The sequence below is a fragment of the Nocardia brasiliensis NBRC 14402 genome (assembly GCF_000308475.2).
Classification (GTDB): Bacteria; Actinomycetota; Actinomycetes; order Mycobacteriales; family Mycobacteriaceae; genus Nocardia; species Nocardia brasiliensis.
Map to the genome: position 1 here is coordinate 1 of NZ_BAFT02000094.1, position 57,671 is coordinate 57,671.

Below are 57,671 nucleotides of genomic sequence, written 5' to 3' on the forward strand. Positions count from 1 at the left end.
GCGCCGTACGTCGAACCGACGCAGGTGATGCGGCGCGGCGGCCCGCACGCACAACCGCTCGCTTATTCGCAGGTGCCGCCGGAGCAGGCCGCGACGCGGATGCCGCCACCGATGGACAAGCGACGCCCGCCGACCCACGCGCCGACCCAGCAGCCGGTCCCCTATCGCGAGGATCCGCCGCCGCCACGTCAATTCCGTGGCGCGCCGCCCCCTCCGCCACCGTCCGCGCCGCCGCGGCGGGAACGGGCTCCGCGGCCGCGCCGCAAGCGCCACTATTTCCGCTGGTTCCTGGTGTTGCTGCTGGTGCTCGTGCTGGCCGCGATCGGTGCCGTGATCCAACTCGACCGATCCCTGACCCGTATCCCCGCGTTGGCGAACTACGCCGAGCGCGTCGGGGACACGCCGGGCACCAACTGGCTGCTCGTCGGTTCCGACGGCCGCGCGGGTCTGTCGCCCGAGCAGGAGCAGGAGCTCGCCACCGGCGGCGAGGTCGGCCCGGAACGCACCGACACGATCATGCTCGTGCACGTCCCGAAGTCGGGTAAGGCGACGTTGGTCAGTCTGCCGCGCGACTCGTATGTCAGCATCCCCGGCAACGGCAAGGACAAGCTGAACGCCGCCTTCGCGATCGGCGGCGCGCCACTGCTCGTGCAGACCGTCGAGATCGCCACCGGCCTGCGCATCGACCACTACGCGCAGATCGGTTTCAGCGGTTTCGCCGGCGTGGTCGACGCGCTCGGCGGCATCGACGTGTGCCTGCCCACCGCCATCGACGACCCGCTGGCCGGGATAAACCTGCCCGCGGGCTGCCAGAAACTGACCGGTCCGGAGGCCCTCGGTTTCGTGCGCAGCCGCGCGACCGCGCTGGCCGACCTGGACCGGATGAACAATCAGCGCATCTTCATGTCCGCCTTGCTGAAGAAGGCGACAAGCGCTGCGACCCTGGCCAATCCGTTCAAGCTCTGGCCGCTGGCCTCGGACACGGTCAAGTCGCTGAAGGTCGACAACGGGGACCACATCTGGAACCTGGGACAGCTCGGCTGGGCGCTGCGCGGCGACACGGTGGCCACGACGGTGCCGATCGGCGGCTTCGACGACACCGCCAGCGGCAACGTGCTGCTCTGGGACAAGAGCAAGGCGAGCGGATTCTTCGAGGCGCTCGCGAAGGACCAACCGATCCCAGAGGATCTGCTCACCAGGTAACGTCGATCACATGGCCGACATCGACGAGTCGTTCCCTGGTCTGCTGCGCGAGCAACTGCACCGCGGCTTCACCGCCGCCCAGCAGTATCTGGCCGCCGCCGTGTACTTCGATTCGAAACGGTTGCCGCAGTTGGCCAAACACTGTTACGCGAAGTCCGCCGAGCAGCGTGCGCACGCGCTGCGGATGGTCCAGTATCTGCTCGATCGCGATCTGGAGATCCGGATCGGCGGGCTGCACGAGGTCCGGTCCAGTTTCGAATCTCCGCGTGCCGCAATAGCTTTCCTGCTGGACGACGAGCAGAGCCGGAGCACCCAGATCACCGGGCTGGCGCGGGCGGCCCGCGAATCGGGCGACTATCTCGGCGAGCGGTTCATCCAGTGGTTCCTCAAGGAACAGGTGGAAGACGTCGCCCGGATGACCACGCTGCTGGCCGTGATCGACCGCGCGGCGGGCGACCTGTTCGATGTCGAACAGTTCATGGCGCGCGAGTTAAGGGCGCCCCAACGCGTCGATACCACGATGCCGAAAATGGCAGGCGCAGCAAAGAATTAATTAGGCAATACTAGCCTCAATAAGGTTGCACTTGGATGACACGCGCCTTGACCAGCGCTAATGTCACCTCTATGTCCAGCCATCCGGAGTCCCCGCGCAGCAAATTCCACGGCCTGCTTCACGATCAGATCAGGCATGAATTCAATGCCGAACATCAATACATCGCTATCGCGGTGTGGTTCGACAATGCTGATCTGCCCCAGTTGGCCAAGCGGTTCTACGCGCAGGCGGTCGAAGAGCGTAATCACGCGATGATGATCGTGCAGTACTTCCTCGATCGTGATATCAGCGTCGACCTCGCCGGGATCGACGCCGCGAAATCCAAGTTCGAGAATGTGCGCGAACCGATCGCGCTGGCCCTCGCCCAGGAGAAGACGGTCACCGACCAGATCATCCAGCTGGCGAGCACGGCCCGCGAAGAGGGCGACTACCTCGGCGAGCAGTTCATGCAGTGGTTCCTGAAGGAGCAGGTCGAGGAGGTCGCCAATATGACCACCCTGCTCAATATCGCCGATCGCGCCGGGTCGAACCTGTTCGATCTGGAAGAGTTCATCGCGCGCGAAATGAGTGGTCCCAGCGATGCTTCCGGCGCGCCGTCGGCCGCGGGCGGCACCGTTTGATCGGCTCGCTGCGATAAGCGACAAGGCCCAGCTCTTCGCGACGAGCTGGGCCTTTTGCCATTCCCTGAGCTAGCTGGCGCTCAGCGTGCTGATCAAGGACGTGATGATCTTCAGGATCTGCTCCATTGGTGTGCCTCATTCCTCATCGTTTTCGGTGAGACTGCCCTCACCTGCACCAGCCTTCGGTGTCAGAGGAGAACCTAACGGAGCAGCGATCATTCAGTTGGATTTTGACTGAATTCAATCCGCTTAATTGTCAGCGCAGGGTGACCTGACGCGAGCGCAGACCGTCGCGCGAACGACGCTCGTCGGCGGTCAGCGGCGCATCCGTGGCCAGTGCCTCGGCCAGCCGGGCGCCGAATTCCTCGGCGGGCTTGGTCCATTCGTCCGCGTGCCGTTCCCGATCCAGGTCGAACACCGGGACGAGCACACCGTGCGTGCGGAACGAACCGGCGAACCGGGAACCTTCGCCGAGGTGCAGTCCGCCCGCGGCGTGCAGCCGGGCCAGCGCCAGCATCAGGTCGTCCTCGTGCTCCGGGCGGACCCAGCGGATATGCGCCTTCTCGCCGGCATCCACCCACCACGCGGCACCTGCGGTGTCCGGCGCGAGCGCGATCCGCGCCGACGGCATGATCGCCTGCTTGGCCTGTTCGATGGTCGCGGCCACCTGCGCGTCGGGCTGCACGCCCTCGGGCACCCACCAGTCGAAGTCCTGGTGCACCGTGAGATCCAGGGCGGCGCCCGGATCGATCACGTCGGCCAGCCGCGGACCGCCCGCCACACTCTCCACCGACGACAGCGAGTCGCCGGGCTCGGCGGACTGCGTCCACAGGATGGCGGCGGCCAGGTCGGCACCCGCGTCGGCGCTCTGGAACTGCGTTTGCGCGCCGACGAATCCGGTCGGCGGCTCACCCGCGCGCGCCAGCGCGGCGACCGCACCGGGAAGCACGGTGGCGAGCACGACCGGGCGCTCGGCCGCGACGCTCGACGCCAGCTTCAGCTCGGCGGTCGCCGACGGCACGAACTCGCGCAGCGCGACCAGATCGCACTCCGCGGCCAGCCCCTCGAAGGGACGCGTGACGGTCTGCGCCGCCTGCTCCTGCGCGGCCTTCCGCTCGGCGAGACGCTGGGCCCGGTTCCCGCCGGGCTTAGGACTGTTGCGCTTGCTCTTACCCACGGGGGGTCAACCTACAGGGTGTGCCCGCCGCCACCCCGCGCGCCACGTCGGCGAATCCCACCCGGCCCCGCCGCCACACCACCGGCCTCCGAATAAGCAACGCACCCAACCACGTTCGCCGTCCTGCCCGCCCCGCACTCCCCGACCCGGCCGCCGACACCCGGCAACCGCCGTTCACCGGGGTATACAAACCACCCGGATGCCGCTCGGCTCACCGGCTGTCGCGTCCAACGGGACCGCCCCCTCGACACGGGTCATCGCCCGCTCGACGGTTCTGCCGCGCACCCCAGCATTCGAGTTCGAGCCGTCGACAGCAGCCCGGCGCCACCGGTTGTCACCACCCCGAATCCCGTTGAGCACGCGGCACTTCCGGGGCGTGCCGTCACACGCCGCCGCGCAGGGTCCGGATGCGGCCGAGTCTGAGCACGCAGCACTTTCCGCCGAGCAGTCACACCCAGCCGCGGAAGGTTGCGTGCGACCGGGCCCACTCGCGCGGGCACTCTCCGCCGAGCGATCACACCCTGCCGCAGAGGGGTTTTGATGTGGCCCGGCCTGAGCGCGCGGCGCTACCCGGCCAGCGGTCGCACCCTGCCGTAGAGGGGTTTTGATGCGGCCGGGTCTGAGCTGCGCGGCGCTACCCTACGAGCAGTCGCACCTGCTGCGAAAGGGTTTGCTGCCCCACCGCGCGGCGCTTCAGGCGCGCGGTCACACCCTGCCGCGGAGGGTATGCGTACGGCGTGGCGCTTTCCGGCGAGCAGTCACAGGCTGCCGCGGAGGGTTTGCGAGTGGCCCGGCCTGAGCGCGCGGCGCTACCCGGCCAGCGGTCGCCTCCTGCCGTAGAGGGTTGGTTTGCGCGCAGTCCGGCCTGAGAGTGCGCGGCATTTCCCGGGTGCGGTCAGGCGCTGCCGAGGAGGGCTTTGGTGCGGCCGGGGTGGTTGGTGGCGACCCAGCTGACGCCGAGGTCGGCGCAGAGGCGGACGTCGTCGGGGTCGTCCACGGTCCAGCAGTAGGTGGCGCGGCCCGCGGCGGCGGCCTTGTCGACCAGTTCGGGGTGTTCGCGCAACGTCTTCACCGACGGTCCGACCGCGGTCGCGCCGACCGTCGTCGCGGCGCTGCCGCCGAGGTAGCGGGAGGATTCGCCGAGCAGCACGGTCGGCAGCAGCGGCGCGGCGCGGCGGATCCGCCAGACCGCGGTCGCGGCGAACGACATCACCACCGCGCGTGAGTGATCGGCGGACGCGGGCGTCGCGATGCCGAACCGCTGCAGCTCGGCGAGCAGCTTGTTCTCCACCAGCGCGCCATAACGCACGGGATGTTTGGTCTCGATGAACAGCTTGGTCGGCCTGCTGCGCCAGTCCAGCACGAGGGTGATCAGCTCGCTGAGCGTGAGCACCGGCGACGGTTCGCCGTCCGCGCCGAAGTCCAGTTCCTTCAGTTCGTCCAGCGTCATCTCGCTGACCAGGCCGGTACCGGACGAGGTCCGGTCGACGGTGCGGTCGTGCACGCACACCAGGTGCCCGTCCCTGGTCAGCCGGACGTCGCATTCGACGCCGTCCGCGCCTTCCTGCAGCGCCAACTCGTATGCGGCGAGCGTGTGTTCGGGACGCGCCGCCGAGGCACCCCGATGCGCCACGACGAACGGTGCGCGACTGCCCTGGCTCACTTGGCCATAACCTCCTCGTGCTCACGGTCCACTGCACCGTCGGGCGGGTTCTGCGGTTCGGCGTCCGCGGCGACGGGCTGCTCGACGGTAGCGGGTGCGCCGCGGCCGCCGGGCTGCACGGGTTCGATCACCGGTACGGGCGGGTCGACGGCGATCACCCAGCGGCGCGCGATCCGGCTGTGGCCGAACGCGTCTCGTTCCTCGATCGCGCGCAGCATGGTGAGGGTGAGCAGCGCGACCGCGGCGGCGACCAGGTCGGTGAACGCCGTGAACAGTACGCCGTCGGCCTTGACCTGCAACGAGTCCGCGGTCCGCCAGTACAGCGCGGCCGCCGCGACGAGGCCGCCGACCACCCAGGCCGCCCACCAGATCCGGATCGCCCGTACCGCCCGCGGATCGTCGCGCTCGGCGACGATCTCGGTCAGGAAGATGCCCGGCCACACCAGGTTGACCACCGGGACGACGCAGCCGAGCACGAGCATGCGCACCGACCGCGGCTCGCCGCGACCGGCCTGCTCGAAGACGGTTCGCCGGGTCCGGATCAGCCAGCCGACCATCGCGAGCGCACTGATCAGCGCAAGCAGCAGAGCCAGCAGCGCGGCGCCGACGACGAACGCGTCGGAGGCGAACAGCAGCGCGGGGTGGATCAACCGGGTCCGGTTGCGCAGCAGCAACAGATAACGCAGCAGCTCGGCGAGCGCCGCGAGGCCGAACACGACCGCGGTGGTGATCAGCAGGGTCGGCACCTTGCGGGTCAGTTTCGCGAACGGCAGCGCCGGGGCGGCCGGTTCCCGCGGCGGCTGGTCGAGCAGACCCCAGCGCGGGATCTGGGTGTAGCGCGGGGTCGCGGTCGCCGCGGGCCGGGCGCCGGAGCTCTTGCGCAGGCGATGATCGGGTCTGCGCGCCACCCACCGGTAGTTACGGCGTTCGGCGGGCGCGTCGATCGGGGCGGGCGACAGCAGCACGCCCCGGCAGCGCGGGCACCAGTGCATCGGAGTCGACTGCACGGCCCATCGCGCACCGCAACGCGCACAAGGTTGGACAACCGTACTCATCGCACCTCAGCTCTCCCTCAGTAGATCTTCGCCTGGTGGTCGCCGTCCGCGATCAGCGGGCGTCCGGCCTGCTGCCACGCCACCATGCCACCGCGGACCTGGATCGCTTCGAAGCCGATGTGCGTGAGGTATTCGACCACCTGGAGAGAACGGCCGCCTTGCCGGCAGATGACGTAGAGGTCGACGTCGAACTCCAGTTCGTCCACCCGGGCGGGCACGTCGACCATCGGGATGTGGATCGCGCCGGGCGCGTGTCCGAGCTGCCATTCGTCCTCTTCGCGCACGTCGAGCAGGATCGCCCGGGTGGGGTCCGGCGTGGCCGGCGCGGCGCGGTCGAAATCGCTCGGCAGCGCGTCCACCGGGACAGAGGGGACATGGGGACTCGTCACGGTTTCGATCCTGCCATGGGCACGCGGGGACCGCGCAGTTCCGGCCCGGCCGGGGACCTCGACAGCAAGCCGATACTTCAGGTATGTTCTGCGTCCCGGAACCCTGAACGAGGCCCGCTCAGGGGCGGCATGTGCCTATCTCCGACAGAGTTATCCACATAATCCACAACCTCATCCACAGGCTGTGGCTATCAGACAGCGCACCAATCCAGGGTTCGGCTATCAAAGCAACCGCTTGGCTAACCCGCTCGCATTCTCGCGCACTCGAATCCGGTCGCTGCGTGTTGCGCTCGGTAACCGCTGGCGTGTCACGCGGCCGCGAACGACCGATCCGAGACTCCCCTCCACCAAGTACATCCCGGAGCGGTCATCCGCCGCTGACCTCGGAACTTGTGGCGCAGCATGTTCCGACATCTACTTGGACGACGCAGTGTGCGGTTCGGTTCCATAAAAAACGAGAACGCTAGCGAAAAACTTAAATATTGGGCTGCACCGGTAGCTGTCGGTAGCCTGTGCGCATGAACGTGAGCAGGGGGCTACTCGACGGAATGGACACGGCCGGACTCAATGTCGCCCTGTCCGAGGCCACGTGCCTCGGCCTGCAGGTCGACGCGGCGGCCGGACAACTACGACTCGATCTAGAGGTGCTGACGCTTCCGGAGAACGGAACGCCCACCGAGGACTACCGCGTGCAGGTGACGTTCACCGGAGTCGGCCGCGTCGCCGCTTCGTTGCGCATGCAGAACTGGGACGCCGTCGAACCGCAGGTGCTGCCGCTGCAGTTGGACGGCCTGGACGAGGCGATCCGCAGCTTCGGCGGCGGCAGGCTGCACGGCTGGGAGTTCATCGACCTCGACGACAGCGGGTGGACGCTGTGGGGCGAGCTGCTCAGCTTCGATACCCGCATCGATGATCACGACTCCGCGCACGTGCTGGAGTTCTCCCAGGAAGAGGGCATCGACCCGCGCGAACTCGATGTGCGCGTGTGGTTCGACAACGTGCTGATCCAGGACGCGAACGGCCAGGAGATCCCGCTGGCCCAGTTCATCGCGGGCGCCACGCGCTGGTGGGCGGCGCACGACGCGGGCGATCCGCGGGCGACGCGGCCCGGTGTCGCGCCGCCACTCTGAACCTGCGCACCCCTACCGCACATCCGGACCGACCGGGTGTGCGGTTTTCGTTCACGTGACCTTCAGGCGCCGCGGCCGGCCGGGCAGCTCACCCCGGTCGCGTGCACCGGGCAGTAACCGCCGGGATTCTTGGCCAGGTACTGCTGGTGATAGCCCTCGGCGTAGTAGAACGCCGAAAGATCGGGCAGCGCCGCGATTTCGGTGGTGATCGCACCGAATCCGGCCGCGGCCAGCCGGGCCCCGAAGGCGTTCGCACTGCCGCGCGCCAGCTCGGCTTGACCGGCATCGACCGTGAGCAGCGCCGACCGATACTGCGTGCCGCGATCGTTGCCCTGCCGCATGCCCTGGGTCGGATCGTGGTTCTCCCAGAAGCACCGCAGCACGGCCCCGTAATCGAGCACCGCGGGATCGAACACGATCAGCACCGATTCGGTATGCCCGGTCTGCCCGCTGCAGACCTCTTCATAGGTGGGATTCGGGGTGAATCCGCCCGCGTAGCCGACCGCGGTCGTATACACGCCGTCGAGCTGCCAGAACTGCTGCTCCGCACCCCAGAAACAACCCATCGCGACCACCGCGACCTGCAGTTCGTCCGGAAATGGTGGATGCAACCGATGACCGTTGACGTAATGGGTATCCGGCACGAGGATCGGTTCCGCACGGCCGGGCAGCGCGTTGTCCGGCGCGACCATGACGGGCGTGGGGAGGCGCAACCGCCCCACTAGTTCGTCGTACCACGACATGGTTCGATGCTACGCGTGAGGTTTCGACCCGGTGCCCGGACCGCGGACACGACGGCGCACAGCCCGCGCGCTGGACGTCAGCGCTGGAATGCGCAGGCCTCGGGCCCGGTTGGAACCGATCGGGTGTACGAATGATGGTTGGGTGCGCCCGCGAAACGGCGCGCCCAGCCCGACATAGGAAGGGACATCGTGGCTGAGTACACGCTGCCAGATCTGGATTACGACTACAGCGCCCTGGAGCCCCACATCTCCGGGCAGATCAACGAGCTGCATCATTCCAAGCACCACGCCGCTTACGTCGCAGGCGCGAACACCGCGCTGGAGAAGCTGGAAGCCGCCCGCGAAAGCGGCGACCACGGCGCCATTTTCCTCTACGAGAAGAACCTGGCCTTCCACCTCGGCGGCCACGTCAACCACTCCATCTGGTGGAAGAACCTTTCCCCCAATGGTGGCGACAAGCCGGTCGGCGAGCTCGCCGCCGCGATCGACGACCAGTTCGGTTCGTTCGACAAGTTCCGTGGTCAGTTCACCGCGGCCGCCAACGGCCTGCAGGGCTCGGGCTGGGCGGTGCTCGGCTACGACACGCTCGGCCAGAAGCTGCTGACCTTCCAGCTCTACGACCAGCAGGCCAACGTCCCGCTGGGCATCATCCCGCTGCTCCAGGTCGACATGTGGGAGCACGCCTTCTACCTGCAGTACAAGAACGTCAAGGCGGACTACGTCACCGCGTTCTGGAACGTCGTCAACTGGGAAGACGTGCAGGAGCGCTTCGCCCGCGCCGTCTCTCAGGGCAAGGGCCTGTTCTTCGGCTGAGTCTGATTGCCGCGCCTCCGCGCGGCGGGTTCGCGAACCCGCGGGCAGTTGCTGCCCGCGGGTTCGGTCGTTTCCGGGGTCCGGGATGGACACGCCCGGGGCGCGGGCCGGTATCGGTTCGACCGACGGCGCCATCTGCCCAGCGAGAACAGCTGGTCAGGCGGTTTCTACCGGCCGACTGGCACTCTTTGGTACTTGTGTGCCAGGTGTTTATTAGGTCATCCTCGGAATCCACAGTTCGAGGACGGGCAAGGCCGCCCCCGGTTTCATGACGGGAGGCACGATGCGTACGAATGAACCGATCGGCATCACGCCGTTCCAAGCCCGCGGCTCGCTGCGGGGTTTCGTCATCTCCGGTCGCTGGCCGGACACCACCAAAGAGTGGGCGCAGGTGCTGGTGCTCGCGGTCCGGGTGGCCTCCATGCCGGGTCTGCTGGCCACGTCGACCGTGTTCGGGGTGCGCGAGGACCTGCCCGACGATCCGGCACCCGGCACGGTCGGGTTGGTGATGGCCGAGGGCACGGTGCTCGGCGAAGAGGCGCTGACCCCCGGCCGGTTTGCCGGTCATGTGCCGACCGCGCTGCTGATGTTGCATCCGCCCTCGGAGACCAAGCCGACGCTGCCGGAATGCGCGGGCGCCGCGTCCGGGTGCGTGCTGCTGCCGGGAGTGCCGCATCTGGGCCTGGAACATCGTGCGGCGTGGGCCGAGGCGGAGTCCGACGGCACGGTGACCTCGCTGGTCAGCCGGGTCGGGCTGGACCCGATCAGCGATCCCGACACTGCGGTTCTGGCTATGCTGCTGGCCGCGTAAGGGTACCCGAAACCCGCCGCACGGATCGCCAAACTTATTGTGCGCATTGCGATTTCGATTACAGCATGTTGGCATGCCCGGCGTGCGGCGGGTAGAGTCGGCGGCAGCGAAGGGGAGTAGCCCCCAATCACATAGTCGACATACTGACCCGCCACCCCACAAGGGAACGGGTCCGGCTGTGTGAACCGGTTCGTTCCGGTGGGCGAGACCTTCGGCCAGGACAACATTCGTTGCCGGCCGGAGGCATACCCAGACTCCGGCAGGCAGGCCGGAGACCCGGGAGCCGCACACATCATGATCGCCACCGTTTTGCTGAGTATCGGCATCGTCTTCCTCGCCGAGCTGGGCGACAAATCCCAGCTGATGGCGTTGACGTTCGCCCTGCGCTACCGCTGGTGGGTGGTGCTCGGCGGGATCGCGACCGCCTCCGCCGCGGTGCATCTACTCTCGGTCGGCGTCGGCTACTTCCTCGGTTCGGCACTACCCACCCGCGCCATCGCCCTGGTCGCCGCGCTCACCTTCCTGGCTGTCGGCGTGTGGACCCTGCGCGAACACTTCGGCACCGCCGACGAAGACGAGCCGGCCCCGAAATCGTTGCGCGCGAGCACCGCCCCGTTCTTCGTGGTGCTGTCCGCGTTCCTGCTCGCCGAACTCGGCGACCGCACCATGTTCGCGACCGCCGCACTGGCCACCGACTACGACTGGATCGGCGTGTGGCTCGGCTCGACCATCGGCATGGTCGCCGCCGACGCACTGGCCATCGCCATCGGCATCCTGGTCGGCAAGCACCTGCCCGAGCGCGCCATCGGCATCGGCTCCGGCCTCCTGTTCCTCTACTTCGGTGCCATGACCCTGATCTCGGCCGCCGCGCCGGATCTCGGCGGCCTCGTCGTCGCCCTGCTCGCCGCGACCGCCCCGGCTCTCGGCGGTGCCGCCCTCCTCCTCACCCGCCGCCTACGCCGCGCCACACCGGCCGAGCCCGCAAACCAACCCGCGATCCCCGCGGACCCGCCCACCCACCGCTAGCCGGACGAAGCCACCGAGCCGACCACCCGATGCCGGCCGCGCGCAATTCGTCCCCCCGCGCGCGTGTCCTTCACCTGACCCGCGCGCGGGATGCCAAAATCCGCGCGGCACAGGTCGAGCCGCTGCGGGCGCGCTCAGCCCGAACAACGCGCGCAGCACAGAGACCGGGAGCCGACGGTATTCGACATCCACTGGCGCGCACAGCTTGTCGCCCTGCGCGCGTCCTTCGAACGACACGCGCGCGGCGCGCTGAAACCTGCGCGGCAGCCGTTGACCATCTGCGGAACGCGCGCGGAACTGCGCGGCGGACCGTTGGGTAGCTGCGGAGCGCGCGGGACCTGCGGGCAGCCGTTGCATGCCTGCGGAGACCGGGCGGGAGCTACGGGTCAGGCGAGGGCTTCGCCGTATAGGGGTCCGCCGCGGCGGACGAGGTCCAGGAGTGGGGCGCGGAGCGCGAGCAGGCCGTCCAGGTCTTCGGCGGCGATTCGGCCGGTGACCATGGCGCTGATCGCGGCGGCCAGGGTGATGCAGGCGAAGCGTTGTTCGTCGGTGCGGGCGTCGAGGACGTCGGCGATCAGGCCGACGAACAGCTCCTGTAGTTGGGCGCGGCGGGCGATCGCGGCCGAACCGACCGCGTAGACCTCGACGAGGAACAGGCGGGCGCTGGCCGGGTCGTCGACCAGGTGCTGCAGGTAGGCGGCGAAGATCTTGTCCATCCGGGTCACCGGGTCCAGCTCGGTGGGCGCGGTCTGCGCTCCGTCGGCTTCCAGCGACGCACCGGCGATGCGCTCGAGCAGATGCTGCGCGGCCCGCTCGTACGCGGCCTCGAAACAGGCCTCCTTGGAACGAAATTGCTCGTAGAAGGTTTCCCGGGAGACTCCGGCCCGCTTCAGGATCGCGGCGACCGAGGTTCCGACGTAACCGTTCTCGACCATCGCCTCGGCCATCGCGATCAAGATGCGCTCGCGCTGCGAGGCGACCACCTGCTCCCGGGGCAGGCCGTGCCTGCCCCGCGGGAGTTGCCGTGCGCTGGTTGCCGATTCGGTCATTCAGGAACTCCGGTGTTGTCGGTCTAGACGGGCCGCTCCATTTTGCGTGGTCTGTCTGGTTGGTCTGTGGTGAAGGGTGCCGCTTCCTTCCGGGCGATCTCCAGCGCACGCGGTACGCCGCGCCGCAAAGCGAGGTCGACGACCCGCTGGGCGACCGGCCGGGCGGGCAGCACGTAGGCCACCCACCACGGTGACACGACCTGGCGGCTCCGGCGCGCAATGGCCTTTTCCACCGCGTCGATGGCGGGGCCGAGCGGCGCGACACCGGAGACCGTGGCGCGCCCGATGATGGCGCGTGCCGCGTCGGTACCGAATCCGCGCGAGGTCATGTCGGTGTCCAGTTCGGCGAAGTACGCGACGCCCACCTTCGCGCCGGTGTGCTTGACCTCGATGCGCAACGTGTTGCCCAGGGCCTCCACCCCCGCTTTCGCCGCGCTGTACGCGCCGACGAGCGGCAGATTGACCGCCGCGGCGAGCGAGGACACCAGCAGCGCATAGCCGTTCGCGTGACTGATGTGCGGCCCGGCCGCGCGCAACGTGTAGTAGACGCCGAGGACGTTGACCGCGAGCGTCTGCTCCATCACCGCGGTGTCGCCGCCGAGCAACGGCAGCTGCCGTGCGATGCCCGCGTTGGCGACCACCACGTCCAACCCGCCGAGCTCGCCGACCAGGGTCTGCACCACCCGGTCGACCTGTTCGACGTCGCCGACATCGCAGTAGCGCCATGGCGCGTCCCCGCAGTCGGCCGCGACTTCGGCGAGCAGTTCCGGCTCCAACCCCAGCAGCGCGACCCGGGCGCCGTGGGCGTGCAGTTGCCGAGCCAGCGCGGCCCCGATCCCCCGCGCCGCCCCGGTGATCAATACCTTGCGACCGGCCACGGACGCCGCGGAGAACAGCTTCATGCCAGCGACGGTACCACCCAAGAACACATCTGTTCGCAAATAATCCACGCGCACCGGGCGCGCTGTGCGACCCGGGTGCGCGGCGCACCGCCCGTTCGCTCGCGGGTAACCCCGCGGCAGCCGGGCTGTTCGCCGGTGCCGAAATGAGAGGGAGGCCTCATCGGGTCCGGTGGGCACACCCGTTAGGGTGCAATTGACGAAGGGCCAACTGGCTGTCACGAACGAGAGGACCATCGTGGAGATTTCGGGTTCCGCCGCCATTGTCACCGGAGGCGCATCCGGCCTCGGCGCCGCCACTGCCAAGCGTTTCGCCGAGCTGGGGGCCACCGTTTTCGGCCTGGATGTGCCGCAGTCCATCGAGCGCGCGGGCGATAACGTGCCCGCCGGGGTCACCCTCATTCCGGCCGACGTCACCAGCAACGACGAGGTCGGCGCCGCGGTCGCGAAGGTCGTCGAGTCCGGTGCGCCGCTGCGCATCGTGGTGAACTGCGCGGGCGTCGGCTGGGCGGGGCGCATCCTGTCCAAGAACGGCCCGCACGACCTCGAGCTGTTCCGCACGGTCATCACCGTGAACCTGCTCGGCACCTTCAACGTCATGCGCCTGGCCGCCGACGCGATCTCCAAGACCGACGCCGTCGACGAATACGGTCAGCGCGGCGTCATCATCAACACCGCCTCCGTGGCCGCGTTCGAGGGCCAGATCGGCCAGATCGCGTACTCCGCGTCCAAGGGCGGCGTGCACGGCATGACCGTGCCGGCCGCGCGCGACCTGGCCCAGTTCGGCATCCGGGTGAACACCATCGCCCCCGGCATCATCGACACCCCGATGCTGGCCGGCGTCACCGAGGAGTACCGCAAGGGCCTCGAGGCCGGCGTGCCGTTCCCGTCGCGCCTGGGCCGCCCGGACGAGTACGCGCAGCTCTCGCAGTACATCGTCGAGCACGACTACCTCAACGGTGAGACCATCCGCATGGACGGCGCGCTGCGCATGGCCCCGCGCTAGGCCTGCCCTGCGTGAAAGCCGCTGTCGACCGGGCCCGGTCGGCGGCGGCTTTCGGTTTTCAGGGCGCGGGCTTGTGCCCGATACCGAGGAACGCGGTGGTCGACAGCGGCTGGTTCGGCCGGTAGTTGGCGGCCAGGTAGGACTGCATCAGCGATACCCGCTCGGCCCACACCTGCTCGCCGACGTTGCGCCGCATCAGCATCAGCGGCGCGCTGCTGCGCACCATGGTGTCCCACAGCTGTTCGGCGTCGGCGCAGGCCAGCGCGGTCGAATGGCGTTGGATGGACACGGCTTCGAAGCCGGCCCGGCGCATCTCGGTCTCGAAGATCTCCGGATTCTCCAGACTGAGGTAGTCGGGCTGCGGCTCCTGGAGGCTCGGGTCGGCGGCCGCGATCGCGCCGAACATCAAGCGCATCAACGGAGATTCGACCACCGGCGCCCAACTGGACACCACCGCCGTCCCGCCCGGGCGCAGCACCCGGAACAGTTCGCCGAAACCTTTGGCCCGCTCCGGGAAGAACATCAGCCCGAACATGGAGAACCCCGCGTCGAACCGGTCGCTCTCGTACGGCAGGTCCTGTCCGTCGCCCACCCGCGTCTCGATGTTGGTCAGTCCGGCGGCCCGGGCGGCGGCGCTCAGCCGCGCCAGCATCGGCTCGGAGAAGTCGATCGCGTGTACCCGCGCCACCTGCGGTGCGGCCAGCAGGCTCAGCAGTCCCGTACCGGCCGCGACATCGATTACCTGCGAAGCCGTTGTCAGCGAGGCGAATTCGAGGGCGCGATCGGAGAACGGCTGCATCAGCGCGGGCGCGAATTCCGCGTAGCCGTCGGCGACGAGATCCCACGGCTCGGCGACGGCGAGGGGGTTTCCGGACATGAGCTGGCGATCCTTTCGAATGTCCAAATTTAACCGCCTAGGGCCGCGCCGGACCACCAACTCGAACGAAAATCGCTGTGCGCGAAGCAAAGGCCGACGGCCACCCGATCCGCGGATCGGGTGGCCGTCGAGTGTGCGCGAGGTGAACTCAGAGGGTGCGGGTGAGCCGATCGGTGAGGATGTGCGCGAACCGCGCCGGATCCTTCAGCTCGCCGCCCTCGGCCAGCACGGCGGTGCCGTACAGCAATTCGGCGGTCTCGGTCAGCTCGGGCACCTTGCCCGCGTCCGCGTCCTCCTTGCGCGTGTCGTACGCGTCGCGCAGGCCGGTGACCAGCGGATGCGTCGGATTGAGCTCCAGAATCCGCTTGGACTCCGGCAGCGCCTGCCCGGACGCGCGGTACATCCGCTCCAGCATCGGGGTGAAGTCGAAGACATCACCGACCAGGCAGGCGGGCGAGGTGGTGAGCCGGTTGGTGAGGCGCACCTCCTTGATGTTCTCGTCCAGGGTCTTGCCGAGCCAGGTGAGCACCTCGGCGAAGTCCTTGTCCTGCTGTTCGCGCAGCGCCTCGGAGGCCTTCTTCTCCTCCTCGGACTCCAAGTCGACCTCGCCCTTGGAAATCGAGGTGAACGGCTTGCCGTCGAAGTCCGGCACCGAGCCGACCCACATCTCGTCGACCGGGTCGGTCAGGATCAGCACCTCGCGGCCCTTGGCCTTGAAAGCCTCCATGTGCGGGGAGCTTTCGATCTGCTGCCGGGATTCGCCGGTCATGTAGTAGATCGCGTCCTGGCCCTCGGGCATCCGCTCGACGTACTGGGCGAGCGTGGTCAGCTCGGACTCGGAATTCGTCGAGGCGAACGACGACACCTGCAGGATGGTCTCGCGGTTGTCGAAATCGCCGAGCAGACCCTCCTTGAGCACCCGGCCGAATTCGCGCCAGAAGGTCTGGTACTTGCCCTGGTCCTCGGCGCCCTGCAGCTCCTTGACCGTGGACAGCACCTTCTTGACCAGCCGCTTGCGGATCATCTGGATCTGGCGGTCCTGCTGCAGGATCTCGCGGGACACGTTGAGCGAGAGGTCCTGCGCGTCCACCACACCCTTGACGAAGCGCAGGTACTCCGGCATCAGCTCTTCGCAGTTGTCCATGATGAACACCCGCTTGACGTAGAGCTGCACACCACGCTTGTGCTCACGGGTGAACAGGTCGAACGGCGCCTGCGAGGGCAGGAACAGCAGCGCCTGATATTCGAAGGTGCCCTCCGCCTTCATCGGGATGATCTCCAGCGGATCGTCCCAGGCGTGGCTGACGTGCTTGTAGAACTCCTTGTACTCCTCGTCGCTGACCTCGCTCTTCGGGCGGGTCCACAACGCCTTCATGGAGTTGAGGGTCTGGTCCTCGAGGATGGTCTTTTCGGACTTCTCCTCGCCCTCTCCCTCGGTGACGGTCCGCTCGACCTGCATGCGGATCGGCCACGCGATGAAGTCGGAGTACTTCTTGACGATCTCCCGAAGCTTCCACTCCTGGGTGTAGTCGAAAAGGTGGTCTTCCTCGTCGGCGGGCTTCAGGTGCAGCGATACCGCGGTGCCCTGCGGGGCCTCGTCGAGGGTTTCGATGGTGTAGGTCGAGCTGCCGGCGGCGGATTCCCACCGGGTGCCCTCGGTCTCCCCGGCGCGCCGGGTGGTCAGCGTGACCTTGTCGGCGACCATGAAGGTCGAGTAGAAGCCGATGCCGAATTGGCCGATCAGCTCCTCGGCCGCGGCCTCGGACTTCGCCTCGTTGAGCTTCTTGCGCAGCTCGGCGGTGCCGGACTTGGCCAGGGTGCCGATCAGGTCGACCACCTCGGCGCGGGACATGCCGATGCCGTTGTCTCGAACGGTGAGGATCCGGTTGTCCTTGTCCACCGCCAGCTCGATGTGGAGGTCGGACGTGTCGACGTGCAGATCCTTGTCCCGGAAGGACTCCAGCCGCAGCTTGTCCAGCGCGTCGGAGGAGTTCGAGATCAGCTCCCGCAGGAAGGTGTCCTTGTTGGAGTAGACCGAATGGATCATCAGCTCGAGCAGCTGATGGGTTTCTGCCTGGAACTCGAGTTGTTCGACGTGCTCTGTCACGTCGCGATAGTACGTCTCCCGAAATCCTCGAGGCCAGGAACCTCCAGGTCGGCCCGATTCGACATCCATTCGCGCAGCACCTGGGTGGCGCGCACGTCGTCCTCGTTGTACTCCAGCAAACGGGTGCGCTGGGACATGTCCGGCGCGTCCTCGTAGCCGACGGCCAGCCGATACCAGCTCATCGACGCCTCGCCGCCCGCCTCGGAGTCGCGCCAGGCGAAGCCCGCGACCGGCGCGATCTTCTTGAGTCCCTTGCCGTTCGGGCAGATGAACTGGTCGGACACGGCCTGGAACATGTCCACCCATTCCGGCCCGTCCACGAACGCGCGCACCTGGTCCACCGTCGGCACGCCCGGCCTGCCCGCGAACCGGCGCGCCGACTCGTACAGCCACTTGTCCTCGGCGGTACGCGAATAGCAGTAGGCGGCAAAGGTTTTCCCGTGCGCCCTGGTTTCCGCGCGCACCGTCATCAGCCAGGTCCAGAATTCGCCGAAGGAGCGGCCCTCGTCCTCGGTGGGCAGCGGGTCCCAGGTGACGAACGGGCGGTACACCCCGTCGAGCAGCGTGCCCCACAGATACGCGCCGTACTCCTGGAAGCTCTCCAGGTCCACGTCGACCTCGACGTCGGCCCGCTGCACCTGCACCGAGGGCACCCGGCGTACCAGCGGTGCGCCCGCGATCCAGGCCCGGGCGGTGACCACCGCCTCGTCGAACGGGCCGTGCTGCCAATCGTCCGGGTCCTCGCCGGTCCAGCTCGCCAGATCGTCGATGGTCTGCACGTCGTGCCTGCGCAGCACCTCGGCGCGGGAACCGGGCGCGACCAGGCTGACGTCGCGGTGCTCGATGAGCCAGCCCTCGCAGCTCGGCCCCTCGATACTGCGCGTCCACCACGGGCACTGCCGGCACTCGGGCACCTTGGACGGCACCGTCGGCAATTCCCCGCGGACCACCGCGACCCGGTCGGCATAGCGTTGGTCGTAGTCGGCCAGGATGGGCCCGAGGTCGTGCACGAGGATGCGGTCGAAGTGATAGCCGATCACGCCGCCGACCAGGGCGGGGCTGGCCAGGCCGTGCCGCTGCAACATTCGGTAGAGGTGCGCGAGGCGCTGCTGGTCCCGGGGCTGCTGGCGGAGTTTGCGGTGCCGATCCGGTTGCGGATCCCAGTGATACGGGTCCGAGGTGGTCGGGTGGAAATCGGCGGGCTCGGGCTGGCGCGGGTCGGTCACCTTGTGGTTCACCACGATCACCGGGATATAGCCGCCGCGGTCGGCGTCGTGCAGCAGGATCTCCGAGCCGCCGCGCCGGCCGGTCTCCGGTTCCTGCGGTAGCAGGGCGCCCCAGATGTGGCGCACGCCGTCGGCACACGCCTGCATGGTGGCCGCGGCTCGTTCGGACGCCCGCAGCGCCGGATCGATGACCACCCAGCCGTCCGGATCCGCCGCGATCAACGCGTCCCGCACGCGTAGCCGATGCGCGGTGGCGGCCTCGCGGCGCTGCCGCACGCCCGGGTCTTCGCTGACGCCCGTCAGGGCTCCCGGATGGGCCGCGTCCAGATGCAGCCGGTGCCGGCAACCGATCAGCGCGCGCGCGTCGATGAAGGGGGTCGGCGCATCCGCGACACCGGCCGGCCGTTCCACGGCCATGCCGTTGTGCTTGCGACCTTCCCGGTCACCGATGCCCGAATCCACGTAATGCAGTATGGTCCCTCCCCCCGACAAACCCACGAACCCCGTGCGCACGGGCACGTTTCGAGCCGCTCCCCACTTGCCTTCGGTACCGGGAGCGAGGCCCTACGCTCTTGGCTGTCGCAGTTGAACCGATAGGGTATGGACAAACCGTGTGACATGGGCGGACGGGCTTTCCCCGGCGTCGTACTGCCATGGCAAACCAGCATGACGGAGGGCCTTCGATGGGGTTGTTCACGAAGCGCAAGCGGCGGCCGAGCCGCAGGGCCGAGGCGAAAGCCCTCAAGCACAAGGCCGGTCTGGAGGCCAAACTGGTCGCCAAGAACGACCGCAAGGCCCGCCGCGCGGAGGCCCGTACCCAGCGCAAGGTGGCCAAGGCCCAGATCTCCACGCTGCAGGCGGAGGAGAAGGCCGCGCTCAAGGTGGCGGCGCGGGCCGAGCGCGAACTGTTCAGCGCGAGCCAGGTGAAGAAGTACCTCGGCGTGGCCCGGGTGCTGATCCCGGTGCTCGCGCCGCTGGCCTACCGCGCCGCGACCTTCGTGCGCGGCCAGCTCGACATCCGCAAGGCCCAGCAGCTCGGGATCGGCATCGAGCAGCTCGGCGACTTCGCCGGCCACGGCGCCCGGTTGCAGGCCCGGATCGCGAATACCGAAGCGGCCCTTGGCAAGGTCGGCGCGCAGGACGGCAAGGACAAGGGCGACACGCAGAAGTTCGTCGCCTCGACCCAGGCCCGCCTGGACAGCCTGGCCACCGCGGTGCAGACCGCCGAGCAGATGCCCGCGCCCCGCCGCCGCACGGTGCACGCCTCCATCTCCGAGGAGCTGTCCCAGGTCGAGTCCGACGTACTGGCCCGCCTCGGCGTGCGCTGACCCCCTTTCGCGATGTCCGAGTCACCGACCAGCGGCCACCTGCGCGGTGGCCTGGTCGGTGTGCTGGTCGCCGTGCTCGCGATCGCCGCGCACGGCGTCGCCGGCGGTGGCCTGCCGGGTTCGGCGGAGTCGGCGCTGGTACTGCTGGCGGCCGCGGTATCGGGTTGCGCGGCAGCCAGACTCGCGGCCGCGCCCGCCGCGGTGCTCACCTTGCTGGCCCTCGGGCAGCTCGCGGGTCATCTCGCGTTGTCCGGCCTGATCGGCCACGAACACACCACCGCGACGACCGCGGTCCCCGTCCTGCCCACCGGGTGGATGCTCGTCGCGCACGCGGTGGCCACCGCCGGCTGCGCCGCGCTGATCACGACCGCCGAGCGGCTCTACGCCGCGGCCTCCGGCGCGGTGCGCGCGGTACTCGCGAAGCCGCCCCCGGTGCGCGTCGCGGGCCCGGCGCACTGGTCCAATCCTGGTCTCCCGCACTATCACTGCACTCCGAACGGGGCGATCGGCCCGCGCGCGCCACCGGTGCCCGCCTGACCGCCGCACCACTCCCCCTCGGACAGAAAAGACCTCCCATGTACCGTTCGATTTCGCGCGCCACCGGCACCGCCGCTGCCGCCGCCACGTTCGCGCTGCTGGCCTGCGGTAGCGCCGCCGCGCACGTCACCGTCGACGCGCCGGGCGCCCAGCAGGGCTCCTACGCGGTGGCCACCTTCCGGGTGCCCACCGAATCCGAGACCGCGAGCACCACCGCGCTCACCGTCACCGTGCCCAACCTGAAAAGCGCACGCACCGAACCGATTCCGGGCTGGTCGGCCAAGGTCGAGAAGAACGAGAAGGCCGAGATCACCGCGATCACCTGGACCGCGGAGCCGGGTAACCCGGGCGTCGGCCCCGGCCAGTTCCAGCGCTTCGCCGTCTCGGTCGGGCCGCTGCCCAAGCAGGAGTCCGTCAGCTTCCCGACCAAGCAGACCTACAGCGACGGCAAAGTCGTCGCGTGGGACCAGCCCGCGGGCAAAGACGGTGCCGAGCCCGAACATCCGGCGCCGTCGCTCACCCTGGCCAAGGGCAAGGCGACCGACGATCACAGCGTCGACACCGCGAGCGCGGACCGTCCCGCCGACGACACCGACAACACCGCGCGCTGGCTCGGCGGCATCGGGCTGGCGCTGGGCCTGCTCGGCGTCGCGCTCGGTCTCGGCAACGTGATCCGGGCACGGCAGTCGTGACCCGCCGGCTGTTCACCGCGCTCGTCGCGGGACTGTTCCTACTCGGATTCGGCCTGGCCGCAACGGGAACCGCGGCCGCGCATTCCGCCCCGACCGGCAGCGTGCCGGAGGACGGCGCGACGATCGAGGTGGGTCCCGCGCGGGCCAGCATCACCTTCAACGAGGCGTTGCAGCCCAACTACCCGTCGCTCACCGTGGTCGGGCCGGACGGCAACCTGTGGTCCAAGGGCGAGCCGACGGTGGAGGGCAACACCGTCAGCGTGCCGGTGGGCGAACTCGGCCCGGCCGGGGTGTACACCGTCGCCTACCGGGTGACCTCCGCCGACGGCCACCCGGTCAGCGGCAAGCGGCAGTTCACGCTCAGCAAGGCGGGCAACGGTGTCCCCGGGCCCAAACCCGGTGCCAAGAACGGTAATTCGGACGAGGAGGAGTCCGGCGGCGTGCCGCTGTGGGTCTTCATCGTCGGCGCCGTCGTGCTGTTCGGCGGCGGGCTCGCGTTCGCCCTGTTCGGCGGCAGGAGCCGGAAAACACGACAGTGACCGGTAAGACGATCGGCGGCGGCGCGCGGCGGGACACCGCGGGCGCGCCGTGGCCGGTGCTGTTGATCGTCCCGGCCGGGCTGCTCGGCGTGCTGCTCGCCTGGGCGCTGAGCCTGCCCGCCGGGTTCGCCGCGCAATCGGTGGCTCGGGTGCTCGCCGACGGTGCGGGTGCAGTGGTGCTCGGCCTCGCCGCACTGCCCCGGGTGCACGCGAAGTTGTCGCCGCCGTGGCGCCTGCTCGCCATGCTCGCCGGATTCTGGTGCGGCACCGAGTTCGCGGTGCTGGTGGCCGAGGCGGCCGAGGTGCTCGGCGTGCCGGTCGGCGGGCTCGGCGCGGGGTCGTTCGGCGACTACCTGCTCGACGTGAGCGGCGGCCAGGTCGGCATCGCGATCCTGATCGGCGCGGGCGCGATCGCCTGCTACGCGGCGCTGGCCTTCCGGCGGACCGATATCGCCGCGCCGGACCTGGTGCTCGTCTTCGCGGCGGTCACGCTGGCGCTGCGCCCGATCACCGGGCACATGTCCCAGCACGCGTTCGGCTCGGTGCTGGCCGCGGTGCACGCGCTGGCCGCGGCGGCCTGGTTCGGGCTGCTGGTCGCGCTCGCGCTGGTGGTCCGTACCCGCGGCACGTGGGCCGTTGCGCTGCCCCGGTATTCGGCCATGGCACTGCCGCTGGTCGTGCTCGTCGCGGTGACCGGGCTGTTGAACGGACTGCTCGAGGTCGGCGGGATCACGCCGTTCTTCGACACCGGCTACGGCCGCATCCTGCTCGCGAAAACCGTGGTGCTGCTCGGTCTGCTCGGGCTGGGCTGGTGGTGGCGGCGCAGCTGGGTGGGCCGGGCCGCCGACCATCGCGTGACCGCCGATGCCTCGCTGCGCCGAGCGGTCCTCGAGGTCGTCGTGATGGCCCTCGCCTTCGGGCTCGCGGCCACCCTCGCGGTCACCGCCTGACCCAGGTCCTGACCGGACGACCGAGAGCAGAACCGGTTACTGTTCGGGCATGACCGAAGTGAAGATCGTCGAGGACTGTGCCGCGTCGGCGGAATCCGCGTTCGCGTACATCGACGACTATCAGAACCTGCCGCGCTTCCTGCACGGCATCCAGTCCTTCACCCCGGTCGGCACGCAGACGACCGGCGTCGGCGCGGCCTTCGACGGGCACATCAAGCTCGGCCCCGCCTCGCTGAAATCGCGGATCGAGGTGGTGCGCTGGGAGGAGAACAAGGTCATCGCGGTGAAGTCGATCAAGGGCTTCGAGATCGAATCGACCTTCCTGTTCCATCCCCAGGGCGACGCGCGGTGCACCGTCGACGCGATCGTCGACTACCGGGTGCCCGGCGGACTGGCCGGACGCGCGCTCGGCAAGACCATCGAACCGTTCGTGAAGATCGCGGTGCAGCACACCACGCACAACCTGATCACCCAGATCGCCGCCTTCCACGCCGCCCGCGCCGGCGAATCGGATCAGCCGGTGCGCTGAGCGCGCGAGCGGCGAATCCGGCGACCCGGCAACCTAGCGGTGACCAATGCCACAGGCATAGCCTGAAGGTATGAAAACCCCCACGATGCGGCAACGGATCGCCTACGATCTCGGCCGCGAGCTCCCCGGGGAGCTGCACGAGTGGGTCATCCACGACCTCGTCGGACACGGGGCCATGGAGCGCTATCTCGTCCGGTTTCTCGGCCCCGTTATCCCGTTCTTCGCGCTGGTCCTGCTCTTTCCGGGACCGATGGCGCTCAAGCTCGGGTTGATCGTGATGATGATCGTGCCGCTGGTCATCTTCACCGTCGCGCTCAGCTACGTCTGGCGCCGCTTCCGCCTCGTCCAGCACGGACTGAACCCCGAGCTGGCCGACCACGCCAAATTCTCCGAACACGATCGCGAGAGGTACGAACTGCGCTACGGGCACCGGTAGCGGCCCTCGGCACACCGGGAGCGAATCCCGCCTCGGCCGCCTTTAAGCTGAGCGCGTGACCGAATCCCAGGACTTTGTTGCCACTGCCGACCTGGCCGACGAGATCGGCCCCGAGATCCGCAGCTGCGACACGCAGTTCATCCAGTTCGGTGGCCGCGCGGCCTTCGCAGGCCGGATCACCACCATCCGCTGCTTCCAGGACAACCTGTTGGTCAAGCAGACCCTCGGCGAACCCGGGCAGGGCAAGGTGCTGGTGGTCGACGGCGGCGCGAGCGTGCACACCGCGCTGGTCGGCGACATCATCGCCGGGCGCGGCGTGGACAACGGCTGGGCAGGCGTGATCATCAACGGCGCGGTGCGCGACTCGGCGATCCTGCGCACCCTCGACATCGGGGTGAAGGCGCTCGGCACCAACCCGCGCAAGAGCACCCAGACCGGCACGGGCGATCGTGACGTCCCCGTCGAATTCGGTGGTGTCACTTTCGTTCCCGGCGACATGCTCTACAGCGATCACGACGGTGTCGTCGTGCGCGCCGAAGACTGAACGAGCAGCTCAGACCGATACTCTGGCCTTGTGTCCGGCCAGGGCGACGACGTCGCCGATCTGTAGCTGGCGACCGCGGCGCAGTTCCACCTCGTCGTTGACCCGGACCAGGCCGGAGGCGATCACCGTCTTCGCCTCGGAGCCGGATTCGATCAGGTTGGCCAGCTTGAGGAACTGACCTAGCCGAATAACTTCGTCATCGATCGGTACGTCGACTGGTTCTGACATGGGTTACATCCTTACCTTGCACCCGAAATCGGTAAACGCCAGCCCCCGTGCCGGACGTGGACACGCGTGTGCGACTCGCCGATAACCGACATGCCCGGTAGGTCTTCGAGCACCCGGACGGCGGCACCGTACACACTGGTTCCGTGACCACCACGCAAGCCCGGCAACACCTGATCGAACCGCCAGCCGACAGACCGACCCCACCCGTGCCGCATCGAGGGCACGGCAGGCTGGCCGAGGTCCCGCATATCGCGGGGCTAGTGCTCGGGGTGTTCGCGGTCGCGTGTTTCCTCTGGAGCCTCTCGCCCACCCTGCGCTATCTCACGCAGGTGCCCCGGCACTACATCGACAACTACTACTTCGATGCGCCGGACACGAACCTGATGTGGGCCCTGATCGTCGGCCTGCTCGCCGGGGCGCTGGCCAGCCGGAAGCGGATCGCGTGGTGGTTGCTGCTCGGTTACGTGTCGCTGTACGCCTTGGCCGAGGGCTTGGATTTCGCGGACACCGGCGACGTCAACGCGCTCGTCGCGATGATCGTGCACCTGGCGGTGATCGGCATGCTGGTCGCGGCGTGGCGCGAGTTCTACACGAAGGTGCGCCGCGGCGCGGGCTGGAAAGCGCTCGGCGTGCTCGCCGGCGGCCTGACGGTCGGCTTCCTGCTCGGCTGGGGTCTGGTCGAGTTGTTCCCGGGGTCGCTGCCGCAGGGCGCGCAGCGGCCCGGCTGGGCGCTGTACCGGGTGACCGCCGCGGTGCTGGTGGACAACGAACGCTTCGACGGGCATCCACGCCCGTTCGTGAACTTCCTGCTCGGCCTGTTCGGCGCGATCGCGCTGCTGGCCGCGGTGATCATCCTGCTGCGCTCCCAGCGCGCGGCGAACGCGATGACCGGCACCGACGAATCCGCGATCCGCGGCCTGCTGGAACGCTCTGACGTCGAGGATTCGCTCGGCTACTTCGCGACCCGCCGGGACAAGGCGGTGGTGTTCGCGCCCAGCGGCAAGGCGGCCCTCACCTATCGGGTCGAGCTGGGCGTCTGCCTGGCCAGCGGCGACCCGGTGGGCATCCGCGAGGCCTGGCCGCAGGCGATCGACGCCTGGCTGCGGCTGGCCGATCAATTCGGCTGGGCGCCCGCGGTGATGGGCGCGAGCGAACTCGGCGCGACGGCCTACCAGCGCGCTGGCCTTTCGGTCATCCGGCTCGGTGACGAAGCCATCCTGGACACCAGGACGTTCTCGCTGGCGGGCCCGGAGATGAAACCGGTGCGCCAGGCCGCGAATCGGTTGCGCAAGCACGGCATCACCGTGCGGATCCGGCGGCACCGCGACATCCCGGCCGAGGAGTTCCGCGCCGTGATCGCGCGCGCCGACGCCTGGCGCGACACCGAGACCGAGCGCGGCTTCTCGATGGCGCTCGGCCGGCTCGGCGATCCCCTGGACGCCGACTGCTTACTGGTCGAAGCGGTGAACGGACAGGATCGCGTGCTCGGCATGCTGTCGCTGGTCCCGTGGGGCCGCACCGGCGTCTCGCTGGAGCTGATGCGCCGCGACCCGAACGGTCCGAACGGCGTGATGGAGCTGATGATCTCGCAGCTCGCACTGAACTCCGAACAGCACGGCGTCACCAAGATCTCGTTGAACTTCGCCGTGTTCCGCTCGGTGTTCGAAGAGGGCGGGCGGATCGGCGCCGGCCCGGTGCTGCGCATGTGGCGCGGTGTGCTGCTGTTCTTTTCGCGCTGGTGGCAGCTGGAGGCGCTGTACCGCTCCAACGTGAAATACCAGCCGCATTGGGTACCACGGTTTTTCCTGTTCGAGGAGCGCAGGCAGCTGCCGCGGGTCGCGGTGGCCAGCGCGCTCGCCGAGGGCTTCCTGCCGCGGTTCGGGAAAGAACCGGACACGATCACCCACACCGGCTCGCACAGTGCGGCCCCCGCGAGCATGACCGGCCTGCACGCCGACGGCAGCCCGCCCGACCTCGACCAGGTCGAGGGGCAGGAACTGCTGCCGCGCCGACCCGAACAGGTGCGGGTGCGGATGGACAAGCTGGACCGGCTCACTGCCTCCGGTGTCGAGGCCTACCCGGTCGCCTACCCGCCGACCCACAGCGTCGCGGGCGCCCGGCAGTCGCCGCGCGGCACCACGGTCCGGGTGTGCGGCAGGCTGCTGCGCATCCGCGACTACGGCGGCGTGATCTTCGCCGTGCTGCGCGACTGGACCGACGACATCCAACTGGTGATCGATCGGGACCGGGTCGGCGCCGAACGCAGCGCCGAATTCACCGAATTCTTCGACCTCGGTGACCTGATCGAGGTCAGCGGGCAGATCGGGCGCAGCCGCCGCGGCGAGCTCTCGCTGCTCGCGGCGGACTGGCGGATGCTCGGCAAATGCCTGCATCCGTTGCCGGACAAGTGGAAAGGCCTGTCCGATCCCGAGGCGCGGGTGCGGCAGCGCTACGTCGACATGGCGATCAACGCCGAGACCCGCGAGGTGCTCGCCAAACGCAGCGCGGTGGTCCGTTCGCTGCGTGACACGTTCAACGGCTGGGGCTACCTCGAGGTGGAGACCCCGATTCTGCAGCAGGTGCACGGCGGGGCCAACGCCACCCCGTTCCTCACCCACATCAACGCCTACGACCTCGATCTGTACCTGCGGATCGCGCCCGAGCTGTACCTGAAGCGGCTCTGCGTCGGCGGCATGGAGAAGGTCTTCGAGATCGGGCGCACCTTCCGCAACGAGGGCGTCGACTTCAGCCACAATCCCGAGTTCACCATTCTCGAGGCCTACGAGGCGCACAGCGACTACGAGCGGATGATGCACGCCGCCCGCGAACTCATCCAGAACGCCGCGGTCGCGGCCAACGGTGCGATGGTGGCGTTGCGGCCGCAGGACGACGGCTCGTTCGAACAGGTCGACATCTCCGGCGAATGGGCGGTCAAGACGGTGCACGGCGCGGTATCCGAGGCGCTCGGCACCGAGATCACCCCGGCCACCGAGGTCGAGCTGCTGCGCGAACTGTGCGACAAGGCCGAGGTGCCGTATCAGCACGGCTGGGACGCGGGCCAGGTGGTGCTGGAAATGTACGAGCACCTGGTCGAGGCGCGCACCGAGGCGCCGACCTTCTACATCGACTTCCCCACCTCGGTGTCCCCGCTGACCCGCGCGCACCGCAGCATCGCGGGCGTCACCGAGCGCTGGGACCTGGTCGCCTGGGGCGTCGAACTCGGCACCGCCTACAGCGAACTCACCGATCCGGTGGAGCAGCGGCGCCGGCTCACCGAGCAATCCATGCTCGCCGCCAACGGCGATCCGGAGGCGATGGAACTCGACGAGGACTTCCTGCAGGCCCTCGAGCACGCGATGCCGCCGACCGGCGGGCTCGGGCTCGGCGTCGACCGGGTGGTCATGCTGATCACGGGACGCAGCATCCGCGAGACACTCCCGTTCCCGCTGGTGAAACCGCGCTGATTCGGCGAACGGAACCCAGCGGACGAATCGGACAGCTACCCTTGAGAATTCGAACCGGAGCGGCCGAGAACCTGCGGCCCGGGAGGGGACCGTGACACGAAATGGGGTTCAGATATGTACCTTGACCTGCTGACCAATATGGCCCTGGTGGACCACAGCGTCTGGGCGAGCCCGGAGGTGTTCGAGCTCGCCGCCCGCAAGAAGAAGCGCAGCAGCGGCGGCCTGATCTTCGGCGGCATCTGCTGCCTGCTCGTGGTCGCCCTCATCGTCCTCGGCATCTACCTGCTGATGAAGCGCAAGAAGCAACAGTAGTTCCAGACTGCCGAACGACCCGGTTCGTGGGGGTTCGAACCGGGCCGTTCGCCGTCTACCGGCGTTCCCCTAAAGCCGTTCGATATCGGACAGATCAATATCGATGTCGAAGGGGACGGTGAGCTTCAGGCGGTCGTGATGAATGCCGGTGAGCGCGTACGCCTTTGTCGCGGGATCGACTTCGTAGACGTAGACAACGGCGCGGCCGTCGACATTTTCGACTCGCCAGAAGTGCGCGATTCCGGCCCGCGCATACAGCTGGGGCTTGCGTTCCCGATCGCGGGTGCGAGATTCGGCGGACACCACTTCAACTGCGAGCACGACGCGGTCGGCTTCGTAACCGGTCCTAGCGGGGTCCGTCTCATCGAGTCGAAGCACCACCACGTCAGGTTCGGGTCGCTGGTCGTGCGCGAGCGTCACCGTCATCTCACGACGAACCCGCAGGCCCGCAGGTGCGCAGCTGCGCAAAACCTGCTCCAGCAGGGAGATCACCAACATGTGGAACTCGGCCTGCGGACTCACGAAGATCAGACTCCCGTCGATCAACTCTGTGTGTGGTGGAAGGTTGGGCAGGCGGTCCAGATCTTCGGCAACGAACCCGCCGGGCGGCGGGAACAGCCACTGCGGAATCCGCTCGTCGGTCATGACACCGAGTATGGCACCGGTCATGACGGCGAGTATGGCACCAGCGGTGATGTCCGGGATGCATCATCAACTGCCACGACACTGCCAAGCCGGCCTGCGCGGCGTTCGTGCGGTCGATGGGGCAGAGTGGGGTTGTGCAGTTGATTCTTGTTCGTCATGGGCAGCCGGTGCGGGTCGTGAATGCGGTGGGGGCGGCTGATCCTGAGTTGGCGGCGGTCGGGGTGGAGCAGGCGGAGCGGGTGCCTGCGGCGTTGAGTCAGCATCGGGTGGTGCGGGTGGTGAGCAGTCCGCAGCGGCGGGCACGGGACACCGCGGGGCCGACGGCGGCGAAGCTGGGGCTCGACGTCGAGGTGATCGACGATCTGGCCGAATACGATCGGGATCTGCCCGCCTACATTCCGATCGAGGACGCCAAGGTCGAGTTCCGCGCGGTCTACGAGCAGATCAAGGCCGGCCATTTTCCGCCGCAGATCGACGGGCCCGCATTCAAGTCCCGGGTGCTGGACACGGTCGCCGAGATCGCGGCCGCCACCGACCCGGCCGACACCGTGCTCGCCTTCACCCACGGCGGCGTGATCAACGTGCTGCTGCAGCAGATACTCGGTCTGGAGCGGCCCTTGACCTTCCCGATCGACTACTGCTCGATCACCCGAATCCTGTTCTCCCGCAACGGCCGGCGCACCGCAGCGACGATCAACGAGAACGGGCACGTGTGGGATCTGCTGCCGCGCAACATCAAGTCCTGATTGTCGGGTTCACAGCCGATTGGCAGGGACGTCACACCCGCACCCCAGCGACGGAACCTTGGATGGGACCGGTGAGCCGGCACACCAGCGGCTCATGGTCCGAGAGAAAGGAATTCCGTTGCTCAGCAGAACATCGACGCCGCTGCGTCGCCGGGTCACCCGGGTCGCAGTGGCAGGGGTACTGATCGCCCTACCGCTCGGCGCGCTCGCCGCGACCGCTTCGGCCGAGACGCCGGACCCCGCGGCCATCCAGCTGACCCAGGCCGACCCGGAAGGCACCGATATCAGCGCGCATCCGCGCGGCGGACCCGGCTGGCTGCCCGGCGGCGATCAGGGCGGGCCGCGGGTGGAGTACCGGGACGGGCCGGGACGGCACGGCCCCGGTACCGGTCCGCGCATCTACAAGGACGATCCCGGTCCACGGACCCTGCACGTCCGCCCGCCGAGCGGCTCCGCGGGCAGTAGCTGATCCCCGGGTAGTCCCGCGACGACGAAGGCCCACCTCCGCGCGGAGATGGGCCTTCGTTCAGCTGCGGTGGATCAGGCCATGCCCGCGATCCAGTTGTGCATCCAGGACGTGGCGGTCTGCCCGCCGCCGACCGGGTAGCTGCCGTACAGCGTGTGCGCCTGCGACTTGTAGAACCGCTCCAGATCCTTGGCGCGCTGCTCGTTCGCCGATTCGGTGAGCTGGGCCTGCAGCGCGGGCACGCCGCCGTGCGCGAAGAGGTCGGTCATGATGTTGCCCGCCTCGATCTGGTACCGCCACATGTTGGCCGGGTTCATATCCGAGGCCTGCGCCATGAAGCCCGCGAACCGGGTGACGAAGTCGTCCGGCGCGGTCGCGCAGTACAGGTCGTCGAGCGCGCAGATGGTGCGGGTGCGATCGCTCAGCCAGCCGAAGCCGCCGACCCGGGGGCCGCCGGCGCCTGCGCCGGGGGCGGGCGCGCCGACCTGGACGTCGGTGGGCGAGCGGCGCGGATCCGAGATCAGGCCGACGCCCGCGATCCGGTCGGCCGGCACGGGGCCGAGCCCGGTGCCGATCTCGGCGGCGAGGTCGCCCGCCGCGTCCGCGCCCTGGCTGTAGCCGACGAGCGCGATCTTGGTGGCGCCGCAGGACTTCGCCATATCGGTGATCAGGCCACGCGCGCGGTCGGTGGCTTCTTTCTTCGAGTTGCCGTAAACCTCACCCTCCCAAGGGAAGGCGGTCGCGGCGTAGGTCACGTAGTCGACGTCGGCGGAGCTCGGCAGGTTCCGCGTGACACCGGCGAGCATGCCGGGCTGCGGCTTCTTGTCCTTGCCGGTCTCCCAGGTGCCGGGGATCGCCACCACGTACAGGCTGGGGCAACCCGGGTCGGCACTCACCGATCCGCTGCCGAACACCAAGCCGGACAGTACCGTCGCGGATGCACCGAGAGCCGCGACAACCTTCTTCACCTGCATACCGCTCCAGTCCAAACCGATGCCCGCCCTGGGCATCCCGACAAGTTGCGCACCAATGCTGGACCGCAGGAGTGACTTTCCAGTGCACGCTGGGTTAACTCGAGCCACCCGGCGATCCGAACGCTGCTGTCCGGACGAACCCACATCCCAAGATCAGCAACGTGCCGGGATCACAATAAAGGTCGCGAGCGCCCGGCGCCATCCCGACCCGCGTCCGATGTCCGATTTCCGTCCGATGCCCAAACCCGCAGCTCCGCACCACATCCCGGCACCAAACGCCCTGATCAGCCGGTGATCCCCCGCTCGCAGCCCTTCGCAATCTGCCAGCAATCAGCACACCGGCCGCGCCGATCGCCGATGTGAACGCGCACAGAACGATGCCGATCAGATCCGATCCACGGCCCTGCGAACGTAAGCGAGCAACCTCTCAGAGAATCATCGCGCCGTGCATCGCCCGGCAACGCCGAACGCCCGGCGTCGAATTCCGCACACTCGCGTGTCGCGTCGCACCACCGCGACGACGCAAAGAACAAAGGCGTCTGCGGACCGAAGTCCGCAGACGCCTTTTCCGCTCCGGTAAGAGAGGGGTTCAGATCATCGCTGGGCGACCATGGTGGGGGTGATCGGGGCGGGAAGCGCCGTCTCACCCTCCAGGAAGCGGTCTACCGCGGCGGCCGCGGCGCGACCCTCCGCGATGGCCCAGACGATGAGGGACTGGCCGCGGCCCATATCGCCCGCGACGAACACGCCGGGGATGTTGGTCGACCAGCCCTTGTCGCGCTGGACGTTGCCGCGCTGGTCATAGCCGACGCCGAGTTCTTCGAGCAGGCCGCGCTTTTCGGGACCGGTGAAGCCCATGGCGAGCAGCACGAGATCGGCCTCGAGGGTGAAGTCGGTGCCGTCGACCTTCTCGAAACGGCCGTTGACCATCGTCACCTCGTGCGCCTGCAGGCCGGTGACCTTGCCGTCTTCGCCGACGAAACGCTCGGTGTTGACGGAGAACACCCGCTCGCCGCCCTCCTCGTGCGCCGAGGACACCCGGTACATGAGCGGGTAGGTCGGCCATGGGGTGGAGGAGGCTCGCTCCTCCGGCGGGCGCGGCATGATCTCGAACTGGTGGATGCTCTCGGCGCCCTGCCGGTGCGAGGTGCCGAGGCAGTCGGCACCGGTGTCACCGCCACCGATGATGACGACCTTCTTGCCCTTCGCGTGGATGGGCGGCAGGCCGTCGGCGTCGGTGACGTCGTCGCCCAGCTGCACCCGGTTGGCCCACGGCAGGAACTCCATGGCCTGGTGGATGCCGTCCAGCTCGCGTCCGGGGATCGGCAGGTCGCGCGCGATGGTCGCGCCGCCGGCCAGCACGATCGAGTCGAACTGCTCGCGCAGCTGCTCGGCGGTGATGTCGACGCCGACGTTCACGCCGGTCTTGAAGATGGTGCCCTCGGCCTCCATCTGCGCCATCCGGCGGTCGATGAAGCGCTTCTCCATCTTGAATTCCGGGATGCCGTAACGCAGCAGGCCGCCGATGCGGTCGGCCCGCTCGAACACGGTCACGGTGTGCCCGGCGCGGGTGAGCTGCTGGGCCGCGGCGAGTCCCGCGGGACCGGAGCCGACGACCGCGATTCGCTTACCGGTCAACCGGGTCGGGTACACCGGGGTCACCCAGCCCTCGTCGAAGGCGTTCTCGATGAGCTCGACCTCGACCTGCTTGATCGTCACCGGGTCCTGGTTGATGCCGAGGACACAGGACGCCTCACACGGCGCCGGGCACAACCGCCCGGTGAACTCCGGGAAGTTGTTGGTGGCGTGCAGCCGATCGATGCCCTCGCGCCACTGCCCCTTGTAGACCAGGTCGTTCCACTCGGGGATCAGGTTGCCCAGCGGGCAACCGTTGTGGCAGAACGGGATACCGCAGTCCATGCACCGGCTGGCCTGACGCTGCAGGGTCTCGTGCGCGAAACCCTCCTCGTAGACCTCTTTCCAGTCCATCAGCCGCAGCGGCACGGGACGACGCGTCGGCAGCTCCCGCTTGGTGTGCTTCAAAAAACCTTGTGCGTCAGCCACGTGCCGCCTCCATGATCGCCTCGTCCACGTCCTTGCCGGCTTTCTCGGCCTCGGAGATGGCGAGCAGTACCTTCTTGTATTCGCGCGGCATGACCTTCACGAAGTGGTTCACCTGCTGCGACCAGTCGCCCAGAATGCGTTCGGCGACAGCCGATCCGGTCTGGTCGCGGTGCTCGGTGATGACGTCGCGCAGCCAGGTGAAGTCGTCACCGGAGAGCTGCTCGACGGCGTCGGCCTGCTCGGGGTTGAGCTTGTCCTCGAAGGTGCCGTCCGGGTTGTAGACGAACGCGACACCGCCGGACATGCCCGCACCGAAGTTGCGGCCGGTCTCGCCGAGGATGACCACGCGGCCACCGGTCATGTACTCGCAGCCGTGATCGCCGACGCCCTCCACCACCGCGGTGGCGCCGGAGTTGCGCACGGCGAACCGCTCGCCGACCACACCGCTGATGAACGCGTGCCCGTTGGTGGCGCCGAACAGGATCACGTTGCCCGCGATGATGTTCTCTTCCGGCTTGAAGCCGGCCGGCGCGTCGAGCGACGGGCGCACCACCAGGTGGCCACCGGAAAGTCCCTTGCCGACATAGTCGTTCGCGTCACCCTGCACGCGCAGCGTGATGCCCGCGGGCACGAAGGCGCCGAAGCTGTTGCCCGCCGAGCCGGTGAAGGTGATGTCGATGGTGTCGTCGGGCAGGCCCGCGCCACCGTAGAGCTTGGTCACCTCGTGGCCGAGCATGGTGCCGACGGTGCGGTTCACGTTCGTGATCTTGGTTTCGAACTTCACCGCCTGGCCGCGCTCGAGCGCATCCCGGCTCTGCGTGATCAGCTGCTGGTCCAGCGCCTTGTCCAGGCCGTGGTCCTGGGTCTTGGTGCAGCGCCGGTCCTGGTACATGAACGCGGTCTCGACGTTGTCCAGGATCGGCGACAGGTCCAGCTTGTTGGCCTTGAAGTGCTGCTTGGCCTTGGCGGTGTCGAGCAGGTCGACCCGGCCGATCGCCTCGTCCAGCGTGCGGAAGCCCAACTGCGCCAGCAGTTCCCGGACCTCTTCGGCGATGAACAGCATGAAGTTCTCGACGAATTCCGGCTTGCCGGTGAAGCGTTCGCGCAGCACCGGGTTCTGCGTGGCGACACCCACGGGGCAGGTGTCGAGGTGGCAGACCCGCATCATGATGCAGCCCGACACCACCAGAGGGGCGGTGGCGAAACCGTATTCCTCGGCACCGAGCAGCGCGGCGATCATCACGTCGCGGCCGGTCTTCATCTGCCCGTCCACCTGCACGACGATGCGGTCGCGAAGTCCGTTGAGCAGCAACGTCTGCTGGGTCTCGGCCAGGCCGAGCTCCCAGGGACCGCCCGCATGCTTGAGCGAGGTGAGCGGCGAGGCGCCGGTGCCGCCGTCGTGACCGGAGATCAGTACGACGTCCGCGTGCGCCTTGGACACACCGGCCGCGACCGTGCCGACGCCGGGCTCGGCAACAAGTTTCACGTGAATCCGCGCCTGCGGGTTCGCGTTCTTCAGGTCGTGGATCAGCTGCGCCAGATCCTCGATCGAATAGATGTCGTGGTGCGGCGGCGGCGAGATCAGGCCGACGCCCGGCGTGGAGTGCCGCACCTCGGCGACCCACGGGTACACCTTGTGCGCGGGCAGCTGACCGCCCTCACCGGGCTTGGCGCCCTGCGCCATCTTGATCTGGATATCGGTGCAGTTGGTCAGGTAGTGCGCGGTCACGCCGAAGCGGCCGGAGGCCACCTGCTTGATCGCGCTGCGCCGCCAGTCACCGTTCTCCTCCGGCTCGAAGCGCGCGGGCGACTCGCCGCCCTCACCCGAGTTCGACCGGCCGCCGAGGCGGTTCATCGCGATCGCGAGGGTCTCGTGCGCCTCGGCCGAAATGGAGCCGTAGCTCATCGCGCCGGTGGAGAACCGCTTCACGATCTCCGAGGCGGGCTCGACCTCGTCGATCGAGATCGACGCGCGCTCCTTCTTGAACTTGAACAGGCCGCGCAGCGAGGCGAGCCGCTCGGACTGGTCGTCGACCAGCTTGGTGTACTCCTTGAAGATCGAGTACTGGCCGGAGCGGGTCGCGTGCTGCAGCTTGAATACGGTGTCCGGGTTGAACAGGTGGTATTCACCCTCGCGCCGCCACTGGTATTCGCCGCCGACCTCGAGCTCGCGGTGCGCGCGCTCGTTGCGGTTCTCCAGGAACGCGAGCCGGTGCCGCTGGGCGACGTCGGCCGCGATGTCCTCGAGGCCGATGCCGTCCAGGTGCGAGCGCAGACCGGTGAAGTATTCGTCGGCCAGGTCCTGGGACAGGCCGATCACCTGGAACAGCTGCGCGCCGGTGTAGGACGCCAGCGTGGAGATGCCCATCTTGGACATCACCTTCAGCACGCCCTTGCTCGCGGCCTTGTTGTAGTTGGCGACCGCCTTGGCGTAGTCGGCGGCCAGATCGCCGGTGCTGCCTGGCATGTCGAGCGCGCCACGCTCGAGCATGTCCTCGATGGTCTCGAAGGCCATGTACGGGTTGATCGCGGCCGCGCCGAAGCCGACCAGCATGGCCATGTGGTGCACCTCGCGGGCATCACCGGCCTCGACGACCAGGCCGACCATGGTGCGGGTGCGCTCACGCACCAGGTGGTGGTGCACCGACGAGGTGAGCAGCAGCGACGGGATCGGCGCCAGCTTCTCGTTGGATTCGCGGTCGGACAGCACGACGATCCGGGCGCCGCCGTCGATCGCGGCCGACACCTGAGTGTTGATCGCCTTGAGCGCCTTGCGAAGTCCCTTGCCGCCCTTGGCGACCGGGTACAGACCGCGCACGATCACCGAACGCAGCTCCGGCTGGGAGCCGTCGTCGTTGATGTGCACCAGCTTGGCCAGCTGGTCGTTGTCGATGATCGGCGATTCGATCGCGATCTGCTTGCAGGATTCCGGGCCGGGGTGCATCAGGTCGGCCTCGGGGCCGATCGCCCGGCGCAGACTGGTCACCACCTCTTCCCGGATCGCGTCCAGCGGCGGGTTGGTCACCTGCGCGAACAGCTGGGAGAAGTAGTCGAACAGCAGCCGGGGCCGCGCCGAGAGCACGGCGATCGGGGTATCGGTGCCCATCGAGCCGAGCGCCTCGCCGCCGGTCTTGGCCATCGGCGAGATCAGCAGGTTCAGCTCTTCGGTGCTGTATCCGAAGATCTGCTGGCGGATCAGCACGCGGTCGTGCGACATGTGCACGTGCGGGCGGTCGGGCAGGTCCTCGAGCTTGGTCACACCCGCGTCCAGCCATTCCTGGTACGGGTGCTCGGCCGCAAGCTGGTCCTTGAGCTCCTCGTCGCCGACGATGCGGCCCTGCGAGGTGTCGACCAGGAACATGCGGCCGGGTTGTAGTCGGACCTTGCGGACCACCTTGGACGGGTCGATGTCGAGCACGCCGACCTCGGAGGCCATCACGACCAGGCCGTCGTCGGTGACCCAGATGCGGCTGGGGCGCAGGCCGTTGCGGTCGAGCACGGCGCCGACCACGGTGCCGTCGGAGAAGCACACCGAGGCCGGGCCGTCCCACGGCTCCATCAGCATCGAGTGGTACTCGTAGAACGCGCGGCGACGCTGATCCATCTTCTCGTTGCGTTCCCACGCCTCGGGAATCATCATCAGCACCGCGTGGGGCAAGCTGCGGCCGCCGAGGTGCAGCAGTTCCAGCACCTCGTCGAAGCGCGCGGTATCGCTCGCCCCCGGGGTACAGACCGGGAAGATCTTCTCCAGCCGGTTGTTGCCCGCCGAGTCGATGCCGAAGATGTCCGAACGCAGCAGCGCCTCGCGGGCTCGCATCCAGTTCTCGTTACCGGTGACGGTGTTGATCTCACCGTTGTGCGCGACCCGGCGGAACGGATGCGCCAGCGGCCAGGAGGGGAAGGTGTTGGTGGAGAAGCGCGAGTGCACGATGCCGAGCGCCGATTCCACCCGGCCGTCCTGCAGGTCCAGGTAGAAGGCGCGCAGCTGCGGCGTGGTGAACATGCCCTTGTAGACGAAGGTCTGGCCGGACAGGCTCGGGAAGTACACCGACTCCTTGCCGACCGCGCCCTCGCCGGAACCCGACTTGCCGAGTTCGTGCTCGACCCGCTTGCGGATGACGTACGCGCGCCGCTCCAGATCCATGCCGGACAGCTGCTCGGCCGCGCCACGCGGCGAGCCGATGAAGATCTGCCGGAAGGTGGGCATCGCGTCGCGGGAGAGCGCACCGAGCGAGGACTCGTCGATCGGCACCGCACGCCAGCCGAGAACCTCGAGGCCCTCTTCCTTGACGATCTTCTCCACGCCGTACGCGGCGCGCGCGGCCTCGCGACGGGCCTGCGGCAGGAAGGCGATACCGGAGGCGTAGGAGCCCTCCGGCGGCAACTCGAAGTCCACGATCGCGCGGAAGAAGCGGTCCGGAAGCTGGATCAGGATGCCTGCGCCGTCACCACTGTTGGGTTCCGCGCCTGCGGCACCACGGTGCTCCAGGTTCAACAGAGCCGTAATAGCCTTGTCGACGATGTCGCGGCTGCGGCGGCCGTGCATGTCGACGACGAACGCGACACCGCAGGCGTCGTGTTCGTTCGCCGGGTCGTAGAGCCCGACGGGTCCAGGTGACCTGTGGCCAGGAAGTTGCATCATGCCTCTGCCTTCAAGAAGGGCGTTCGACGAAAACGAAATGGGCTATTTCGTCGGAATGCCTCCGTACAAGACTGCGCCCGTACGTTCCGAAACCAGCCGCGCTGATGGTCTTCGGCGTGCAGTCACGTCTCCAGTTGTTTCACCCGCTTCAGTGACGTAGTGGGTGCTCGTCGGTAACGGATCCCTAACAAGATCCTTACCTCCGCGCGGGTTCCGGCCCGCTACGCTGAGCACCGGTCAGGAGCTGCCCCGAGCGGGCGAGTGGGCCGAGCATTCTGTGTTCGGCGTAAGAGCAAACGATAAGTCAGGTCCGAGGCCCAACCAACTTAGGCTGTACTAATAACTGGGTCTAGCTGGGCTTCTTCATTCGGTCCTCCACGTGTGCGCGTCGTCCAGTGTAAAGCAGCAGGCACCGCATGATCGATCCCGCGGCGTCCGGTGCCGACTGCTGACGGTCGGCGCGGGAGAGCGGCCGCGAACCTCACGAAACGGTCAGGAAAACGCTCTCACCTGCATCGCAGATGATTTCCCCGGCGAAGCATCCGGCAAACCACCGAAGGGCGGCTAACTCGGAAGCCGGGTGAATGAGATATTTCCGACAGGCTCCTGACGAGCCACGTATGTGATCCGACCGTCCGGCCTCTTTTGTCCGCTGTGGGCTTCAGCACATATTCAGCAAACGACAGTCAGTGGCGTTCGACACATTTCTACGGCCGAAAGCTATCCACTCTTACACCGTAATCGACGTGACTTATTGCGGAATGGACGGCCCTTTACCGAATATTCGCCAGCTGATCCGGTTTTCGTCGTTGAGTTCAACTTAAGAGAGCGTCTTACGGCGTCAGCCGGATGCGTTGCGAAGGCGCGTACCAGCGTTGCGCGGGACCACAAAGTTTCGGGTGGAAGGGTGCCGCCGGCGCACAGTGAACGGCACCTCGTTCGCCGAACAAGCACAAATAGGGGTCCGCTCAGCGTGGTGCGCAGAGCACCACCGCGGCGCGCACCAGCGCCGCCTGATGCAGCGCGTCCGTGCGGCCCGCCGTGAAGACGCCGAAGACGCTGCGCGCCACCCGTTCCGCGCAGTCCGGCGCGGTCAGCTCGCCGCGTTCGGCGGCCAGCTGGTCGACGATCTCGACGTTCACCCGATCGATCACCGGCCGCACCGACAGCAGATCCGGCGGCGCGGTGGGCGCGGACCCGGCATCGAAACGCCAGCCGGTGATCAGACCGCGCTGCACGATCTTGTTGGCCTCGATCTGCCCGGAGAACACCTGCCGCACCCAGTTCTCCGGCAGGTCACGACCGGCGCCGAGCTGGGTCATCGCGTCGTAGACCGCGGCCTCCCGGGCCGGATCGTCGATGGTGGGCTCGGTGCCGGTGCGGGCCGCGCCGGCCCATTTCGCCGCGGCCACCGCGTCGGCGGTCTGCAACCGCTCGAGCACCAGGCCCACCAGACGGTCCAGGGGCTCGGGCGTGTCGGCTCCCGCCCTAAGCGGGGACATGACCAGCGCGGCCGACACCACCAGCAAGGTGGCCAGCCGCGGCGCCGCGCGTCGGGTGGTCGTGCGTCGGACGGAACGAATACGCATACGCATACGCATGAGCTGACCTCCCGAGACGGCATGCCTGGCAACGGATCATCGATCGAGAGTAGAACCCGCAGGTGAATCGCCACCGGCACCGCCTCGGGCCGTTTGTGAGCCTGGCCACATACGCCCGCTCGTACTCGGTGTGTCGGGGACGGTCCTGTCACGCTGTGACCACGAAACCGTGACGGTTTCGCTCGCTAGCGGTGTCCGCGAAATCGACTGGGACGAAGAGGATGTGAGTTCCCATGACCGTCACCGGCTTGTTCACCTGGCTCGGCGGGGGTCAGCCCAACGATGTCGCCTACCGCCACGAACGCACCGGATACGCCGTCACCGGCGCGGTGGTGCTGCTCTTCGCGACCGTGTCCGCGCTGGTCACGGCATTCGCCCTGGGTTCGGTCGGCACCTGGCCGGTGCTCGGTGTGCTCGCGGTCGCGTTGCTCGTCGGGGTGCCGGCCTGCGCGATCGCGCGGGCCCTGGCCACGCCGCGGCCGGATCGGATGCCGGACAAGCTCGGCCTGCTCGCGCGCGTCGCCCTGGCCGTGCTGACCGGTGGGCTGATCGCCGAGCTCGCGGCGATCGTGGTCTTCGGCGGCAGCGTCGACCGCACGTTGGACGAACGGGCCCAGCGCGACACCGCTTCCGCGCCACAGGTCGTCACCGCCCGCACCCAGCTCGACCGGGCGCGCGAGGACCGGACCGCGCTGGATCGAGCCATCGCCAAGGCGCAGGACGACATCGATCGCACCATGACGATCGCACGCTGCGAACTGAACCCGGGTCCGGAATGCCCGCAGCAGTTGATCACCCGGGTGCCCGGCCGCGGCCCGGAAGCACAGGTCGCCAACGACATGCTCGACGACGCCCGCAGGCAGCTCGCCGTCGCGCAGGCCCGGGTCGAGCCGGCCGACCAGCGCGTCGCGGAGGCCGAAAAGGCCGTCACAGCAGCCGAATCCGCCGCCTTCACCGCCGCCGACCGTGGTCTGGGCGCGCGCTGGCAGGCGATGAACGACTACACCACCCACCATGCGGGCGCCATGCCGCTGCGCATCCTGACGATCCTCGCGGTGATCGCGCTCGCCTTGTTGCCGCTGCTGCTGCGCTGGTGGCGCGGGGACACCTCGTTCGACCGGGCCACCGCCGCGCTCGCCGTGCGGGACAAAGCCGAGCAGGACGCCGAGGCCGCCATCGCGGTGAAGCAGGCCGAGGTCCGCGCCGCGGCCGAGCACCTGCGCGCCGAACAGCGCCTCACCTCCGCCCGGCTCGCCGTCGAGGCAGACACCGCGATCGACCGGGAGCGCCAGCGCACCCGGATCATCGCGGCCGTCGGCGGCGTGGAATTCGGCATCACCGAACCGGCCCGCCGACCCGAACTCCCAGCCGCACCGGCTGACGAACGAAAGGACAGCTCCGTGTCTGCCGAAGGATTCGTGACACCGAACCTGCCCGCCCCCGTCGCCTCGGGTGCCCTCGCGCCGCAGGACGCCCGGCCGCCGCTCGCGCCCAGAACCGGTGGTGGCCTGGAACTTCCGTTGATCGGCACGGTGCCGTTCACCGATACCGCCGCCCGCTTGATCCGCCCGCTGGTCCCCGCATTCGTGGCCAACGCGATCGACAACGCGACGCACCCGTTGCGCACCGCCAGGCAGGCGTTCGAGGAGGTCGAGGAGATCACCTTCACGTTGCGCCGCACCCGCAAGGTCACGGTGGACACCCAGGATTCGCACGGAACGAGCGGCTACCAGCTCGCGCCGGGTTCGCCCGAAGCGGTGCACGCGCAGCGCATCGCCGCCACCGTGGTGGACGCCGACTACGGGCAGCAGGATCCGCGCTACTCGCCCGCTCACTCGGGCGCGCAACCCTACGGGCTGCCGAACGCCGGGCACGACGAGCTGACCGGCCGCGATACGCCCGCGCTGCCCGGTAGCGGCCGACGCGAGCTGCCACGCGGCCGCTGAAGTGCCTACCGTGGGGGCCATGCGACGCGTTCGAGCGAACCTGGCCCACACGGTGTCGGCGCGCGCCGGTGCCGCATTCGAGCGCTGCCCGATCCAGCAGGAAATCAGACATCGGCACGCGCACGTGTGCACCAGATCGCGCACGCCGCGCGGCAAGCCCGGCGCATCAGCCGCGACGTCGGCCAGTGCCCGCCCACCCCGATCTGCGCGGCCGACCCACTGCGCTCGGCTCGAGGCCCGCGCGCAGCCGTTGATCGACGTACTCGGCCGCTCGTGGACCTCGGGTCCTGCGCTGCGCGGCTGGCCCGGAATAGGCTTTTCTCTCATGACCCGCACTGACGTCTCCCCGGCCGCGTTCGGGTCGCGGCTGCTCGGGCCGGTGGACGAATCCTCGGGGATGCGCCGGCTCCGGGTGCAGTTGCTGCTGACCGTACCGACGGTGGCCGCGAACCTGGCCGGGATGGCGGTGACGTTCGCGCTGATCGGCTTCGTGCTGCCCGGGCCGACGGTGTTCACCCGGGAACTGCTGCTGCTGAACGTGATCGCGACGCCGCTGTACACGGCGCTGGCGTTGTTGATCGGGATCTGGTGGGGCACCGTCGGCGGGCTGCGCGCGCTGCGCTGGGCCACCGATCCCGATCAGGTACCCACCGAGGCCGAGCAGATCGCGGCGTCCGCCGTCCCGCGCCGCCTCGTGGTGCGGCAAGCGGTGCTGTGGTTCGCCGGTGCCGCCGTGCTCACCCCGCTCTACGGTGTCACCGAGCCCGCGCTCATTCCGAAGATCCTGCTCGGCATCGGCTTCAGCGCCGTGGTGGTGTGCGCCAACAGTTACTTGATCGCCGAGTTCGCGCTGCGTGTGGTGACGGCTCGGGTGCTGGACGCGGCGCCGTCACGCCGGCGCCGCGGCATGGGTGTGTTCATGCGCTCGCTGATCGCCTGGATGCTCGGCGCGGGCGTGCCGGTGACCCTGTCGATGATCGTCGCGGTGTGGGCGCTGGCCGACTCCTCGGTCAGCACGGCCCGGCTCGCGGTCTGCATGCTCTCGCTCGGCGGCGCCACACTGGTGTTCGGCCTGCTGCTGATGATGCAGACCGTGTCGGCGACCATCGCCCCGATCCGCGGGGTGCGGCGCGCCCTGCGCCAGGTGGAGGACGGCGACCTGCGGGTGACGATCACCGTGTACGACGGCACCGAACTCGGCGAGCTGCAAAGCGGTTTCAACCACATGGTGGAGGGCCTGCGCGAACGAGAACAGATCCGGGATCTGTTCGGCAAGCACGTCGGGCGCGAGGTGGCCGACGCCGCACTGGCGGGCAATCCGACCCTCGGTGGCGTGGAGTGCGAAGCGGCCGCGCTGTTCGTCGATATCGTCGGCTCGACCACGATGGCCGCGACCGTGCCCGCCCCCGAGATGGTCGCCATCCTCAATCGCTTCTTCGACATCGTGGTGGACGAGGTCGAGGCGCACGGCGGCCTGCTGAACAAGTTCGAGGGCGACGCCGCGCTCGCCGTCTTCGGCACGCCCGCAGTGCTTTCCGACGCCCCCGGCGCCGCCCTGGCCTGCGCCCGCGCCATCCGGCGCCGCCTCGACGCCACCGCCAACGACTTCATCGCCGCGATCGGGGTGGCGGCGGGTCGCGTGGTCGCGGGCAATGTCGGCGCCCGGCAGCGCTATGAGTTCACCGTCATCGGTGACGCGGTCAACGAGGCCGCCCGGCTCTGCGAACTCGCCAAACAGGACGACCTGCTGCTCGCCTCCGCGAACACGGTGAACGCCGCGGGTGCCGCCGAAGCGGCGCACTGGCAGCTCGGCGACTCCGTCACGCTGCGTGGTCGACTCACCCCCACCCAACTGGCCCGCCCGGCGTCCGAGTAGTTCCCGCACCCGGAGCCGGCGACGCGCACTCGTTTCGCACGGCGAAAGCCGCTACCACGGCAGCGCACCCGCCCCGGAAAACCGGAGCGGGTGCGAAGGGATCACGGCCGGGCCGTGCGCAACCGGAACGCCACCCAGGCGGCGACCAGCAGGATCGACGCCGTGCCGACGGCGGCGAAGTGGATGCCGGAGACGAACGCCTCGTGCACCGAGGCGAGGAACGCCCCCGCCACCGATTCCGGTAGCTGCTGAGCGAAAGCCGTGGCAGCGCCCAAGGATTCGGACGCCACACCGACCTGGTCGCTCGGCACGTGGCTCAGGTCGAGCCCGTTGCGGAAGATCGCCATCACCACACTGCCGAGGACGGCCACACCCAGCGCGATACCGGTCTCGTACGCCGTTTCCGACACCGCTGCCGCGGCACCGGCCCGCTCGGCGGGTGCCGAGCTGACCACCAGGTCCGCCGAAACCGTCAGCGCGACACCGACACCCGCGCCGATGAAGAGGAAGCCGAGAATGAACGGCGTCGTGCTGGTCGCCGCGTCCGGACCGAGCCACAGGAACAGCGCCGAACCGATCGCGGCCACGGTCAACGCACCGCCGAGCACCCGGCCGGGCGCGATCCGGCGCACCAGCCAGGCCGCGGCGAGCGAGGCGACCACGCTCACCGCGAGCCCGGGCAGCAACAGCAGTCCGGCTTGCAGCGGTGTCCGGCCGAGCACCAGTTGCAGGTACTGCGAGCCGAAGAACAGCACGCCGGCCAGCGCGAACACCGCGAGCAGGTTGGTGAGCACCGCGGTGCGGAACCTGGGCAGCGCGAACAACTTCAGGTCCAGCATCGGCTGATCCAACGTCCGCTGCCTGCGCACGAACAGCACGCCGGCGACCGCGCCGACGACCGCGACCAGGGTCGTGGTCACCGCGAAACCGTGCGCCGCCGTCTCCTTCACCGCGTAGACGATCGGCACCAGCGCGAGCATGGACAGCCCCGCGCTCGCCAGATCGAAGCGACCCGGGTTCGGATCCCGCGATTCCGGAATCAGGAACGGGCCCAGGCCGATCAGCACCAGCATCACCGGCAGGTTCACCAGGAACACCGAACCCCACCAGAAGTGCTCGAGCAGCCAGCCACCGAGCAGCGGTCCCGCCGCCGCGCCGCCGCCCGCCATCGCGCTCCACACCGCGATGGCCACGGTCCGCTGCCGCGGATCGAGGAACATCGACCGGATCAGGCCCAGGGTCGCGGGCATGAGCGTCGCGCCGGCGACACCCTGCAGAACGCGGGCGCCGATCAGCATTTCGGGCGAGACCGCCCAGGCGGCGAGCAGTGAGGCGACACCGAAGCCCGCGGCGCCGATCAGCAGCAGCCTGCGGCGGCCGATCCGGTCGCCCAGGTTGCCCATCATCACCAGCAGCCCGGCCAGCACGAACGAGTACACGTCGATGATCCACAGCAGCTGCGGCGTGGTCGGCGCCAGGTCGGCGCTGATCGCGGGCACCGCCAGGTCCAGCACCGTCGCGTCGACCGCGAGCAGCAACAGGGCCAGCGCGAGTACGGACAGCCCGGCCCATTCGCGCGTACCGGCGCGGGGTGGCGTCTCGGACCCGGTCGGCCGGGTGGTCTTGGTCTGGGTGGTCATGACTTTCTCGACTTCCGTCGCGTGTTTTTCTTACCGTCCAGACGGTACAGTAACAGACCTTACCGTCCAGCCGGTATAGTTCCGCGGTGTGACGGCCAATACCCGCGACCGGATTCTGGACGCGCTCGAATCGCTGCTCCTGGAAAAGGGCATGTCGCATGTGACGTTGGAGAACGTCGCGGCGGCCGCAGGCGTCTCCAAAGGCGGCCTGCTGTATCACTTCAAGAGCAAGGACGCGCTGCTCGCCGGCCTGGTGCGGCGGCTCACCGAACGCGCGGCCCAGCAGCTGACCAGCGCCACCGACCGGGGACAGTCGGTGGTCGAGTGGTACCTGCAGACCCCCGACCCGGACAACGCCGACGAAGCGGTGGAGCTCGAGGTCTACCGCTCGATGCTGGCGACCATGCGCACCATCGACGCCGCGAACGGCACGGAGGTCGACGAGGTACAGCAGGCCCTGATCGAGATGATGAATTCCTGGTCCGACGATCTGGACCAGGAGATCGAGGACCCGGTGCAGGCCGATATCGTCCGGCTGGTCGGCGACGGCGTGTACCTGCGGGCCCTGCTCGGCCTGCCGCCGATCGACCCGGCCCGCTACCGCCGCGTGGTGGACCGGCTGCTGCAGCGCTGACCGCGCGGCCGCGCCGGTTACACTCGGCCCGTGCTACCAGCTGCCGACCCGGCCGGTGCCGTCGGGGCGGGAGACGATCCGGCACCAGGGTCACCTGGAACGACGGTGCCGATCCGTCCGATGACCTTCCGCGAACTCCTGGATGTGCCGTTCGCGCTGATCCAGGCGAATCTGCCCGCGCTGCTGCGGGTGAGCCTGCCCGGCATCGTGGTCGCCGAGCTCGTGGTCGTCGCGCTCACCGCGGTTTTCTCGTCCCTTACCGAAGGCTCTGACGCGGGTACCGCGTGGGCGGCGATCCTGTCCACGGCGGCATGCGTGTGGGTGCTGCGCTTCGTACTGCGCGGCACCACCGTGGCGATCGGGCTGGGGAGCATCGCGGGCGCACCGATCGGCGCGGCCACCGCGCTCGGGCGGCTCAGCGCGACGGCCGGGGCGCTGCTCGTGTTCCAGGTGCTGTACACCCTGGTCGGGGTGAGCGTGCTCGCGCTGACCGGCTTACTGATCGTCACGCTGCCGTTCGGCGTGCTCTGGCTGGGCTGGTTGCGCGGCAAACGTTTCGTCGCGGTGCCGGTGATGTTCGTCGAGCAGGCGCCGCATCGCGGCGCCGTGGCCCGGTCGAAACTGCTTGTCGCCGGGGCAGACTGGCAGTTCACCTGGCTGTGGGTCGCGCACCGCTGCCTGCTCGCACTGCTGTGCGTGCCGCTGCTGGGTATTCCGTTCTATCTGTCGGATTTCTCCGGCACCCGGCGCTGGGCGGTCATCGTGCTGCTCACCTCGGGTGTGCTGCTGATCGCCGCGTTCGGCGAGATCGCCGAGTCGGCCACCCGGGTGGTCGGCTACGTCGACCGGCGCTGCCGCCGTGAGGGTTTGGACATCCACGTGCCCGGTACCGAGGCCCGATGAACGAATTCCACGACGCCGGAGCGCCGTTCGACGCAGGCCCGGACCAGCCGCCCGGCCCCCCGCGCCTCGGCGCCGCCGCCGACCATCGCGCGGCCGCCGAACAGGCCGCGCAGCGCCGCGATTTCGATGCCGCGCTGCGGGAACGTTTCCGCGCCGTGCTGCGGGGCTTGGAGCAGCGCGGCGTACTCGAGGTCCGCCGTTCGCGCACCGCCCGCGAGACCGCCGACGACGTCACGACCGCGCTGCCCAGCGACGGCGCGACCGAATTGCACCCCGCCGCACAGAGTTTCGACGAGGTGGTCTACGGCGGCCGCCGGGCGACCGAGGACGAATACCGCAGGCTCGAATACGCCGACCGGTTCTCCGAAGCCGCCCCGCCGCCGGTGCTGCCGCCCACCGAAATCGAGGTCAGCGAAAAGGCGCCGCGCACCCGCAGACGGGTGCCGCCGCTGCCCGCGCTGCTGCGCGACCCGCGGTTCTGGGCCGGTCTCGCCGGTCTCGCCGCGCTCTTGCTGCTGCTCTATGCGGCATTGCAGTCGTGCGGTGCGCCGACCGCGCCGGAACCGCCGACACCCTCGAAGCCGCCGACACCGCCGCGGCCCAGCGGGTCCGGCTCCGGATCGGGTTTCGGCGCGGGCGACGACCCGATCTGGGAGCGGCTGCCCGCACCGGTGTTCTTCGGCGCGGTGCAATTCCTGATCGCCGCCGCGGTGGTGGTCTGGTGGCGGGCGCGCCGGCGCGGCGCCCTGGTGCGCGAACCGCGCCCGGTCGAGGTCGCCGCGAACGAGCTGCTGGCCGGGCAGGCCGCGCTGTACCGGCGCTCGAAGGACTACGAGCACGTCGCCGCGAAACTGCGCGGGGCCACCCTGCGCCGGATCCGCCCGACCCTCGGCCTGACCGCCGATACCCCGCCGGAGCGGCTCGTCGGCGCCCTCGCCGCGCGCACCGGCACCGACCCCGCCCAGCTCGGCACCGCGCTGTACGGGCCGGTGCCCGACGTGGAAACGCTGGAACTCGTTGCCACCCAACTCGAATGGCTCGAGGCGGAGCTCGGATGAGACCGCCGCCGCCGCACGCTTGCCCGGCCGCCGGGAACCCCCACCTGACACTGGAGGTCCAATGACCATTCCCACCGATACCAACCACGGTCCCACCGCCGCGGCGGCCGGCGCGGCGTTCACCGCGTTGCGCGCCGAGATCGGCAAGGCGGTGGTCGGCAACGACAACGCGATCATGTACCTGGTGCTCGCGCTGCTCTGCCGCGGGCACGTGCTGCTCGAGGGTGTGCCCGGGGTGGCGAAGACGCTGCTGGTCCGGGCGTTGGCGACGGCGTTGGACCTGCAGCACGCCAGGGTGCAGTTCACCCCGGACCTGATGCCGGGCGATGTCACCGGCTCCCAGATCTACGATCCGCACTCGGCCGAGTTCACCTTCCGGCACGGCCCGGTGTTCACCAATCTGCTGCTGGCCGACGAGATCAACCGCACGCCCCCGAAGACCCAGTCGGCGCTGCTGGAATCGATGGAGGAGCGCCAGGTTTCGGTGGACGGCAAGCCGCGGCCGCTGCCCGACCCGTTCGTCGTGGTCGCCACCCAGAACCCGATCGAGCAGGAGGGCACCTACCCGCTGCCGGAGGCGCAGCTGGACCGGTTCCTGTTCAAGGTCGACGTCCAATTGCCCGGCCGCGAAGACGAATTCCGCATCCTGCAGCGCCACGCCGCCGGCTTCGATCCGCGCGATCTGGCCGCGGCGGGGCTGCGGCCGGTGGCCGGCCCGGCCCATATCGCCGCGGGCCGTGCCGCCGTCGGCACGGTGACGATCAGTCCCGAGGTGCTCGCGTACACCGTCGACATCTGCCGGGCCACCCGGATGGCCCCCGCAGTGCAGCATGGCGCGTCCACCCGTGGCGCGACCGCGCTGATGGCGGCCGCACGCGCGTTCGCCTGGTTGAACGGGCGCGGGTTCGTCACCCCCGACGACGTGAAATCTGTGGCCGTCGCGGTACTGCGGCACCGGTTGCAGCTGCGGCCGGAGGCGGAGCTGGACGGCGTGACCACCGAGGGTGTCATGACGTCGCTGCTGCTCTCGGTCCCGGTTCCGGTGTAGCGATGCGCGCCCGCCCCGCCGCTTCCGTCGGCCGCCAGCAGCCGGTGGTCACCGGCCGTCTCGCCGCACTCGCGGGGGTGCTGGCGCTGCTCGTCACGTTCGTCGTGCCGTCCTGGATCGGCGTGGTCGTGGCGAGCGCGATACTGGCCGCCGCCGTGCTGTTCGACCTCGGCACGGTCGGCCGGGCCGGTGCTCTGGGCCTGTCCCGGCCACCGCTGACCACCGTCCGGCTGGGTCGCGCCACCGAGGTGGAACTGGTCGCGGTGAACAACGGCGCCAAGCCGCTGCGCGGCACGGTGTGGGACGACTGGCCCGACAGCGCCCGCGCCGAAAACCGCACGCACCGGCTGGATCTCGCGCCCGCCACACTGGTCCGCTGGCACACCACGCTCACCCCGGCCCAACGCGGTGACCGGGTCGCGGGCGCGGTGACGGTGCGCCTGATCGGCCCGCTCGGGCTTGCCGGAACGCAGTCCCGGCGCCGGGTTCCGGCCCGCGTGCGGGCGCTGCCGCAGTTCCGCAGCGAGCGCCTGCTGCGTTCGAAAGTCAAACGGCTGCAACACCTCGAGGGCCGTAACGTGGCCAACCTGCGCGGGCAGGGCACCGAATTCGATTCGTTCCGCGAGTACGTCGCGGGCGACGACGTGCGCGCCATCGACTGGCGCGCCACCGCCCGCGCGACCGACGTGCTGGTGCGCACCTGGCGTCCCGAACGCCACCGGCACATGCTGATGCTGCTGGACACCGGCCGGATCAGCGCGGGCCGGGTCGGCGACGGCACCCGGCTGGACGCGGCCGTGGAAGCGGCGCTGCTGCTCGGCGGGCTCGCCGCGGCGGCGGGCGACTCGGTCGATCTGCTCGCCTTCGACCGCGAACCGCGCGCCGAGGTGCGCGGCATCAGCGGAAAAGGGTTGCAGCTCAAGCTGATGCATGCGATGGCGGGCGTCACGCCGGAACTCGTCGACACCGACAGCGCGGGCCTGGTGCGCGCCGCCATCCAGCGCACCCGGCGGCGCAGCCTGATCGTCTGGTTCACCAGCCTCGACGGTGCCGCCGTCGAGGAGAACCTGCTGCCGGTGCTGCCTACCCTGGCCCAGCGCCACCGCGTGCTGATCGTCTCGGTCACCGATCCCGATATCGCCGCGGCCGCCGCCCGCCGCACCGGCCGCGCCGACCTCTACCCGGCTGCGGCCGCCGAAACCATCCTCGCCGAGCGCGCCCTCGTCCAGGAATCCCTGCGTCGCACCGGTATCGCCGTGGTCGCCGCCGCCCCCGACCGCCTCCCCGAAGCCCTCGCCGACGAATACCTCGAACTCAAACAGTCCGGCACCATGTAATCGGCGTGCCGCCGGCGCCGCGAGGCGCATGATGGATCCATGTCCGATCTTGCCTCGTTCGTCCGCGGGTTGCCCAAGGCCGAGTTGCATCTGCACTTGGAGGGGACGCTCGAACCCGAGTTGAAGTTCCGGCTGGCGCGGCGCAACGGCATGGAGCTGCCGCAGCGGACGGTCGACGAGATCAGGCAGACCTACCAGTTCCACGACCTGACGTCGTTCCTCCAGGTCTACTACCCCGCCATGGCGGTGCTGCAGGAACCGGCAGACTTCCATGATCTGGCCTTCGACTACCTGACCAGGGCACACGCGCAGGGTGTGCGGCATGTCGAGATGTTCTTCGACCCGCAGGCGCACACCGGGCGCGGTGTCCCGTTCGCCACCGTGATCAACGGATATCGCTCGGCCATCGTGCAGGCGCGACGCGAGTTCGACATCTCGGCCGAGTTGATCCTGTGCTTCCTGCGCGACTACTCCGCCGAATACGCCATGGCGACACTGCTGGAAGCGCTGCCCTACCGCGACTGGATCATCGGGGTCGGACTCGATTCCGACGAGCGGGGCAACCCGCCGAGCAAGTTCGCGGCCGTCTTCGCGCGCGCCCGCCGTGAAGGATTCCTGCTGACCATGCACTGCGATATCGACCAGCAGGATTCGATCGAGCACATCCGGCAGGCGCTGGAGGACATCGCCGTCGACCGCCTCGACCACGGCACCAACATCGTCGAGGACGACCGGTTGGTCGAACTGGCCAAGTCCAACGGGATCGGGCTCACCTGTTGTCCGGTGTCGAATTCGTTCGTCACCACCCAGATGAAGTCCGCCGAGATCGTGGACCTGCTCGGCCGCGGACTCACCGTGACGATCAACAGCGACGATCCCGCCTACTTCGGTGCCTACGCCGCGGACAACTACGTGGCTCTGGCTGAACACGCCGGACTCGACCGGGCGCAGCTCATCACACTCGCGAAGAACTCGTTCCGGGCCTCCTGGATCACCCCGGCCCGGCTGGACCGCTTCCTCCAGGAGATCGACGACTACGCCACCACCTAGCCCGCGCGCTTCACCGCACCGCGACGCCGGGAACAGCGGGTGGCCCGAGCGGGCCGCGCGGAAACACCGGGAACAGCGGCGGCGGCAGCACGCGACGCTGCCGCTCGGCGATGATCGCCCCGAGGATCTGCAACGGCGGGTAGCCGCTCGGCGCGGGCACCTGCAACCGTGCGCAGACCGCGGCGACGAGCGCGCTGCCCAGCTGGTGTTGCACCTCCGGCGTGAGGGTCTTGGACCGGCTCAGGTACTGCCGGACCGCGAGCGCGAGATCGTCCGGCAATCCGGCCAGCTCCAATTGCGCGGTCCAGCCGACCAGCCACGGCGGCGGCACGGCGAGCAACGGCACCGGCAGCGCCCGCTGCGCGTGCACCACCACGGTGCCCGCCAGCACATCGCCGACCCGGCGCGCGTTCGGGGAACACAGCGAGGTGAGCACGGCGACCGCACCGAGCGCGCCGAGCATCCAGAAGTCGACGATGGCACCGGCCAGGCCGCGGGTGAGCGCGTGTCGGAAGTCGATCGGGCCGCCGTCCGCGCGCACCACCCGCAGGCCGAGCAGCAGTTTGCCGAGCGTCCTTCCGCGCGAGAGGGTTTCGCAGGCCACCGGATACCCCACCAGCACGGTGACGAGGGTGACGATCACCGCGACGCTCAGCCAGGCCGTGTCCGCCCCGTTGGGCAGCAGCACGGCGACGGCCAGCACGAACAGCACCGAAGCCAGCGCGAACTGCGCCACCGCGTCGATGAGGAACGCGGCGGCCCGGGTCGGGATCCGGGCGATCGGCAGCTCGAGCGCGACCGCTTCGCCGGTGGTGAATTCAGCCATGTCGATAGCATTCTTGCGACCGGCGGTAGTGGGAGGCAACCGATGGACGTAGACGCATACAGTTTCGCGCATCGCAGGGCGTGGGAGCGGCTGGATCAGCTGTCCTCGCGCAGCAAGCTCTCCGGCGCGGAGGCCGACGAACTCGTCATGCTGTATCGGCGCACCTCCCAGCAGCTGGCCAGGTTGCAGTCGCACAGTCCCGATCCCGAACTGATCGCCGGTTTGAGCGCGATCCTCACCCGGGCGCGCGGGCGGGTGCTCGGCAGCAGGGCCGACACGTGGTCGGAGATCGGCCGGTTCTTCACCCATCGCTTTCCGGCCGCCCTGTATCGGACCTGGCCGTGGTGGGCCGGCGTCGCCGCGGTGTTCCTGCTCGTCTCCGCCGGGCTCGCGCTCTGGGTGGACCGATTCGATTCGGCGCGTACGGTTCTCGGCATCCCCGCCGACACCAGCGGCCTGACGGCGCGCGGCGGCGCGTTCGAGACCTACTACTCCGAGCATCCGCAGGGCGCGTTCGCCGCGCAGGTGTGGACCAACAACGCGTGGGTGACCGCGATCGCCCTGTTCACCGGCGTGCTGATCCTGCCCGCGGTGTATCTGCTGTTCATGAACGCGCTCAACCTGGGTGTCTCGGCCGGCCTGATGGCCGATGCCGGACGGCTCGACGCATTCTTCGGGTTCATCCTGCCGCACGGCACGCTCGAGCTGACCGCGATTTTCGTCGCCGGTGGCGCGGGCCTGAAATTGGGTTGGACGCTGATCGACCCGGGTCGGCTGAGCCGCGTGGAGGCGGTGGCGCGCCAGGGCCGCGCCACCGCGACGATCGCGCTCGGGTTGGTCGGGGTGCTGCTGGTGTGCGGCTGCATCGAAGGTTTCGTGACGCCGAGCCCGCTGCCCGCCCCGGTGCGCATCGCCATCGGGTTCACCGCGGAAGCGTTTTTCCTGGTCTACGTGTTCGGTGTGGGGCGGCGAGTGGTTCTGGCCAAGACCGAGCACGGCGTGGAGACATCGGGTGCCGGGGTGATCGGCGGCGGGCAGACAACCGCGAGCACACGCTGAGCGAAGTGGGTTCGGGCAACCGACAGCTACGCCGTGTCACGGTTCGGTTGCGGTATCCCCCATTTGAGTTCCGCTGGCCGCAGCGAGTCGTGCTCAGCTGCGGCCAGCGTTGCCGTTGACTCTACACAATCGTTATGCCGATGCAACCCTCGTCGCTCGTGTCAAGCGTATAAAGCAGCGCGCCAGCTAACCCTTGTGAGAGCATGGTTTTTCAGAGTTCCAGCTAACTTGCAGCGCGCGCCGCAGGCTCAGATTCGGGGCGTCGATTTTTCGCACCCTCCCACGAATCCGCTGGTCTCGCTTTATCCGTTTCGTGGCGGTACAAACATTCCCCGAGCGATTAGCTGTCGTCCCGACGTAGATCAGTCAATGCTCCGCCACAGGCCGCTCTAGCTGCATGTTCAACGCGAAAGTTGGCGATAGCTGGACAGTGGATGAACAGAAAGCGACTTCAAGTCTGTTTACGGCGTATTTAACACGACGTGCGCCTAGTTGAACCGCCCGTGCACATGCATGTGTCATGACAAGATCAGGAATAACCAGACCTTGCAGAGTCGTCGCCGCCGGCCGCCGGAGGCGCAGGTTCAGCACCACGGCCGCAACTTTCGAAGCCGGTGTGATCTTCGCCTCACCTGCGGCGCGGACCCGGCGAAAGGCACGAAATCGACACGGGGGCAAGCGTTCCGCGGCACAGACACGCGAGGGCGACACACCGGAATGCCGCGAGCGGGCGATGACTTATCGCCACGAACAGTCACGGCGACGCGCGCACCGTGCGTCCACACCGCCCGTCCGGCTCGTGCACAGGCTGGGCATGACGCGTACTCCACCACTGTGCACAGGTTCGGCACACCGTGTCGCCACCGCTGTGCATGCGGCCCGGCGTCATCGATGTCCACACGTCGGCACTACCGGTCCATCCCCAATGGGGACAGCGCGTCAACAGCTCTGCCGACCGTTTTCCGCACCCGGGCAAGCTTTCATCCACAGCCTCGAGCCAGGCGTTTGGGGATGCGGCACCGCCGGATTCTCGAGGTCGCGGCGGCAAAGCGGAGATGAACAGCGTCCGGCCATCCAGAAACAACCCACAGCATCATCCACAGCCTCGAAGTGCCGGACACCGAACCTTGCGAACCCTGCGGACCCCCGCTGTCGACGGCTTATCCCCAGTGGGCCACGCCTGGCCATCCTCGAGCAGCGCACAGCTCTATCCACAGGACAGCGCCGCCTCCACCGCATGGGGATAACTGCCGAACCGGTCTGTGCGACACCGGTATCCGGATCACATCGGTCGAGATGGCAGCGCCAGGAGCGGGACTCAGCCGATGCGCAGAATTCCGGTGATCGTGCCCTGCAGCACCCGCCCGCCGTGGGTGAGCAACGGCGAAGTCTGCAACGGGTCGTCGATCAGCGTGCCGGGCAAGGGATGTCGTGCGGTCACCGCTCCGGTTGCCGGATCGAGCACCGTGAACGCATAGCCGTCCAGCGGTGTCGTGGTATCCGGACCTGCCCGGGTCACGGTGTACACCGCGTTGTCGGGAATGGACAGGCGCGGCACGGCCGCGCTGCGCACCTCGTTCTCCCACACCGTGTGGCAACCGTTTTCGTCCACGTCGACCCGGGTCATGCCGCCGGTGAACGGCGCGGTGGGCGGCAGCGCAGGGCCCGCGTCCTCAGGAACCTTGGGATAGGGATAGCCGTAGGTGCTCGCGACGAACACTGAACGGCCGATCCCGATCGGCGAATTCTCGCTGCCCGCACCGCCCTTCGTCAGCACCGGCTGCGTGCACACCAACTGGCCGGTGCCCGAACGGAATACCACCGCGTTGACCTGTCCGTCGGCGTTGTCCACGATGGTCAGATAGTCGGCCCCGGTATCCGGCCCGAAGTACGTGGGTGTCGACCCGGTGCCCCAGCTGAGTTGCCCCGGCTTGCGCGCGGAGCCGCGGTCATAGACCGCGCGCCACCGGATCTCGGGCCGGCCCGCGGTATCGGCCGACAACTCGTAGAGCGCGTGTGTCGTGGCCACCGCGATCCGCCCGCTCGGCGCCGCCGAAATGCTGTTGGCCACCTGTTCCCCCGCGGGCAGCGCCACCGTCGCGACGGCCCCTGCGGGCGTGACCAGCCCGACCACACCGCGACCCGTGGCGAACCAGACGTTGCCCGACCAATCCGGCACCAGGCCGGTCACGTTGTCCCCCACCGGGATCACCGCACTCAGGTCCGCCGCCACCGTGCTGGTGAACTGCCACGTCCCGGCGGCGTCGCGGGAATGCCCGATGCGGAGCAGCTGGTTGCCGCCGTCCACCACGACGAGGCGATCCGCGCTGTCCAGGTAGGCGTATACACCGCCGAGCAGACTGCCCTTGGCCAGCGGGAGTGCGGCGAGCGAATGCCCGACCGGTCCGGCGGCGGCCGGGTCGATCAGATGCACCGTCGGGATCTGCCCGGCGAGCGCCGTGCACAGCGCGACCACCAGATTGTCGGATCCCTCCAACAGCGTGGGGCAGGCCGAGAGCAGCGGATATCCGGCGAGCGGCACCGCTGCCGTACCCGGCCCGGCCAGCGGTGTGGCGTCCGAGGAACCAGCGTCGCCGTGCATGGTCGAGGTGCCGAGCGGGCCGAGGAACGGGTTGGCTGGGGCGAGCGGCCCCCACGGCGCGGCAGCCGCGGCCGAGCCGGGCCATGCCGTGAGGAGACAGACGGCCAGAAACATCAGCAGCGTACGCATCGCGGTCTCTCGGGTCGGTGACACTGCGTCCGATCGAACCGAAACGGGCGCTCTCGGCACAGTATTGGGAACGTCGATGATCCGAACAGCCGCGCCGCAGTGGATACCATGACGCTATGAACGGTGTGCGGGCCCGCGTCCTGTCGACGGTGGCCGGTCAGCTCGGTAATCCCCACGGCCTGCTCGGGCGCGGCGTCGCAGTGGTCCTCAACCGCGCGAACAAGCGCGCCATCGAGGCCGCGGTGGCGGCCGCCGCGATCCGGCCCGGCCAGACCGCGGCCGATCTCGGATTCGGCGGTGGCGCAGGACTTTCCCTGCTGCTGGCACGCATCGGCAACAGCGGCACCGTGCACGGCGTGGAGATCTCGCCGGACATGCTCGCCAGGGCCAGGTCCGCGTTCGCACGCGAGATCACCACGGGCCGGCTGCATCTTTCCGAGGGCTCGCTCACCGCGTTGCCGCTCGCGGACCACAGCCTCGACGGCGCGATCACGGTGAACACCATCTACTTCGTAGCGGACCTGGACGCGGCCTGCGCCGAACTCGTCCGGGTGGTGCGACCGGGCGGGCGGATCGTCATCGATATCGGGGACCCGGACACCATGGCGAAGATGCCGTTCACGCCCTACGGTTTCCGGCTCCGTCCGGTGGCCGAGGTGATCGCCGCCCTGGAGCAGGCCGGCTGCACCGTGGACCATCAGCAGTCCGCGACACCGCCGATTCCTCGTCATCTGCTGATCGCCACGCCCTGACCACACTTACATCAACGCACCGCCGTCGATCCGGATCTCGGTGCCGGTCATATAGCGACCGTCCTCCGACGCGACCATCGCCACCACGCCCGCGATGTCCTCGGGACTGCCGAGCGCACCGCCGTTGAGCCAGCCGGTCATCCGGGCGAACAGTTTGTGGTCGAACCCTTCCGGCTGGTCGAGGATGGACTTCGTGGTGATGCCGCTGGTGATCCCGGCGGGCACGATGTTCACCGCGCGCAGCCCCTGCTTGGCGTACTCCAGCGCGATGGCGTGGGTGAAGGCGTTGACGCCGCCCTTCGACGCCGCGTACGCCGCAAGGTAGGGCGCGGCACTGAACGCCGCGGTGGAGGAGAGGTTCACCACCACCCCGTGCCCGGATTCGAGCAGCGCGGGCAGCGCGGACTGGGTCATCAGGAAGGTGCCGGTGAGGTTCACCGAGAGCACCTGATTCCACACCTCCAGCGGCATCTCGTGGGTGCGCGCCGGGCGCAGGATGCCCGCGCCGTTCACCAGCACGTCGAGCCCGCCGAGGAATTCGAGCGCGGTGCCGGTCGCGGTGCGCACCGAGTCCGGGTCCGCGACGTTCACCGCGACGGTCCGCAGCCGCTGCGCCGCGTCACCCGCCTTCTCCGCCGTGGCCGCCAGGCCCGGCTCATCGATATCGGCGGCGACCAGCTGCGCCCCCTCATCCAGCAGACGCAGGGCGATGCCCTGTCCGATGCCGGATCCTGCTCCCGTCACCACCACGCGGCGGCCGTCATATCTGCGCATGTCAAGAATTAGAACAGGTTCTCATTGTGAGTCAAGACACTTCGGTCATCCCATTTCCCGAACGCAAAACTGAAACACGTTCTAGTGTGGACCCATGCCGCACGACGCGTTCCGGCCGGCCGAGCTCGGGCCGATCCAGCTGCGCAACCGGATCATCAAGGCCGCGACGTTCGAGGGACGCACGCCCGACGCCTTGGTCACCGACGAACTCATCGATTTCCATCGCGCGGTCGCCGCGGGCGGTGCGGGGCTGACCACCGTGGCGTACTGCGCGGTCGCGCCGGAGGGTCGCACCGACCGGCACCAGATCTGGATGCGTCCGGCAGCGGTCCCCGGATTGCGCAGGCTCACCGACGCGGTGCACGAGGCGGGCGGCGCGGTGTCGGCGCAACTCGGCCACGCGGGTCCGGTCGCCAACGCCGCATCCAATCGCGCGCCCGCGCTCGCGCCGAGCCGGCAGTTCAGCCCGATCAGCCTGCGACTCACCCGGTCCGCGACCACCGCGGACATCCGCCGGATCATCGCTGCGCACGCACGGGCAGCACGCCTGGCGGTCGAGTCCGGATTCGATGCCGTGGAACTGCATTTCGGGCACAACTATCTGATCAGCTCGTTCCTCAGCCCGGCGCTGAACAAACGTGGCGACGAGTACGGCGGCACCCTGGTCAACCGGGCGCGGCTGGCCCGGCAGACCGCGGACGCGGTGCGGCAGGAGGTCGGCGGCGAGATCGCGGTGCTGGCGAAGTTCAACATGGACGACGGGGTGCCTCGCGGTTTCCGCGGCGACGAAAGCCTGACCGTCGCACGGTGGCTTGCCCAGGACGGCAACCTCGACGCGCTCGAGCTCACGGTCGGCAGTTCGCTGCGCAATCCGATGTATCTGTTCCGGGGCGACGTGCCGCTGCGCGAATTCGCCGACCAGTTCCCGCAGCCGCAACGGGCCGGGATCCGGTTGGCCGGTCGCCGCTTCCTGCGCACCTATCCCTTCCACGA

General features: G+C 68.8%; 51 protein-coding genes (1 of these 51 running past the window's edge). 31 read left to right on the forward strand and 20 right to left on the reverse strand.

Features of this window, described 5'->3' with window-relative positions:
- From TY25_RS31655 to TY25_RS31665, 3 genes are all read left to right on the forward strand, one after another.
- On the forward strand, positions 1 to 1,203 hold a 1,203-nt coding region (locus TY25_RS31655), incomplete at its 5' end, for an LCP family protein (protein WP_042262357.1).
- Between the two features lie 10 nt (positions 1,204 to 1,213).
- A complete protein-coding gene (locus TY25_RS31660) occupies positions 1,214 to 1,756 on the forward strand; it encodes a ferritin (RefSeq protein WP_042262358.1) in 543 nt (180 codons plus the stop codon).
- Positions 1,757 to 1,827: 71 nt separating this feature from the next.
- Entirely contained in the window at positions 1,828 to 2,376 is a 549-nt protein-coding gene (locus TY25_RS31665) for a ferritin (RefSeq protein WP_014980911.1), read from the forward strand.
- Between the two features lie 256 nt (positions 2,377 to 2,632).
- Here the strand turns inward: TY25_RS31665 and TY25_RS31670 are convergent, their stop codons facing one another.
- The 4 genes from TY25_RS31670 to TY25_RS31685 all read right to left on the reverse strand — a co-directional run bounded on the left by TY25_RS31670 (position 2,633) and on the right by TY25_RS31685 (position 6,660).
- On the reverse strand, positions 2,633 to 3,553 hold the full coding sequence (locus TY25_RS31670) for a DUF5926 family protein (RefSeq protein WP_042262360.1): 921 nt from the start codon (positions 3,551 to 3,553) through the stop codon (positions 2,633 to 2,635).
- Positions 3,554 to 4,448: 895 nt separating this feature from the next.
- Positions 4,449 to 5,216, reverse strand: coding sequence for a glycerophosphodiester phosphodiesterase (locus TY25_RS31675; RefSeq protein ID WP_042262362.1), 768 nt, complete (start codon positions 5,214 to 5,216; stop codon positions 4,449 to 4,451).
- Positions 5,213 to 6,208, reverse strand: a complete 996-nt coding sequence (locus TY25_RS31680) for a DUF4328 domain-containing protein (protein ID WP_236639160.1) — start codon at positions 6,206 to 6,208, stop codon at positions 5,213 to 5,215. The genes TY25_RS31675 and TY25_RS31680 overlap by 4 nt, the downstream gene beginning before the upstream one ends.
- An 80-nt stretch (positions 6,209 to 6,288) precedes the next feature.
- Positions 6,289 to 6,660, reverse strand: a complete 372-nt coding sequence (locus TY25_RS31685) for a rhodanese-like domain-containing protein (RefSeq protein WP_370466193.1) — start codon at positions 6,658 to 6,660, stop codon at positions 6,289 to 6,291.
- A 518-nt stretch (positions 6,661 to 7,178) separates the two neighbouring features.
- On the opposite strand from TY25_RS31685, the gene TY25_RS31690 reads away from it, so the two are divergent.
- Complete coding sequence (locus tag TY25_RS31690; protein ID WP_029892322.1) at positions 7,179 to 7,790, forward strand: hypothetical protein; 612 nt, start codon at positions 7,179 to 7,181, stop codon at positions 7,788 to 7,790.
- Positions 7,791 to 7,852: 62 nt separating this feature from the next.
- Here TY25_RS31690 and msrA read toward each other — a convergent pair whose 3' ends face one another.
- A complete protein-coding gene (gene msrA, locus TY25_RS31695) occupies positions 7,853 to 8,533 on the reverse strand; it encodes a peptide-methionine (S)-S-oxide reductase MsrA (protein WP_042262367.1) in 681 nt (226 codons plus the stop codon).
- A 189-nt stretch (positions 8,534 to 8,722) separates the two neighbouring features.
- On the opposite strand from msrA, the gene TY25_RS31700 reads away from it, so the two are divergent.
- The 3 genes from TY25_RS31700 (at position 8,723) to TY25_RS31710 (ending at position 11,183) form a co-directional block, all read left to right on the forward strand.
- Positions 8,723 to 9,346 carry a superoxide dismutase gene (locus tag TY25_RS31700; protein WP_014980904.1) on the forward strand — a complete coding sequence of 208 codons (624 nt, stop codon included), beginning with the start codon at positions 8,723 to 8,725 and terminating at the stop codon, positions 9,344 to 9,346.
- A 283-nt stretch (positions 9,347 to 9,629) separates the two neighbouring features.
- A complete protein-coding gene (locus TY25_RS31705) occupies positions 9,630 to 10,157 on the forward strand; it encodes a hypothetical protein (RefSeq protein WP_041563241.1) in 528 nt (175 codons plus the stop codon).
- Positions 10,158 to 10,451: 294 nt separating this feature from the next.
- On the forward strand, positions 10,452 to 11,183 hold the full coding sequence (locus TY25_RS31710) for a TMEM165/GDT1 family protein (RefSeq protein WP_042262370.1): 732 nt from the start codon (positions 10,452 to 10,454) through the stop codon (positions 11,181 to 11,183).
- Between the two features lie 386 nt (positions 11,184 to 11,569).
- On the opposite strand, the gene TY25_RS31715 is transcribed toward TY25_RS31710, so the two are convergent.
- A complete protein-coding gene (locus TY25_RS31715; RefSeq protein ID WP_042262372.1) occupies positions 11,570 to 12,232 on the reverse strand; it encodes a TetR/AcrR family transcriptional regulator in 663 nt (220 codons plus the stop codon).
- Between the two features lie 23 nt (positions 12,233 to 12,255).
- The gene (locus tag TY25_RS31720; protein ID WP_042262373.1) at positions 12,256 to 13,134 is read right to left on the reverse strand and encodes an SDR family NAD(P)-dependent oxidoreductase; all 879 of its coding nucleotides are present in this window, start codon (positions 13,132 to 13,134) and stop codon (positions 12,256 to 12,258) included.
- Positions 13,135 to 13,369: 235 nt separating this feature from the next.
- On the opposite strand from TY25_RS31720, the gene TY25_RS31725 reads away from it, so the two are divergent.
- Entirely contained in the window at positions 13,370 to 14,137 is a 768-nt protein-coding gene (locus TY25_RS31725; protein WP_042262482.1) for an SDR family NAD(P)-dependent oxidoreductase, read from the forward strand.
- 58 nt (positions 14,138 to 14,195) lie between these two features.
- On the opposite strand, the gene TY25_RS31730 is transcribed toward TY25_RS31725, so the two are convergent.
- The 3 genes from TY25_RS31730 to TY25_RS31740 all read right to left on the reverse strand — a co-directional run bounded on the left by TY25_RS31730 (position 14,196) and on the right by TY25_RS31740 (position 18,764).
- The gene (locus TY25_RS31730) at positions 14,196 to 15,014 is read right to left on the reverse strand and encodes a class I SAM-dependent methyltransferase (RefSeq protein ID WP_042262376.1); all 819 of its coding nucleotides are present in this window, start codon (positions 15,012 to 15,014) and stop codon (positions 14,196 to 14,198) included.
- 148 nt (positions 15,015 to 15,162) lie between these two features.
- Positions 15,163 to 17,121, reverse strand: coding sequence for a molecular chaperone HtpG (gene htpG / locus TY25_RS31735; RefSeq protein ID WP_042262379.1), 1,959 nt, complete (start codon positions 17,119 to 17,121; stop codon positions 15,163 to 15,165).
- Entirely contained in the window at positions 17,118 to 18,764 is a 1,647-nt protein-coding gene (locus TY25_RS31740) for a TM0106 family RecB-like putative nuclease (protein WP_042262484.1), read from the reverse strand. The genes htpG and TY25_RS31740 overlap by 4 nt, the downstream gene beginning before the upstream one ends.
- A 266-nt stretch (positions 18,765 to 19,030) precedes the next feature.
- Here TY25_RS31740 and TY25_RS31745 point away from each other — a divergent pair, with 266 nt between their 5' ends.
- The 8 genes from TY25_RS31745 (at position 19,031) to rraA (ending at position 23,902) form a co-directional block, all read left to right on the forward strand.
- A complete protein-coding gene (locus TY25_RS31745) occupies positions 19,031 to 19,675 on the forward strand; it encodes a DUF6474 family protein (RefSeq protein ID WP_042262380.1) in 645 nt (214 codons plus the stop codon).
- Between the two features lie 12 nt (positions 19,676 to 19,687).
- Positions 19,688 to 20,212, forward strand: coding sequence for a hypothetical protein (locus TY25_RS31750; protein WP_052383331.1), 525 nt, complete (start codon positions 19,688 to 19,690; stop codon positions 20,210 to 20,212).
- 38 nt (positions 20,213 to 20,250) lie between these two features.
- Positions 20,251 to 20,904, forward strand: a complete 654-nt coding sequence (locus TY25_RS31755) for a YcnI family copper-binding membrane protein (RefSeq protein ID WP_042262382.1) — start codon at positions 20,251 to 20,253, stop codon at positions 20,902 to 20,904.
- Positions 20,901 to 21,443, forward strand: a complete 543-nt coding sequence (locus TY25_RS31760; RefSeq protein ID WP_172595730.1) for a copper resistance CopC family protein — start codon at positions 20,901 to 20,903, stop codon at positions 21,441 to 21,443. The genes TY25_RS31755 and TY25_RS31760 overlap by 4 nt, the downstream gene beginning before the upstream one ends.
- Entirely contained in the window at positions 21,440 to 22,393 is a 954-nt protein-coding gene (locus TY25_RS31765; RefSeq protein ID WP_052383332.1) for a CopD family protein, read from the forward strand. The genes TY25_RS31760 and TY25_RS31765 overlap by 4 nt, the downstream gene beginning before the upstream one ends.
- Positions 22,394 to 22,442: 49 nt before the next feature.
- Complete coding sequence (locus TY25_RS31770; protein WP_042262384.1) at positions 22,443 to 22,922, forward strand: SRPBCC family protein; 480 nt, start codon at positions 22,443 to 22,445, stop codon at positions 22,920 to 22,922.
- 70 nt (positions 22,923 to 22,992) lie between these two features.
- Entirely contained in the window at positions 22,993 to 23,358 is a 366-nt protein-coding gene (locus tag TY25_RS31775) for a DUF5313 family protein (protein WP_042262386.1), read from the forward strand.
- Positions 23,359 to 23,413: 55 nt separating this feature from the next.
- Entirely contained in the window at positions 23,414 to 23,902 is a 489-nt protein-coding gene (gene rraA / locus TY25_RS31780; protein WP_042262388.1) for a ribonuclease E activity regulator RraA, read from the forward strand.
- Positions 23,903 to 23,911: 9 nt separating this feature from the next.
- Here rraA and TY25_RS31785 read toward each other — a convergent pair whose 3' ends face one another.
- The gene (locus tag TY25_RS31785; RefSeq protein ID WP_014980887.1) at positions 23,912 to 24,130 is read right to left on the reverse strand and encodes an RNA-binding S4 domain-containing protein; all 219 of its coding nucleotides are present in this window, start codon (positions 24,128 to 24,130) and stop codon (positions 23,912 to 23,914) included.
- A gap of 143 nt (positions 24,131 to 24,273) precedes the next feature.
- Between TY25_RS31785 and lysX the strand changes: the two genes are divergently transcribed.
- Positions 24,274 to 27,594 (forward strand): bifunctional lysylphosphatidylglycerol synthetase/lysine--tRNA ligase LysX, encoded by a 3,321-nt coding sequence (gene lysX, locus TY25_RS31790; RefSeq protein ID WP_042262389.1) that lies wholly within the window; start codon positions 24,274 to 24,276, stop codon positions 27,592 to 27,594.
- A 114-nt stretch (positions 27,595 to 27,708) separates the two neighbouring features.
- Positions 27,709 to 27,906, forward strand: coding sequence for a hypothetical protein (locus TY25_RS31795; RefSeq protein WP_042262391.1), 198 nt, complete (start codon positions 27,709 to 27,711; stop codon positions 27,904 to 27,906).
- Positions 27,907 to 27,975: 69 nt separating this feature from the next.
- On the opposite strand, the gene TY25_RS31800 is transcribed toward TY25_RS31795, so the two are convergent.
- Positions 27,976 to 28,551 (reverse strand): Uma2 family endonuclease, encoded by a 576-nt coding sequence (locus tag TY25_RS31800; protein ID WP_042262492.1) that lies wholly within the window; start codon positions 28,549 to 28,551, stop codon positions 27,976 to 27,978.
- A gap of 134 nt (positions 28,552 to 28,685) precedes the next feature.
- Here TY25_RS31800 and TY25_RS31805 point away from each other — a divergent pair, with 134 nt between their 5' ends.
- Positions 28,686 to 29,297, forward strand: a complete 612-nt coding sequence (locus TY25_RS31805; RefSeq protein WP_042262393.1) for a histidine phosphatase family protein — start codon at positions 28,686 to 28,688, stop codon at positions 29,295 to 29,297.
- Positions 29,298 to 29,415: 118 nt separating this feature from the next.
- Positions 29,416 to 29,766, forward strand: a complete 351-nt coding sequence (locus TY25_RS31810) for a hypothetical protein (protein WP_146154108.1) — start codon at positions 29,416 to 29,418, stop codon at positions 29,764 to 29,766.
- Positions 29,767 to 29,837: 71 nt separating this feature from the next.
- Here TY25_RS31810 and TY25_RS31815 read toward each other — a convergent pair whose 3' ends face one another.
- From TY25_RS31815 to aroQ, 4 genes are all read right to left on the reverse strand, one after another.
- On the reverse strand, positions 29,838 to 30,773 hold the full coding sequence (locus tag TY25_RS31815) for a cutinase family protein (protein WP_425297084.1): 936 nt from the start codon (positions 30,771 to 30,773) through the stop codon (positions 29,838 to 29,840).
- 558 nt (positions 30,774 to 31,331) lie between these two features.
- Positions 31,332 to 32,801, reverse strand: a complete 1,470-nt coding sequence (locus tag TY25_RS31820) for a glutamate synthase subunit beta (RefSeq protein WP_042262397.1) — start codon at positions 32,799 to 32,801, stop codon at positions 31,332 to 31,334.
- Positions 32,794 to 37,443, reverse strand: coding sequence for a glutamate synthase large subunit (gltB, locus tag TY25_RS31825; protein WP_042262399.1), 4,650 nt, complete (start codon positions 37,441 to 37,443; stop codon positions 32,794 to 32,796). Before gltB ends, TY25_RS31820 begins: the two co-directional genes overlap by 8 nt.
- Before the next feature lie 968 nt (positions 37,444 to 38,411).
- Positions 38,412 to 39,032 carry a gamma subclass chorismate mutase AroQ gene (gene aroQ / locus TY25_RS31830; protein ID WP_162184244.1) on the reverse strand — a complete coding sequence of 207 codons (621 nt, stop codon included), beginning with the start codon at positions 39,030 to 39,032 and terminating at the stop codon, positions 38,412 to 38,414.
- Between the two features lie 245 nt (positions 39,033 to 39,277).
- Here aroQ and TY25_RS31835 point away from each other — a divergent pair, with 245 nt between their 5' ends.
- On the forward strand, positions 39,278 to 40,990 hold the full coding sequence (locus TY25_RS31835) for a DUF4407 domain-containing protein (protein WP_042262402.1): 1,713 nt from the start codon (positions 39,278 to 39,280) through the stop codon (positions 40,988 to 40,990).
- 325 nt (positions 40,991 to 41,315) lie between these two features.
- On the forward strand, positions 41,316 to 42,866 hold the full coding sequence (locus TY25_RS31840; protein ID WP_042262406.1) for an adenylate/guanylate cyclase domain-containing protein: 1,551 nt from the start codon (positions 41,316 to 41,318) through the stop codon (positions 42,864 to 42,866).
- Between the two features lie 101 nt (positions 42,867 to 42,967).
- Here the strand turns inward: TY25_RS31840 and TY25_RS31845 are convergent, their stop codons facing one another.
- The gene (locus TY25_RS31845; RefSeq protein WP_042262408.1) at positions 42,968 to 44,506 is read right to left on the reverse strand and encodes an MFS transporter; all 1,539 of its coding nucleotides are present in this window, start codon (positions 44,504 to 44,506) and stop codon (positions 42,968 to 42,970) included.
- 88 nt (positions 44,507 to 44,594) lie between these two features.
- Between TY25_RS31845 and TY25_RS31850 the strand changes: the two genes are divergently transcribed.
- The 6 genes from TY25_RS31850 to add all read left to right on the forward strand — a co-directional run bounded on the left by TY25_RS31850 (position 44,595) and on the right by add (position 50,536).
- Complete coding sequence (locus tag TY25_RS31850) at positions 44,595 to 45,140, forward strand: TetR/AcrR family transcriptional regulator (protein WP_042262410.1); 546 nt, start codon at positions 44,595 to 44,597, stop codon at positions 45,138 to 45,140.
- A gap of 105 nt (positions 45,141 to 45,245) precedes the next feature.
- On the forward strand, positions 45,246 to 46,043 hold the full coding sequence (locus tag TY25_RS31855) for a hypothetical protein (RefSeq protein WP_226887109.1): 798 nt from the start codon (positions 45,246 to 45,248) through the stop codon (positions 46,041 to 46,043).
- A complete protein-coding gene (locus TY25_RS31860; RefSeq protein ID WP_042262415.1) occupies positions 46,040 to 47,101 on the forward strand; it encodes a DUF4129 domain-containing protein in 1,062 nt (353 codons plus the stop codon). Before TY25_RS31855 ends, TY25_RS31860 begins: the two co-directional genes overlap by 4 nt.
- A gap of 61 nt (positions 47,102 to 47,162) precedes the next feature.
- A complete protein-coding gene (locus TY25_RS31865) occupies positions 47,163 to 48,149 on the forward strand; it encodes an AAA family ATPase (RefSeq protein ID WP_042262416.1) in 987 nt (328 codons plus the stop codon).
- A 2-nt stretch (positions 48,150 to 48,151) separates the two neighbouring features.
- The gene (locus tag TY25_RS31870; RefSeq protein WP_042262418.1) at positions 48,152 to 49,486 is read left to right on the forward strand and encodes a DUF58 domain-containing protein; all 1,335 of its coding nucleotides are present in this window, start codon (positions 48,152 to 48,154) and stop codon (positions 49,484 to 49,486) included.
- A gap of 39 nt (positions 49,487 to 49,525) precedes the next feature.
- Complete coding sequence (gene add, locus TY25_RS31875) at positions 49,526 to 50,536, forward strand: adenosine deaminase (protein ID WP_042262420.1); 1,011 nt, start codon at positions 49,526 to 49,528, stop codon at positions 50,534 to 50,536.
- A 10-nt stretch (positions 50,537 to 50,546) separates the two neighbouring features.
- Here add and TY25_RS31880 read toward each other — a convergent pair whose 3' ends face one another.
- On the reverse strand, positions 50,547 to 51,362 hold the full coding sequence (locus TY25_RS31880) for an RDD family protein (protein WP_042262422.1): 816 nt from the start codon (positions 51,360 to 51,362) through the stop codon (positions 50,547 to 50,549).
- Positions 51,363 to 51,404: 42 nt separating this feature from the next.
- Between TY25_RS31880 and TY25_RS31885 the strand changes: the two genes are divergently transcribed.
- Positions 51,405 to 52,421 carry a stage II sporulation protein M gene (locus TY25_RS31885; RefSeq protein WP_042262424.1) on the forward strand — a complete coding sequence of 339 codons (1,017 nt, stop codon included), beginning with the start codon at positions 51,405 to 51,407 and terminating at the stop codon, positions 52,419 to 52,421.
- Positions 52,422 to 53,739: 1,318 nt separating this feature from the next.
- Here the strand turns inward: TY25_RS31885 and TY25_RS31890 are convergent.
- Positions 53,740 to 55,152, reverse strand: coding sequence for an NHL repeat-containing protein (locus TY25_RS31890; RefSeq protein ID WP_042262426.1), 1,413 nt, complete (start codon positions 55,150 to 55,152; stop codon positions 53,740 to 53,742).
- A gap of 116 nt (positions 55,153 to 55,268) precedes the next feature.
- On the opposite strand from TY25_RS31890, the gene TY25_RS31895 reads away from it, so the two are divergent.
- Complete coding sequence (locus TY25_RS31895) at positions 55,269 to 55,904, forward strand: class I SAM-dependent methyltransferase (RefSeq protein WP_042262428.1); 636 nt, start codon at positions 55,269 to 55,271, stop codon at positions 55,902 to 55,904.
- A gap of 6 nt (positions 55,905 to 55,910) precedes the next feature.
- Here the strand turns inward: TY25_RS31895 and TY25_RS31900 are convergent, their stop codons facing one another.
- The gene (locus TY25_RS31900) at positions 55,911 to 56,678 is read right to left on the reverse strand and encodes an SDR family NAD(P)-dependent oxidoreductase (RefSeq protein WP_042262431.1); all 768 of its coding nucleotides are present in this window, start codon (positions 56,676 to 56,678) and stop codon (positions 55,911 to 55,913) included.
- Between the two features lie 94 nt (positions 56,679 to 56,772).
- On the opposite strand from TY25_RS31900, the gene TY25_RS31905 reads away from it, so the two are divergent.
- Positions 56,773 to 57,671: the 5' portion of an NADH:flavin oxidoreductase gene (locus TY25_RS31905; protein WP_042262433.1), read on the forward strand. 271 nt of this gene lie beyond the right edge of the window; only the first 899 of its 1,170 coding nucleotides appear in the window; it begins with the start codon at positions 56,773 to 56,775; the stop codon falls past the right edge of the window.

Bases quoted from the DNA above. Each gene is read 5' to 3' on its own strand.
- TY25_RS31845 (WP_042262408.1), bottom strand. From the start codon at position 44,506: ATGACCACCCAGACCAAGACCACCCGGCCGACCGGGTCCGAGACGCCA.
- TY25_RS31880 (WP_042262422.1), bottom strand. From the start codon at position 51,362: ATGGCTGAATTCACCACCGGCGAAGCGGTCGCGCTCGAGCTGCCGATC.
- TY25_RS31775 (WP_042262386.1), top strand. From the start codon at position 22,993: ATGAAAACCCCCACGATGCGGCAACGGATCGCCTACGATCTCGGCCGC.
- TY25_RS31750 (WP_052383331.1), top strand. From the start codon at position 19,688: ATGTCCGAGTCACCGACCAGCGGCCACCTGCGCGGTGGCCTGGTCGGT.
- msrA (WP_042262367.1), bottom strand. From the start codon at position 8,533: ATGTCGTGGTACGACGAACTAGTGGGGCGGTTGCGCCTCCCCACGCCC.
- TY25_RS31840 (WP_042262406.1), top strand. From the start codon at position 41,316: ATGACCCGCACTGACGTCTCCCCGGCCGCGTTCGGGTCGCGGCTGCTC.
- TY25_RS31665 (WP_014980911.1), top strand. From the start codon at position 1,828: ATGTCCAGCCATCCGGAGTCCCCGCGCAGCAAATTCCACGGCCTGCTT.
- TY25_RS31660 (WP_042262358.1), top strand. From the start codon at position 1,214: ATGGCCGACATCGACGAGTCGTTCCCTGGTCTGCTGCGCGAGCAACTG.
- TY25_RS31870 (WP_042262418.1), top strand. From the start codon at position 48,152: ATGCGCGCCCGCCCCGCCGCTTCCGTCGGCCGCCAGCAGCCGGTGGTC.
- TY25_RS31900 (WP_042262431.1), bottom strand. From the start codon at position 56,678: ATGCGCAGATATGACGGCCGCCGCGTGGTGGTGACGGGAGCAGGATCC.
- TY25_RS31715 (WP_042262372.1), bottom strand. From the start codon at position 12,232: ATGACCGAATCGGCAACCAGCGCACGGCAACTCCCGCGGGGCAGGCAC.
- TY25_RS31835 (WP_042262402.1), top strand. From the start codon at position 39,278: ATGACCGTCACCGGCTTGTTCACCTGGCTCGGCGGGGGTCAGCCCAAC.
- TY25_RS31800 (WP_042262492.1), bottom strand. From the start codon at position 28,551: ATGACCGACGAGCGGATTCCGCAGTGGCTGTTCCCGCCGCCCGGCGGG.
- TY25_RS31815 (WP_425297084.1), bottom strand. From the start codon at position 30,773: ATGCCCAGGGCGGGCATCGGTTTGGACTGGAGCGGTATGCAGGTGAAG.
- aroQ (WP_162184244.1), bottom strand. From the start codon at position 39,032: ATGCGTATTCGTTCCGTCCGACGCACGACCACCCGACGCGCGGCGCCG.
- TY25_RS31690 (WP_029892322.1), top strand. From the start codon at position 7,179: ATGAACGTGAGCAGGGGGCTACTCGACGGAATGGACACGGCCGGACTC.
- TY25_RS31890 (WP_042262426.1), bottom strand. From the start codon at position 55,152: ATGCGTACGCTGCTGATGTTTCTGGCCGTCTGTCTCCTCACGGCATGG.
- TY25_RS31885 (WP_042262424.1), top strand. From the start codon at position 51,405: ATGGACGTAGACGCATACAGTTTCGCGCATCGCAGGGCGTGGGAGCGG.
- gltB (WP_042262399.1), bottom strand. From the start codon at position 37,443: ATGATGCAACTTCCTGGCCACAGGTCACCTGGACCCGTCGGGCTCTAC.
- TY25_RS31795 (WP_042262391.1), top strand. From the start codon at position 27,709: ATGTACCTTGACCTGCTGACCAATATGGCCCTGGTGGACCACAGCGTC.
- TY25_RS31785 (WP_014980887.1), bottom strand. From the start codon at position 24,130: ATGTCAGAACCAGTCGACGTACCGATCGATGACGAAGTTATTCGGCTA.
- TY25_RS31770 (WP_042262384.1), top strand. From the start codon at position 22,443: ATGACCGAAGTGAAGATCGTCGAGGACTGTGCCGCGTCGGCGGAATCC.
- TY25_RS31865 (WP_042262416.1), top strand. From the start codon at position 47,163: ATGACCATTCCCACCGATACCAACCACGGTCCCACCGCCGCGGCGGCC.
- TY25_RS31860 (WP_042262415.1), top strand. From the start codon at position 46,040: ATGAACGAATTCCACGACGCCGGAGCGCCGTTCGACGCAGGCCCGGAC.
- TY25_RS31730 (WP_042262376.1), bottom strand. From the start codon at position 15,014: ATGTCCGGAAACCCCCTCGCCGTCGCCGAGCCGTGGGATCTCGTCGCC.
- TY25_RS31895 (WP_042262428.1), top strand. From the start codon at position 55,269: ATGAACGGTGTGCGGGCCCGCGTCCTGTCGACGGTGGCCGGTCAGCTC.
- TY25_RS31755 (WP_042262382.1), top strand. From the start codon at position 20,251: ATGTACCGTTCGATTTCGCGCGCCACCGGCACCGCCGCTGCCGCCGCC.
- add (WP_042262420.1), top strand. From the start codon at position 49,526: ATGTCCGATCTTGCCTCGTTCGTCCGCGGGTTGCCCAAGGCCGAGTTG.
- TY25_RS31745 (WP_042262380.1), top strand. From the start codon at position 19,031: ATGGGGTTGTTCACGAAGCGCAAGCGGCGGCCGAGCCGCAGGGCCGAG.
- TY25_RS31710 (WP_042262370.1), top strand. From the start codon at position 10,452: ATGATCGCCACCGTTTTGCTGAGTATCGGCATCGTCTTCCTCGCCGAG.
- TY25_RS31705 (WP_041563241.1), top strand. From the start codon at position 9,630: ATGCGTACGAATGAACCGATCGGCATCACGCCGTTCCAAGCCCGCGGC.
- TY25_RS31740 (WP_042262484.1), bottom strand. From the start codon at position 18,764: ATGGCCGTGGAACGGCCGGCCGGTGTCGCGGATGCGCCGACCCCCTTC.
- TY25_RS31720 (WP_042262373.1), bottom strand. From the start codon at position 13,134: ATGAAGCTGTTCTCCGCGGCGTCCGTGGCCGGTCGCAAGGTATTGATC.
- TY25_RS31680 (WP_236639160.1), bottom strand. From the start codon at position 6,208: ATGCACTGGTGCCCGCGCTGCCGGGGCGTGCTGCTGTCGCCCGCCCCG.